Source organism: Vampirovibrio sp., assembly GCF_041737375.1.
Lineage (GTDB): Bacteria > Cyanobacteriota > Vampirovibrionia > Vampirovibrionales > Vampirovibrionaceae > Vampirovibrio.
This window is the reverse complement of sequence record NZ_JBGSRV010000006.1, coordinates 57,672-115,342: the sequence shown is the minus strand read 5'-3', so window position 1 is coordinate 115,342 and position 57,671 is coordinate 57,672. Positions and strand designations below refer to the sequence as shown.

44 protein-coding genes (2 of these 44 cut by a window edge) are annotated in these 57,671 nt (G+C 49.9%); 19 read left to right on the top strand and 25 right to left on the bottom strand.

Annotation, left to right across the window (positions count from 1 at the left end; genetic code table 11):
- A protein-coding gene (locus tag ACEW81_RS02905) for a DNA methyltransferase (protein WP_373531467.1) crosses the window boundary here: on the bottom strand, positions 1 to 501 show its 5' portion. The gene continues 468 nt to the left of window position 1, outside the view; only the first 501 of its 969 coding nucleotides appear in the window; the start codon lies at positions 499 to 501; the stop codon falls past the left edge of the window.
- A 161-nt stretch (positions 502 to 662) separates the two neighbouring features.
- Between ACEW81_RS02905 and ACEW81_RS02900 the strand changes: the two genes are divergently transcribed.
- Together ACEW81_RS02900 and ACEW81_RS02895 are read left to right on the top strand one after the other, a co-directional pair.
- The gene (locus tag ACEW81_RS02900; RefSeq protein ID WP_373531466.1) at positions 663 to 1,643 is read left to right on the top strand and encodes a bifunctional riboflavin kinase/FAD synthetase; all 981 of its coding nucleotides are present in this window, start codon (positions 663 to 665) and stop codon (positions 1,641 to 1,643) included.
- Positions 1,644 to 1,675: 32 nt separating this feature from the next.
- Entirely contained in the window at positions 1,676 to 2,422 is a 747-nt protein-coding gene (locus ACEW81_RS02895; RefSeq protein WP_373531465.1) for a M48 family metallopeptidase, read from the top strand.
- A gap of 19 nt (positions 2,423 to 2,441) precedes the next feature.
- On the opposite strand, the gene ACEW81_RS02890 is transcribed toward ACEW81_RS02895, so the two are convergent.
- The 5 genes from ACEW81_RS02890 to kdsA form a co-directional block, all read right to left on the bottom strand.
- The gene (locus ACEW81_RS02890) at positions 2,442 to 3,767 is read right to left on the bottom strand and encodes a S41 family peptidase (RefSeq protein WP_373531464.1); all 1,326 of its coding nucleotides are present in this window, start codon (positions 3,765 to 3,767) and stop codon (positions 2,442 to 2,444) included.
- Between the two features lie 259 nt (positions 3,768 to 4,026).
- Complete coding sequence (locus ACEW81_RS02885; protein WP_373531463.1) at positions 4,027 to 4,398, bottom strand: DciA family protein; 372 nt, start codon at positions 4,396 to 4,398, stop codon at positions 4,027 to 4,029.
- A complete protein-coding gene (recF, locus tag ACEW81_RS02880) occupies positions 4,395 to 5,639 on the bottom strand; it encodes a DNA replication/repair protein RecF (protein WP_373531462.1) in 1,245 nt (414 codons plus the stop codon). The genes ACEW81_RS02885 and recF overlap by 4 nt, the downstream gene beginning before the upstream one ends.
- 47 nt (positions 5,640 to 5,686) lie before the next feature.
- Positions 5,687 to 6,814: a DNA polymerase III subunit beta gene (gene dnaN, locus ACEW81_RS02875; RefSeq protein ID WP_373531461.1), complete on the bottom strand. Its 1,128-nt coding sequence runs from the start codon at positions 6,812 to 6,814 to the stop codon at positions 5,687 to 5,689.
- Between the two features lie 720 nt (positions 6,815 to 7,534).
- Positions 7,535 to 8,380, bottom strand: a complete 846-nt coding sequence (gene kdsA / locus ACEW81_RS02870; RefSeq protein WP_373531460.1) for a 3-deoxy-8-phosphooctulonate synthase — start codon at positions 8,378 to 8,380, stop codon at positions 7,535 to 7,537.
- A 140-nt stretch (positions 8,381 to 8,520) separates the two neighbouring features.
- Here kdsA and dprA point away from each other — a divergent pair, with 140 nt between their 5' ends.
- The 4 genes from dprA to recN all read left to right on the top strand — a co-directional run bounded on the left by dprA (position 8,521) and on the right by recN (position 15,540).
- On the top strand, positions 8,521 to 9,690 hold the full coding sequence (gene dprA / locus ACEW81_RS02865) for a DNA-processing protein DprA (RefSeq protein WP_373531459.1): 1,170 nt from the start codon (positions 8,521 to 8,523) through the stop codon (positions 9,688 to 9,690).
- Positions 9,678 to 12,695 (top strand): DNA polymerase I, encoded by a 3,018-nt coding sequence (gene polA, locus ACEW81_RS02860; protein ID WP_373531458.1) that lies wholly within the window; start codon positions 9,678 to 9,680, stop codon positions 12,693 to 12,695. The genes dprA and polA overlap by 13 nt, the downstream gene beginning before the upstream one ends.
- A gap of 84 nt (positions 12,696 to 12,779) precedes the next feature.
- Complete coding sequence (locus ACEW81_RS02855; RefSeq protein ID WP_373531457.1) at positions 12,780 to 13,721, top strand: NAD(+)/NADH kinase; 942 nt, start codon at positions 12,780 to 12,782, stop codon at positions 13,719 to 13,721.
- A 46-nt stretch (positions 13,722 to 13,767) separates the two neighbouring features.
- Positions 13,768 to 15,540 carry a DNA repair protein RecN gene (gene recN, locus ACEW81_RS02850; RefSeq protein ID WP_373531456.1) on the top strand — a complete coding sequence of 591 codons (1,773 nt, stop codon included), beginning with the start codon at positions 13,768 to 13,770 and terminating at the stop codon, positions 15,538 to 15,540.
- Between the two features lie 120 nt (positions 15,541 to 15,660).
- Here the strand turns inward: recN and ACEW81_RS02845 are convergent, their stop codons facing one another.
- Positions 15,661 to 15,942 (bottom strand): hypothetical protein, encoded by a 282-nt coding sequence (locus ACEW81_RS02845; protein WP_373531455.1) that lies wholly within the window; start codon positions 15,940 to 15,942, stop codon positions 15,661 to 15,663.
- Between the two features lie 243 nt (positions 15,943 to 16,185).
- Between ACEW81_RS02845 and ACEW81_RS02840 the strand changes: the two genes are divergently transcribed.
- The 7 genes from ACEW81_RS02840 (at position 16,186) to ACEW81_RS02810 (ending at position 23,873) form a co-directional block, all read left to right on the top strand.
- The gene (locus tag ACEW81_RS02840; RefSeq protein WP_373531454.1) at positions 16,186 to 17,064 is read left to right on the top strand and encodes a TIGR02281 family clan AA aspartic protease; all 879 of its coding nucleotides are present in this window, start codon (positions 16,186 to 16,188) and stop codon (positions 17,062 to 17,064) included.
- Positions 17,065 to 17,259: 195 nt separating this feature from the next.
- Complete coding sequence (locus tag ACEW81_RS02835; RefSeq protein WP_373531453.1) at positions 17,260 to 18,471, top strand: LL-diaminopimelate aminotransferase; 1,212 nt, start codon at positions 17,260 to 17,262, stop codon at positions 18,469 to 18,471.
- Positions 18,468 to 19,475: a GDP-mannose 4,6-dehydratase gene (locus ACEW81_RS02830; RefSeq protein ID WP_373531452.1), complete on the top strand. Its 1,008-nt coding sequence runs from the start codon at positions 18,468 to 18,470 to the stop codon at positions 19,473 to 19,475. Before ACEW81_RS02835 ends, ACEW81_RS02830 begins: the two co-directional genes overlap by 4 nt.
- A gap of 244 nt (positions 19,476 to 19,719) precedes the next feature.
- Positions 19,720 to 20,001, top strand: coding sequence for a hypothetical protein (locus tag ACEW81_RS02825; protein ID WP_373531451.1), 282 nt, complete (start codon positions 19,720 to 19,722; stop codon positions 19,999 to 20,001).
- Between the two features lie 21 nt (positions 20,002 to 20,022).
- Positions 20,023 to 21,261 (top strand): ankyrin repeat domain-containing protein, encoded by a 1,239-nt coding sequence (locus tag ACEW81_RS02820; protein WP_373531450.1) that lies wholly within the window; start codon positions 20,023 to 20,025, stop codon positions 21,259 to 21,261.
- Between the two features lie 309 nt (positions 21,262 to 21,570).
- Positions 21,571 to 22,929 (top strand): UDP-glucose dehydrogenase family protein, encoded by a 1,359-nt coding sequence (locus ACEW81_RS02815; RefSeq protein ID WP_373531449.1) that lies wholly within the window; start codon positions 21,571 to 21,573, stop codon positions 22,927 to 22,929.
- Positions 22,926 to 23,873, top strand: coding sequence for a UDP-glucuronic acid decarboxylase family protein (locus ACEW81_RS02810; protein ID WP_373531448.1), 948 nt, complete (start codon positions 22,926 to 22,928; stop codon positions 23,871 to 23,873). The genes ACEW81_RS02815 and ACEW81_RS02810 overlap by 4 nt, the downstream gene beginning before the upstream one ends.
- Here the strand turns inward: ACEW81_RS02810 and ruvX are convergent.
- A complete protein-coding gene (gene ruvX / locus ACEW81_RS02805; protein ID WP_373531447.1) occupies positions 23,870 to 24,325 on the bottom strand; it encodes a Holliday junction resolvase RuvX in 456 nt (151 codons plus the stop codon). The two genes, ACEW81_RS02810 and ruvX, sit on opposite strands and share 4 nt — an antisense overlap.
- Positions 24,322 to 26,046: a hypothetical protein gene (locus ACEW81_RS02800; protein ID WP_373531446.1), complete on the bottom strand. Its 1,725-nt coding sequence runs from the start codon at positions 26,044 to 26,046 to the stop codon at positions 24,322 to 24,324. Before ACEW81_RS02800 ends, ruvX begins: the two co-directional genes overlap by 4 nt.
- A gap of 154 nt (positions 26,047 to 26,200) precedes the next feature.
- Here ACEW81_RS02800 and ACEW81_RS02795 point away from each other — a divergent pair, with 154 nt between their 5' ends.
- Complete coding sequence (locus tag ACEW81_RS02795) at positions 26,201 to 27,532, top strand: DUF512 domain-containing protein (protein ID WP_373531445.1); 1,332 nt, start codon at positions 26,201 to 26,203, stop codon at positions 27,530 to 27,532.
- 62 nt (positions 27,533 to 27,594) lie between these two features.
- Here the strand turns inward: ACEW81_RS02795 and ACEW81_RS02790 are convergent, their stop codons facing one another.
- The 9 genes from ACEW81_RS02790 to ACEW81_RS02750 form a co-directional block, all read right to left on the bottom strand.
- A complete protein-coding gene (locus ACEW81_RS02790) occupies positions 27,595 to 28,899 on the bottom strand; it encodes a tetratricopeptide repeat protein (protein ID WP_373531444.1) in 1,305 nt (434 codons plus the stop codon).
- 270 nt (positions 28,900 to 29,169) lie between these two features.
- Positions 29,170 to 30,207, bottom strand: coding sequence for a hypothetical protein (locus tag ACEW81_RS02785; protein ID WP_373531443.1), 1,038 nt, complete (start codon positions 30,205 to 30,207; stop codon positions 29,170 to 29,172).
- Between the two features lie 20 nt (positions 30,208 to 30,227).
- Positions 30,228 to 32,696: an ATP-dependent Clp protease ATP-binding subunit gene (locus ACEW81_RS02780; RefSeq protein WP_373531442.1), complete on the bottom strand. Its 2,469-nt coding sequence runs from the start codon at positions 32,694 to 32,696 to the stop codon at positions 30,228 to 30,230.
- 434 nt (positions 32,697 to 33,130) lie between these two features.
- Positions 33,131 to 33,850, bottom strand: coding sequence for a pseudouridine synthase (locus ACEW81_RS02775; protein ID WP_373531441.1), 720 nt, complete (start codon positions 33,848 to 33,850; stop codon positions 33,131 to 33,133).
- Positions 33,847 to 34,353, bottom strand: a complete 507-nt coding sequence (locus ACEW81_RS02770) for a hypothetical protein (RefSeq protein WP_373531440.1) — start codon at positions 34,351 to 34,353, stop codon at positions 33,847 to 33,849. Before ACEW81_RS02770 ends, ACEW81_RS02775 begins: the two co-directional genes overlap by 4 nt.
- 72 nt (positions 34,354 to 34,425) lie before the next feature.
- Entirely contained in the window at positions 34,426 to 35,562 is a 1,137-nt protein-coding gene (locus ACEW81_RS02765; RefSeq protein WP_373531439.1) for a lipocalin-like domain-containing protein, read from the bottom strand.
- Positions 35,563 to 35,567: 5 nt separating this feature from the next.
- Positions 35,568 to 38,213: an FtsX-like permease family protein gene (locus tag ACEW81_RS02760; RefSeq protein ID WP_373531438.1), complete on the bottom strand. Its 2,646-nt coding sequence runs from the start codon at positions 38,211 to 38,213 to the stop codon at positions 35,568 to 35,570.
- Positions 38,206 to 38,892, bottom strand: coding sequence for an ABC transporter ATP-binding protein (locus ACEW81_RS02755; protein WP_373531437.1), 687 nt, complete (start codon positions 38,890 to 38,892; stop codon positions 38,206 to 38,208). The genes ACEW81_RS02760 and ACEW81_RS02755 overlap by 8 nt, the downstream gene beginning before the upstream one ends.
- Positions 38,893 to 38,925: 33 nt before the next feature.
- The gene (locus tag ACEW81_RS02750) at positions 38,926 to 39,417 is read right to left on the bottom strand and encodes a peroxiredoxin (RefSeq protein ID WP_373531436.1); all 492 of its coding nucleotides are present in this window, start codon (positions 39,415 to 39,417) and stop codon (positions 38,926 to 38,928) included.
- A 232-nt stretch (positions 39,418 to 39,649) separates the two neighbouring features.
- Here ACEW81_RS02750 and ACEW81_RS02745 point away from each other — a divergent pair, with 232 nt between their 5' ends.
- Together ACEW81_RS02745 and nhaA are read left to right on the top strand one after the other, a co-directional pair.
- Entirely contained in the window at positions 39,650 to 40,645 is a 996-nt protein-coding gene (locus ACEW81_RS02745; RefSeq protein WP_373531435.1) for an L-threonylcarbamoyladenylate synthase, read from the top strand.
- Between the two features lie 130 nt (positions 40,646 to 40,775).
- Positions 40,776 to 42,134 carry a Na+/H+ antiporter NhaA gene (gene nhaA, locus ACEW81_RS02740; RefSeq protein WP_373531434.1) on the top strand — a complete coding sequence of 453 codons (1,359 nt, stop codon included), beginning with the start codon at positions 40,776 to 40,778 and terminating at the stop codon, positions 42,132 to 42,134.
- A 298-nt stretch (positions 42,135 to 42,432) separates the two neighbouring features.
- On the opposite strand, the gene ACEW81_RS02735 is transcribed toward nhaA, so the two are convergent.
- From ACEW81_RS02735 to ACEW81_RS02725, 3 genes are all read right to left on the bottom strand, one after another.
- The gene (locus ACEW81_RS02735; protein WP_373531433.1) at positions 42,433 to 44,028 is read right to left on the bottom strand and encodes a hypothetical protein; all 1,596 of its coding nucleotides are present in this window, start codon (positions 44,026 to 44,028) and stop codon (positions 42,433 to 42,435) included.
- Between the two features lie 248 nt (positions 44,029 to 44,276).
- Positions 44,277 to 45,872: a hypothetical protein gene (locus ACEW81_RS02730; protein WP_373531432.1), complete on the bottom strand. Its 1,596-nt coding sequence runs from the start codon at positions 45,870 to 45,872 to the stop codon at positions 44,277 to 44,279.
- A gap of 198 nt (positions 45,873 to 46,070) precedes the next feature.
- Positions 46,071 to 48,146: an adenylate/guanylate cyclase domain-containing protein gene (locus ACEW81_RS02725; RefSeq protein WP_373531431.1), complete on the bottom strand. Its 2,076-nt coding sequence runs from the start codon at positions 48,144 to 48,146 to the stop codon at positions 46,071 to 46,073.
- 161 nt (positions 48,147 to 48,307) lie between these two features.
- Between ACEW81_RS02725 and ACEW81_RS02720 the strand changes: the two genes are divergently transcribed.
- Positions 48,308 to 48,559 (top strand): hypothetical protein, encoded by a 252-nt coding sequence (locus ACEW81_RS02720; protein ID WP_373531430.1) that lies wholly within the window; start codon positions 48,308 to 48,310, stop codon positions 48,557 to 48,559.
- Positions 48,560 to 48,649: 90 nt separating this feature from the next.
- Here the strand turns inward: ACEW81_RS02720 and ACEW81_RS02715 are convergent, their stop codons facing one another.
- Together ACEW81_RS02715 and ACEW81_RS02710 are read right to left on the bottom strand one after the other, a co-directional pair.
- Complete coding sequence (locus ACEW81_RS02715) at positions 48,650 to 51,061, bottom strand: ribonucleoside-diphosphate reductase subunit alpha (RefSeq protein WP_373531429.1); 2,412 nt, start codon at positions 51,059 to 51,061, stop codon at positions 48,650 to 48,652.
- Positions 51,062 to 51,130: 69 nt separating this feature from the next.
- The gene (locus ACEW81_RS02710; protein WP_373531428.1) at positions 51,131 to 52,171 is read right to left on the bottom strand and encodes a ribonucleotide-diphosphate reductase subunit beta; all 1,041 of its coding nucleotides are present in this window, start codon (positions 52,169 to 52,171) and stop codon (positions 51,131 to 51,133) included.
- An 864-nt stretch (positions 52,172 to 53,035) separates the two neighbouring features.
- On the opposite strand from ACEW81_RS02710, the gene ACEW81_RS02705 reads away from it, so the two are divergent.
- Together ACEW81_RS02705 and ACEW81_RS02700 are read left to right on the top strand one after the other, a co-directional pair.
- The gene (locus tag ACEW81_RS02705; protein WP_373531427.1) at positions 53,036 to 55,021 is read left to right on the top strand and encodes a PAS domain-containing sensor histidine kinase; all 1,986 of its coding nucleotides are present in this window, start codon (positions 53,036 to 53,038) and stop codon (positions 55,019 to 55,021) included.
- Positions 55,022 to 55,252: 231 nt separating this feature from the next.
- Positions 55,253 to 55,738 carry a hypothetical protein gene (locus ACEW81_RS02700; protein WP_373531426.1) on the top strand — a complete coding sequence of 162 codons (486 nt, stop codon included), beginning with the start codon at positions 55,253 to 55,255 and terminating at the stop codon, positions 55,736 to 55,738.
- 65 nt (positions 55,739 to 55,803) lie between these two features.
- Here ACEW81_RS02700 and cydB read toward each other — a convergent pair whose 3' ends face one another.
- Complete coding sequence (gene cydB, locus ACEW81_RS02695) at positions 55,804 to 56,835, bottom strand: cytochrome d ubiquinol oxidase subunit II (RefSeq protein WP_373531425.1); 1,032 nt, start codon at positions 56,833 to 56,835, stop codon at positions 55,804 to 55,806.
- Positions 56,825 to 57,671, bottom strand: the 3' portion of a protein-coding gene (locus ACEW81_RS02690) for a cytochrome ubiquinol oxidase subunit I (protein WP_373531424.1). The gene runs 548 nt beyond the window's last position; the window shows 847 of its 1,395 coding nt (coding positions 549-1,395); its start codon lies beyond the right edge, outside the window; the stop codon is at positions 56,825 to 56,827. Before ACEW81_RS02690 ends, cydB begins: the two co-directional genes overlap by 11 nt.

The following is a 57,671-nucleotide window of genomic DNA, read 5'->3' as shown; positions in this document are numbered from 1 at the left end:
GCTGCGTTGAATGGCCTTACCAGTCCAGCCAGCGTTGGCGCTATCCCCGTTGATAATTTCAACATCGCTACTTTTGCCCTGTTCTTCCAGCTTTTGGCGAACATATTCGGCCATATCGGCCTTTAACTCAACCCCAATGGCCTTTCGGCCCAGATTCACCGCTTCTATGGCGGATGTTCCCGATCCCAGAAACAAATCCAGAAGGACATCGCCATGTTTGGTGTATCGGGTTAAAAGCTGGGTGAGGATTTGGGGCACACAATTGCCATGATAATCGAGTTGATGCCCATTTTGCCGTTCCCGACCATTGATCATCCACAAACTGCCGGTTTCAATGGCTTCATAATCCCGCCAGCGATTGACATCAATATCGCTGTAAGGCAATACCTTAGCGGGCGGCTCCACGCCAGGGGGTTCTATGGATATGGACTGGACCGCGGCAGCTTTAGAAACCGCCTTTTTGCGGCCAGCCTGTTTTTTAGGGGGACGTGCATCACTCATAATCTCATCCTAAAGGCACCCCTCCCACAATCACGTCCTTTAAACAGAGGTTATTTCTCAAAAAAATAACCGCCACTTTTCAAACATGAGCGTAAACAGGCTTTCCGTTCTTTCCGGGCCGATCTACAATGAAATTAGCGTAAAACAATTGGCCTTTCCCCATGCAAATCCACCGCTCCGCTCAAGCCATTACATTGCCCCAATCGGCTTGCGCCCTGGGTATGTTTGATGGCGTTCACGTGGGGCATGTGATGGTGCTTGAAAATGCGCTGCGGGAAGCCCGCTTACTGCAAGTACCCAGCGTGGTGGTTAGCTTTACCAATCATCCTCAGTTTTTAATCAGCAAAACACCCACCCACCTTTTGTCTACCCTAGATGAACGGCTGAAAACCTTTGAAAACATGGGCTTTGATCACGCCCTGATTCTGGATTTTGATGAATGGCTGAAAAATCTGGCCGCTGAAGAGTTTATTGAATTAATTCTACTCAAGCACTTAAACGTAAAAAGCGTAACCGTGGGATACGATCACCGTTTTGGTAAAAACCGGGCTGGCGATGGAGAAATGCTGAAGCGCTTTGGCCAGCAGCATGACTTTGACGTCCAAATTATTGATCCGGTGCGCACCGATGCCAACCTGCCAGAAGGTGGCGGACAAATTGTAAGCAGTACCCTGATTAGAAAACTGTTGGCCTACGGCGAAGTGGAATTTGCCAACACCTTGCTGGGCCATGTTTACCCGGTGGGTGGCGTGGTCGAAGGTGGACTGCAACGGGGGCGACAACTGGGTTTCCCCACGGCCAACCTCAAAATTAATCCCCATCAGCTCATTCCGGGCAATGGCACTTACTGTGGTTCCGCATGGCTAAAAGGCGTAGCGTATGCGGCGGTGTGTAACGTGGGCCTCAGCCCTACCTTTGGCGATCAAGCCCAAAAACGGGTAGAGGTGCATTTGCTGAACTACACGGGTACAGACTTCTATGGCGAACACTTAACCATGCGCTTTGCCCATAAACTTCGGGATGAGCAAAAATTTGAAAATATACCCGCATTAATCGCCCAAATTGAAACCGATTGCCAACAAGCCCAACAATACTGGCAAGCCGAAAATCAGACTATCTCCCAATCGCCCCCCACCCGTTAAAATCCCCAAACCAGAAACGATGCCCCCCCACCATGCAAGCGCTTCACGTTCTTATTGAGGAATCCAGAAAACTTCGGCGGGCTTCTGCCTGCATTCGGGATGGAAAGACCATTCATATTAAACTGCCCCGCCACTGGTCCAAAGATTTAAAACACAGCGTTACCGCCGAACTGGTAGAACGCCTGCAAAAAAAAGACGCCAAAGAGCGCTATTTGCTGGAGCAAGCCGCCCAACAACCCACCGTCACCATCAGCACCAACGCGGAACTAGAAACATGGGTACAACAAATCAACCAGGAAACCTTTCGGGTAAAGCTGGGAAAAGTACAAATTGGATACGCCAAATACAACCATTTGGCCCAGGTTAACTTACGCACCAAAACCATGACCGTATCCCGATACTGCCTGAATCAAGCGCCTCAAGAGGCTTTACGCTACCTGATTATTCATGAGCTGGCCCATTATTTTGAATCGGGACATGGGCCTCGGTTTTGGGCGCTGGTGGGCCAACATGTGCCAGATTACCGGTTGCAATCCAAAATTATGAAGGCGTTTCACCACCAGGCGGTTATTCACGAAGAAAAAAAACAAGCGCCTTCCGCCGGGCAGGGCTTAGAGCCCGCCTTGCCCGCTACCCCTATCAAAAAAGCGGGCTATAGTAGTAAACCGTCGCGTCCCCCAATAACAAAGCCTGCCGTCGTAACGCCCTCTCCCAAAAACGATAAAACCGGGCTGATACCCGGTTTTATCAAACAGTTATTATTGTGGGGAGAACGCTAGTTCCTGAGCGACCACCCGCTTACTGAGCGGTGGATTTCTCCGCCTGTTGATTCGGCAACGTCACGCTTTCATTCAGCTTGCCCACCGGGTTGGTAGTCAGGGACTGAATTTGAGCTTTAGCCAGAATTTGCTGATTGATGATATCTTTAACCGTTTTGCCCTGAATCATCTCACTGACCACGGAAATAGCCCGAAGCAACTGGGTATCCTTCTTGGCCTTAGCGTCTTCCTCGGTCAGCTCAATCATAATATCCGGCTCAATGCCCTTTTTATTGATATCCGTATCATTGGGCGTGAGGTAGCGCTGGGTGGTCACATTCACCCCAGAGCCGCCGGGTAATTGATTGATTTCCTGAACCAGCCCTTTACCAAAGCTGCGTTCCCCAATCAGCACCGCCCGCTGGTTATCTTTTAGAGCGCCACTGAGAATTTCGCTGGCACTGGCACTACCACCGTTAATTAACACCACCAAGGGCTTGGTGGTTAACGCAGAAGGGCTGGAGTAACGCACTTCCTTGTATCCATCCCGGTCCACGGTGCTAACAATGGAACCCTGCTCTAAAAAGAAATCCGCAATTCGAATGGCATTGGACAACAAACCACCGGGATTAGAGCGCAAATCCAGAATGTAGCCACTTTTTTCGCCTTGTTCCTTCAGGGCATTTTGCACTTCCTGAGCGGCATTGCTGCTTAAAAAAGTAGATAGTTTAACGTAGCCGATATTTTTAGGCACCGCCATATCAAACGGATTGTTCAGCGAAACGGATTTCAGCTTGATTTCATCGCGCATAATATCGTAGTACTTGGCCACTTTTTCTTCCCGCTTAATCAGCAGGCGCACCTTGGTGCCTTTTTCGCCCCGAATCAAATCGGCGGCATCTTTAACGGAAATACCCTTGGTATTTTTACCGTCAATTTCCAAAATCTCGTCATTGGCCTTCAAACCAGCCTTATCGGCGGGGGTTTCATCAATGGGGGCAATCACCACCAGTTTGTCTTCCCGCAAGCCAATTTGAATACCAATGCCAAACAGGGTGGCCTTGATGGAGCGCCCCTCTTCGGCAAATTCATCCTTGTCCAGGAAGCGGGTGTATCGATCGTTTAAGCTGGCCAGCATGGTTTCAATGGCCACATTGGCGTCCGCCTCGTCCTTAATCTGAGTGTCAAAGCGATGCCGCCAAATACGCCAATCCTGACCATTTTTATCATCATTCACAAAACGGGCGTTAATCAGTTTCCAAACTTCATCGTACAGAGATTGCGGAGTGTAGGCGAAGCCTTGCTGGATGGTCGTGACCATGGCCAGAGGAATCAGCAGGGTACCAAAAAGCTTATTTTTGTTCATCAATTTCCCATCCAGGTTCATTGGTTGTACAACACACCAATTTTAGCCATGTAAAGCTTATTATAACGGATGTTAACGGCTTTTGCCGAGTGCTTCCAAGTTCAACCCCCAGAGTCAATACTCTCAAATTTTACCGGAACCCTTTAAAGCGCATTTACAAAATAATTAGGGTATTTAGCCCGATGGGGTGATTGTAACTTGAATATCAATGACGCCCGAAGCCCTGGAATGTTTCACCACCCTCCACAAAGTAACAGCGTTACTGTAAACTGCCAACGCTCAGTTTGATTTGATCGACGGTTAGCCCTGTTTGCGCTTTATACCCATTTAACGCCGCTTTCAAGGCCGGTACATGAAAACTGAGTTCTGAGGCCAATGAGGCATTCGAGACTTTTACCGCCAGAATGGTTTGATACCCCTGCTTGATTAATCGAACAGCCCGTGTGTTCTGGGAGGCCACTTCTCCGGCCAGTCCAGCGACCTGAGCAGGCCACAAAGCCATTAGCGCCAATTCGTTTACCTTTTTATCCAATGCCAAATTCTGGCATACCTGGGGCAAAATATCGGAAAACGCGGACAACGAGCCCACTCGCTTGGGCTTTTTTTTAGGAAAGGAACGGTACTCGCTCATGAATTCAACTCCGGTTGTGGGTGTGCCAAGCGGTCAAAAAGATGCCCATGATCCACGGTAAATGCGGCTAAATACGAATCGGTGTTTTGGTCTGTCTGCCCGGATTCCCGCTCCAGCAGGGTTTGCCACGAAGAAGTGGGATGCGTGGTGGTCATAAACACCTGACTTTCGGGATGAATATGCGTCACCAAAAGCCGCTGGCGATCAGGATCCAGCTCAGCCATCACATCATCCAGCAACAACACCGGGGGCTCCTGTAATTTGGCGCTCAGGCACTTAAGCTCGGTTAGCTTCAAAGCCAACACCACGCTGCGTTGTTGCCCCTGACTGCCATACGCATCGGCAGGCAAGCCATCCAGATAAAAATGAATATCATCCCGGTGCGGCCCCACCAAACAGGTGCCTCGCCGCAGTTCATCATTCATTTTTTCGTCTAGTAGGCGCATTAAAGCGGCTTCCAGCTCGATCACATCCGGTAACGGCGCTCCATGCGGTAATCCGGCAGAATGATCCGCCAGATTTTGCGGGGCCAGCATGTCCAAAACCGTACTTTGGTATTTAAAAGTAAGCTGCTCCCGGTTGTCGCTTAGCTCCAGGTAAGCCAAGGCCGCCAAATCCTCAATCATGGAAAGATAAGTCTGGCGGGACGCAATAACTTTAGCCCCCATAGCGGCAAATTGAACGTTCCAGGCACTGAGGTGATCTCGGGAAATTTGCTCCATGGGGCTTTTAAGCAGCTTGTTTTTTTGTTGGCGCACCTTGTGGAATTCGTTCAGGTACAGTAAATGGCGTTTATCATACTGCACAATGGCCGCATCCAGCCAACGACGGCGATCCTCAGGGGTTCCCCGCAACAGCAGCAAATCCGGCAAAAAGAAGGACACGGTGGGCAGGTGTCCCAGCATCTCGGAACGACTCCGAAGGGGACTCCCGTTTACCTTGAACACCGTTTTCAGCCGCTCATCCTCAACTTTAACTTGAGATTCCAGCTGTACCCGCCCCTCATAGTGGTGATTGGTCAACTGGGCGCTGATGGTGGCAAAACGCTGCCCGGTTTGAATCAATTCCCGATCGCTGCTGGTGCGATGAGAACGAGCGTGACTGAGAAAATAAATAGCTTCCAGCAGATTGGTTTTGCCTTGGCCGTTATTGCCCAGAAAAATGTTTTTGCGGGCTGAAAAAGTCACGCTTAAAGCCGAATAATTACGAAAATTGGCTAAGTGCAGGGATTGAACACGCATGACTCATCTCTCTAAAACCGGCCATCAAACCAGCGTTTTTTCCGTGCCTACTTGACCTGAACCGGCATTACCAAACACAGGTAACCATTGTCTTCCTTGCCCTTGAAAATAGTGGGAGACAATGGCCCATTGGTTTCCATGCGTATGTCCTCAGACTCGATCACCTTGAGGGCATCGATTACATATTTGTAGTTGAAGGCAATATTCAAGGTATCGCCGTCATACACCACATCCATGGTGTCCTTGGAGTCTCCAACGTCAGGGGTTTGGGCCGCCAAACTCATGTTGTTATTATCCAGAGACAGTTTCACGATGTTGGTTCGCTCATTGGCCATAACCGCCGTTCGTTCCAGGGAATCGATGAACATTTTTTTGTTGGCAAAGGCCACAATTTTATTTTCAGCCGGAATCAACTGGTTGTACTTGGGGTATTGTCCATCCAGCAAGCGGGACAACACATAAAACCGGGGGGTGCGGAAAGAAATCTGCCCTTCCTGAATGGCCAGACGAACCGGTTGCTCGCTCACATCCGAGGCGCAAAGCTTCAAAAATTCCTGAAGCGCTTTGGCCGGAATAATGGCGGAAACATTCAACTGAACAGCCACACCGCCTTCAGAAACCGCTTCAATCCGCCGAGCCAATCGTGAGCCATCGGTTGCGGCCATTTCCAGCCCGTTTTCATTCAACTGAAAAAACACGCCGCCCAACACATTGTTGGCATCGTAGCTGGCAGCGGCAAAAGCGGTTTGGTTAATGGCCCGAATAAACGCTTTGCCATCCACTTCCAGGTAATCGCTGGCGTCAATCTGTTTAATTTGCGGAAATTCATCCGCTGGCAGGGTTCTCATATCAAATAAAGCGGTACCGCACTTAATCCGCGCTGTTTGCACCGCTTCCTCAATCTCAAACTCAATTTCACGCCCACCGGCTAATTTGCTGATAATTTCAGCCAGCTTTTTGGCGGACAAGGTGATACGGCCTTCTTCCACCACTTTGGCCGGAATGGTGGTTTCAATGGCAAAATCCAAATCCGTGGCCGATAGCTTCAAAGTATCGGCACTGGTGCTTTCAATCAAAATATTGGACAGAATGGGTTGAATGACACGGGTTGCGGTGGCCCGTTGCACGGCGGCAACCGCCTGGTGGATATCTTCACGCTGAACGGCAAATTTCATGATCCCGAAGCTCCTTACTGTCCATTTCCGATATGCATTTAACTATAGAGTACACACATGCGGAAGTGTTCAGCAAGCAAAGCAACTGATCTTTTACAACCCACCTCCCAAACCGCTTTTTTTGAACCTTCATGCATTGTTGATCGTTTTTATAAAAGATCAGTAGTCGTACTTAGTGTTCTTCAAAACCTGTAGAAAACTATCTGGAAGTATTGATATCATTGAGTTTAAGCTTGTGCAAAACTTGTTCAGACCCTGTTCAGGTTGTAGAGAGTTTCCGACAGATCTTAGTTTTCTACAGATCAACCGGACCGTTTGTAAGGATCCATTCAACAGGTTTTCAACAGATCAGGGCGTGTAAAAGCCCCTGCTTTATTACGAAATGATCGCTGATGTTGCGGATTGTGATCCATGGGCAAGGCTTTTGGCCGATCGTAGCGCCGGATCTGGCGATTGGATTGCTGTGAAGTCCAATGAGGCGATCCTTTTCCTGATCTCGCTTTGATGAAAGCATCTGCAGGCGATCGAAACCCGTTCTTCCTCAGGCTAAAAGCCTTTGTTAGCGATCGGCCTTAAGGGTCGCCCAAGCTTCAACCTGTGCCTCAAATAGAAGCCGTCCCAATTTTTGAAGGGGATAAGGCTGTAGAAAACGTCACGTTTTTAAATCCCGCCAGTTATCATGGGCGGTCTACTTTGAAATGCGTCTAGCTGTTTACAGTGCTAGGCGTTTTGTAGCGCTTGGGCGGAACGGGCATAATCAGGCTCATTCTGGATAATGGCCCTGAGCTTCAGGCAGGTTTGCAACATGGGTTCAACCCATTCCAGCGGCAGCATATTGCTGGCATCGCTTAAGCCCTGCTCCGGGTTGGGGTGGGTTTCAAAAAACAGGCCGTTACATCCGGCAGAAACAGCAGCTTTGGCCAGAATGGGGGCGTATTCCCGGTTTCCACCGGTGGTTTCACCGGCCCCACCGGGTAGCTGAACGCTGTGGGTGGCATCAAAAATAATGGGCAGCCCCAGGGATTGCACCATAGGAATGGCGCGCATGTCCACCACCAGGTTGTTATAACCAAAGGTGCTGCCTCGTTCCGTAATGTATATTTGCTCGTTGCCCATGCTTTTTACCTTTTGGGCGGCGTGGCGAATATCCAAAGGGGCCAAAAACTGCCCTTTTTTGATATTGACCGGAATTCGGGTTTTACCAGCCTCTAAGAGCAAGTCGGTTTGCCTGCACAGGAAGGCTGGAATCTGGATCATGTCCACCACGTAAGCCACTGGGGCTATTTCATCCGGCCAATGCACATCGGTGAGAATGGAAACACCCACTTTTTCCTTGATTTCTTTCAAAATGGACAGCCCTTCCGTCAGTCCGGGCCCTCGATAAGAATTGATGGAAGAGCGATTGGCCTTGTCGTAGGAGCTTTTGAAATAGAATTTGACTTCCGGGAATTGGGCCATGATGGCTTTTAACTGACGGGCTGTCTCAAAATTCACTTCGCCCCGGTTGTTTTCCAGAATACAAGGCCCAGCAATAACGATAAATTCAGATTGATTCGGGTGGGTCATGGGATCTCATCCATTGTTTAAGGGTAATCTGCCTCTCATCAAACCATTTTCGAAGGCTGCCTTCAAGCGGAATTCCAATTTTTTAAAAACCGAACATTTACCCCTTTGGGTCTGGCGGGTGTTTTGGCAGCATGAGGTTTATGACGATCATTACCCCCTCTTCTGAAGCGGTTTGCGCTGATTACCCCGATAGCGTTTATTTAAGGGCGCTTTTGGAGGTTAAAAATCTGGGAAATCAAACCATTTTTAAGCTGCTGCAACGGTTTAAAACCCCGGCGGCCCTTTGGAAAGCACCTGCATCCAGCTTGAATGAGTGGGTAAAGCCCGCCGTGTTGGCGGCGCTTCAGGCTCGAAAGGCGAGAGGGCTGGATGGTGGCTGGTTGAAAACCTATGCCGATTTGGGCATTCAGGTCATTAGCAGGCTGGATGCTGACTATCCCCCCTTATTGAATGAAATTCACAACCCCCCGTTGCTGTTGTATGTTAAAGGCGCTTTGGGCTGTTTGGAAGGGCAAACGCTGGCCTTTGTGGGTACTCGTAAGGCCAGTGAGTATGGGCGGCAATGCACCGAAAAGCTGGTGGCTGAATTGAAACCGGCTGAAGCTTGCATCGTCAGTGGTTTGGCAGCGGGGATAGATACATGCGCCCACTGGGCAGCCATTCAGGCGGGTTTACCCACTGTAGCGGTTTTTGGGTGCGGGCTGGATGTGATTTACCCTTCCTCAAACCGCAAGCTGGCCCAAGCTATTTTGGCGGAGGGCGGGGCTTGGGTGAGTGAATATCCGGTGGGTACCATGCCCACCCAGTACACTTTCCCTCAACGCAACCGGATTGTGGCCGGATTGTCTCATGGGATTGTGGTGGTGGAAGGGGATGTGAAAAGTGGTGCCCTGATAACCGCCCGTTTGGCCGTGGATGAGGGGCGAACGGTGTATGCCACCCCCGGTAATTTGTTCAGTCCGGGCAGTCAGGGACCGCATTATCTGATTAAAAACGGCGCTTTCCCGGTGACTGAAGGGGTCGATATACTCAATGACCTGGGCTGGAGGCATCAGGCGGATGGCAATGTTTCAGGGAAATCAGCTTTTTTAACCGCTAAAACGCCACAAGTTGCTGATTCAAAAGCCCTTGCCCATTTATCTGAAGAAGAACGAGTTTTGGCAGCAGCCATTTCATTTGAATCCATGTCGATTGAGGATTTACAGGGGGCAACTGGTTTCGCTTCTGCTAAAATCAATGAACTTTTAACCTTGTTAGAGTTGGAAGGCTTGATCGTTTTGTTGCCGGGGGCTAAAGTTTGTCGCAAGTAGAGATTCTGGAAAATCCCCTGAAGCTGGATAAGGCAGGTGCCATGAAAACGCTGGTATTGATTGATGGTCATTCTTTGGCTTACCGCATGCACTTTGCGTTGGAGCGAACCAACATGCGAACGGCGGAAGGTGTTCCGAGCTGGGCCGTTTACGGCTTTTTCAATAACTTGTTCGCCTTGCTTAAAAAAATTAAGCCCGATGCCATTGCCGTGTCGTTTGATGTGAGCCGCATTACCTTTCGCAATGCGCTATACCCTGAATACAAGGCCCATCGGGAGTCCATGCCGGATGACATGCGCTCTCAAATGGACTTGATTCGCCGTGGGGTTGAGTTGTTGGGAATTCCCATTTACGAAAAACAAAACTTTGAAGCGGATGATGTGATTGGCACCCTGGCCTGTAAAGCCGCGAAAGAAGGGTTTTGGGTCCAGATTTTAACCGGGGATCAAGACGCTTTCCAGCTGGTGGATGATTTGGACCCTGACAATCCGGCTCAGGCCCATGCCGGTAAAATTGAGGTTTTAATTCCGCCCCGCATGCCCCGTGAGGAAATGAAAACCTACGATCGTCAAGCGGTTTTTGACAAATGGGGTGTTTACCCAGAGCAGGTTATTGATTTTAAAGGGTTAAAAGGGGATGCTTCTGATAATATCCCCGGTGTGCCTGGGGTTGGGGATAAAACAGCAGTGAAACTGCTCACTGAGTATCAGACCCTGGAAAATTTGTATGAGCATATCCACCAATTGCCAGCCAACAAGCTGCGTGAAAAGCTGGAAACTTATAAAGATCAGGCTTTTTTAAGCAAGGAACTGGCGACCATCAACCGGCAAGTGCCGCTGGATTTGGCTTGGGAGGATTGCAGGCTGGTTATTCCTGATTTTGAGGCGCTGACTTCCTTTTTGACGCAAATGGAGTTCAAATCCATCATTAAGCAGGCCCCGGTGTTGCTGGCCCCTTTCTTGAATGGGCATACCACCAGCCAAAGTGAAGGGGCAGAATCCCAGATGGTAGAAAATGGAGCCATGATTGCCGCTGTGGAAATGCCTGCTTCGGGAGATGCGGCCTTGAATGGCCTTGCGGCTTTAACGACTGAGCCCATGCAGGTCGATCACACCGCTGTCACCCGGTTGTCCCAACTCACAGAACTGGTAAAACGCATTGAGCAGGCCCAGGTGTTTGCCCTGGATTTGGAAACCACCGGCTTGGACGTGCATAGCGACCAATTAGCGGGCATTGCCATTTCGGTACTGGATGCCTTTGAGCTGTATCAGCGCCCTGCCGAGAATATATTGCATTTGGAAGACTACCCCCAAAGCTTTCCAGCCATTCGATCTAAAAAAACATTGGCGACAGAGCCTATTGCCAATTTCTACATCCCCATTCGGGCCGAAGGGTTAGAAACCGAGTTGACTGAATCCCAAATTCTGGAGGCCCTAAAGCCGGTTTTAACCAGTGAAACCATTGCCAAACTGGTTCATAACGCCAAGTTTGAGTGCAATATGTTTCGCCAGTTCGGGCTTCCGTTGCAAGGCTTGATTTTTGACACCATGATTGCCAGCTACATCGACAACCCGGATCGGCGGCATGGGCTGAAAAGCTTGTCCGAAGAGATTTTGGGTCAGTCTATGACTGAAATCAAAGCGCTGATTGGCACTGGCAAAAAAGAAAAGTCGTTTTCGGAAGTGCCAGTTGCGCTGGCCGCCGCTTATGCCAGTTGCGATACTTACGCCACCTTGTCCTTGGCTCAATATTTCCTGAACCGTTTGGATGAGACACAGTGGACGCTTTTTTACGAAATCGAAATGCCCTTGGCCCATGTGTTGGCGGAAATTGAATGGGCTGGGGTCAGTTTGGATACCCCTTATCTTAAAAAACTGAGCGATGAGTTAAGCGATCGTTTGCAAATTTTGGAGCGGGAGATTTGCGGCCTTGCGGGCTGTGATTTTAATTTAAACTCGCCCAAACAAGTGGCGGAAGTGCTGTTTGAGAAGATGGGTATCGCCGCTTCGCGCAAAACCAAGGGCAAAACCGGTTTCAGCACCGATGTTAAAGTGCTGGAGCTGCTGGCCGATGAGCATGAAATTGTGCGTAAACTGCTGGAGTACCGGCAGTTGTTCAAGCTGAAATCCACGTATATTGACGCTTTACCTGCGTTAATCAATGCCAAAACGCATCGCCTGCACACCAGTTTCAATCAAACGGTTACTGCCACCGGCAGATTGTCCAGTAGTACCCCCAACTTGCAGAATATTCCCATTCGGACTGAACTGGGACGATTGATCCGGCAGGCTTTTGTGCCGGAACAGCGGGAAGGCTGGTCGTTGCTATCAGCCGATTATTCTCAAATAGAATTGCGTTTGTTGGCCCATTTTTCGGAAGATCCGCATTTGTTGGAGGCCTTCCAGCGAGGAGAGGACATTCACACGGCTACCGCCTCGCTGGTGTTTGGAATGCCCATTGAAAAAATAACCAAAGAGCAGCGGTATCGGGCCAAAACCGTTAATTTTGGGGTGGTTTATGGTCAATCGCCCTTTGGGTTGGCCCAGCAGTTAAAAATCCCCCAAAGTGAGGCCGCCCAATTTATCCAGCTTTATTTTTCCCGTTATGGCAAGGTAAAGCAGTGTATTGATGGCATCAAGGCCAAAGCGCACCAAACTGGTAAAGTGGAAACCCTGTGTGGCCGCACACGGGATCTATCCCGAGATTTGCAAAGCAGTAACCGCAGTGTCAGAGAGTTTGCGGAACGGGCGGCCTTTAACACCCCTCTGCAAGGTTCGGCGGCCGATTTAATGAAAGTGGCCATGATCCGCTTGCATCGCAAGTTGTTGGCGGATGGCTTGAAAACCCGAATTATTCTTCAGGTTCATGATGAACTGGTATTGGAAGTGCCGGATGCGGAATTGGAAAAAGTTCAGTTATTGGTCCGTTGGGCTATGGAATTGGGGCAGCCTTTGCGGGTACCGCTGGAAGTAGACGTTTATGTAGGGCCTAGCTGGATGGAGTAGAATGGGTTTGGCCAACTTCCTAAAACCTCCGCTTGACCGGATTGGGCTTGGATACTGTTTGAATGCGGGACATCAATAAACTCCATGCTAAAGCATATTACCCTGGTACAAAACCTGAGTACGGACCCTAAAAGCGTTTACGCCAACGAGGTGTTGGAACACCTGACCCACCACGGGGTGCATGTTTCCCACTTGCAAGTGTTGGGAAAAGATTGCCCGGTGGTGCCAAAAGAGGCTGCCTGCCCAGATTTGGTGATTGTATTGGGCGGAGACGGCACCTTTTTGAGGGCCGCCAGAAAGTTTGTGGGCCAAAACGTTCCGTTGGTGGGGATTAATACCGGTGCTTTGGGTTTTTTAGCGCATATTGAGGCCGATAAAATCCGGTTGTATCTGGATTTGTTGATTCAAGGCAAATACAGTCTGGAATCTCGCATGATGCTGTCTATTCAAAATTCAGGGCAAAGCGCCGGTGAATTAGCCCCTCTGTCCACCGAGGATTTGGCGTTGAACGATGTGGTTTTCAAAAATGCCAATCCCAGCCAGCTTTGTCGTCTTCATCTTTATGTGAACGATACTTTGGTAGCGGTTTACGATTCGGACGGGTTGATATTATCCACCCCCAGTGGCACGACAGCTTATACCATGGCTGCCGGTGGCCCGGTCATTTCCCCAGAGGTGGATGCCATTTCCATTACGCCTATTTGTCCACACAGTTTTTCGGCCAAAGCGGTAGTTGTGCCGTTTAACAAAGAGTTTCGAATTCAGTCGGATCCCAAAAATCAGGATGTGGTTTATGCGCTGGATGGCTTGGAGTGCGGCATACTGAAACCGGGCCAATCACTGGTGGTGGTTCGAGCGGGTATTTCTTTTCAGATGGTCAATTTTGAGCAGGTAGAAAATGATTTTTACTCTCTGCTCAAGCGCAAACTGCAATGGTCTATGAATCCCCGCTGGCAATCTCAGGAGGCCCGCGCGGGTGAAATTGTACATACGGAGCATCCCCCCCAATCTATACTTCCATCCTAAAATTTTCCTGCTTAAATTTTAACGGCCCAGAATTCTCGGGAACGCTATGCTAAAACAGCTCCAAATCCGAAACATTGCCATTATTGAAACGCTTGCCATTCAGTTTGAGCAGGGTTTAACCGTGATTACCGGAGAAAGTGGCTCTGGTAAGAGCATTTTGCTGGATGCCATTTCGCTTTCCTTTGGGGCTAAAGTTTCTCCTCGAGATATTTTGCGCTCTGGCAGCAACCGGGGGCAGGTGGAATTACTGTTTGACATTGGCCATATGCAGGGACACGAGGCTTTTCGGGAGTTTCTGGAAGCCCAAGGGGTTTCCCTGCTGGCGGATGAAACCGAAATTTTATTGTCCAGAGAATTCAGTACCGGGGGCAGTCGTTCCCGCATTAACGGCATTCCTGTGATTCGGGAAGTGTTGGAGGCCTTGCGCCCCTGGGTAATTGACTTGCACGGGCAGCATGAACTGACCAGCCTCTTTCAACGGGAAAAACAGCGGCTGTATCTGGATGCTTTTGGTGGCAGTAGTCATGCGGCCTTGAAGCGTGAGGTGGCCGAGGCTTATGAAGTCTGGTTCAGCTTAAAGCGCCAATTGGAAACCCTGATTCGCAATCGTCAGGATGTAGAGCGGCAACGGGATTTTCTGGTTTTTCAGCTGCAAGAATTACAGGATGCCCGACTGGCAGATGAAAACGAGGATACGTTGGCTCGGCAGGAATTAGAAATTTTAAGCCATGCTGAGAAATTGATTCGAATTTCCCAGCAAGGGGCTGCCATTTTAACGGAGGGAGATACTCAGGTTCCCGCCGTTCTGGATCAGTTGGGCCTGTTGCAAAAAAAATTGTCGGAAGGGGCCAATTACGACCCCCTGCTGGCAGCCCTGCTAGCGCAACTTCAAGGTGTGCATGCCGAACTCAAGGGCATTGCCGGTGAACTGAGCCTTTATCAGGATCGGGTAGAGGCCCAGCCTGAATCGATGGCCGTTTTGTCGGATCGGCTGGATGCTTTGGAAAAACTGAAGCGCAAATATGGAAACACCTTGCGAGAGGTGATGAAGCGCCGGGATGATCTGGCTGCCGAGCTGGACTTGCTGGAATCCGGGGAGCAGAACTTTCAGGCGCTGGAAGCCGCCATTGCGGACCAAGAAAGCGTGCTGGAAAAACGCAGTCAGCAATTAAGTTTGGCCAGAAGGCAACTGGCAGAGGACTTGAAACAGCATTTGCTCTCTCAACTACAAGTGTTGGCCATGCCGGGGGTTTCTTTTGATATTGATTTTATCCCGGTGCATTTTACCCGTGAAGGCAACGAGGACGTGGAGTTTCTGTTTTCAGCCAATCCGGGGGAGCCTTTAAAACCGTTGGCAAAAGTGGCTAGCGGAGGAGAGTTATCCCGGTTTTTACTGGCCATGAAGGTTTTAACCGCTGGGGCGGATGGCTTGCTGACCCTGGTATTTGATGAAATTGACAGTGGCATTAGTGGCCCCACCGCCAAAATTGTAGCGGAAAAACTGGCGGGGCTGTCCCGTCAGATTCAAGTGATTGCCATTACTCACCAACCCATGATCGCGGCCATGGGCCAGCAGCATTTGCATGTGGAAAAACAGGTGCTGCAAAAGGAACAAGGCGCTGAAAGCGTTCAGGTTTTGGTCAATACCTTTACCGGCGATGATCCTCGGCGGGTCAAAGTGCTGAGTCGGCTGGTAAGCGGCATGGATTCCAGCGATGAGGCGGTGGAAAAGTTTATTCGTCGCTTGCAGGCCGAGGCTAAACACTTTCATCAAAAGCAAATGCCGATTGCAGCTAAAAGTAAATCCTCTAAAGGCTGAAACCCTCATCAGGTTGGGTGGTTAAACCGTACCTGCTGAGGGTTTCATAGCCTATTTTTTTGAACCAGCGTTTATCAATCCACGGGATAGCCTGATTGAAGGTGAATTATCCGGTTGCTATCAGGCTTTAGGCGGGTTCGCGCCGGGGAATAAGCCGCTTGGATATTGAGGATAGCCCACCCCGTTGCTTGTGAAAATTTGATGCTGGAAGGCGTTCACATCTTCAAACAACGAATTGGTGTACGGTGTGTTGGTTAAACCGCTGGCGTACAGGCCATTAAAACTGGGGCCATATGGAAATGCGGTTTGAACGCTTGCAGGCCCAGGATAAGGAGGGATGCCGCCGGTTGCGTAGCCCATGGGCGGAATTCCGCCAGAAGTGCCTGGATTGATTGAACCCATAATATTGTCCCCCACTTTATGTCAATGCTTCGTATCGCTTCGTACCAATGTTTGATTTGAATATCTGAATGATAAGAAGGCTGTCCCCGTACCTTCAATTGCATAAAAACAAACACCTGCCTTTTTTTGCTAATGGTTCATATTTCTATTTGTTTTTGAATAATTTTAAAGATTGGACAAAAGGGGTCGATGAGATTTTTAGTTGTCTCTTCTGTTGAAAAACCGATTGAAAAAAGGTGAAGCATGGGGCGTTTCAAAAAATTGAGCGGAATGGCCTATTTTAAGCTGCTGCTACTGGCTTTGCTGCTGATTCTTGTGGCGCCCATAAACGTTCAAGCCCAGGTTGTCACCCCCATGTCGGGCGGGCAGGGGCATAAAACGCCCGATTATATGGCTGGGGTTCAGGCTTATCGCAACCGCAATTATGAATCGGCCACCTACTATTTTCGCAATGTGATTCGCCAAGATGCGGCCAATACCAATGCCCATTACTATTTGGGGCTATCACTGGATAAACTGGGCTTGGCGGGCGAGGCGTTTAACGAATATCATTTTGTCATACAGCAGGGACTAGAGGCAGAGATTGTGCATTTTGCCCATGAGCGCTTAAATGCATTGGCCTCCGTTTTGCAAGTTTCTGAACCCCCCGGTGGGCTTGGCTTGAGTGGGATTAGCCCATTGGTTCAGGTTGGTTTTTCTGGCGTAACGGCTGGTTGGGAGGATGTGAGTGAATCGGTGGCGGTGCCTTTAAAAAACAGTCGTAACGCCTTAATGGTGGATGCTGTTTTAACACAGGCTCGGCGGAGTACGGAGGGGACTTTTATTATTGACACCGGGGCCACCTATACTTCTATTTCCCAGCAAATGGCTGAGCATTTGGGTTTGGACTTGCGCCAATGTGAAAAAGTGTTGATTACCACGGCCAATGGTCAAATTGAAGTGCCTAAAATTTTGATTGAAACTCTGAAGGTGAATGGCTTGGAAGCCCATAACGTGGAAGCCACTGTAATTCCTGTGCGGCAGGGTTCCAGTTTTTCGGGGTTATTGGGGTTAAGCTTTATTCGTCAGTTTGTGGTCACCATTGATCCGCAAGCGGGTCATTTGATTTTTAAGCGGAATTAGGCCGCCAGCTTTTGATGGATGAACCTGAACGGAAGGCTTTGCGGGTTTGAAGCTGATGGAAGTCTTTGCGCTACTTGACTTTTCCCCCTTCAGCGCCGCAGCATGAAATTGTTTGATCCCCCAAACGCCTTTCATCGGTATAGATAGAGATTTTTTATCTATAATTAAAATGTTACAAAGAAGGATTATTTTGGTATGTCCACGCCGCATACAGCTGCTGAATGCAAGCTGAAGCCCCCCTCTAGTCGTTTAACCAAGCTGCCAACCTATGTTTTCGCGGAACTCGACGAATTGAAAGAGGCGGCGCGCAAGCGGGGCGCGGACTTAATTGATTTGGGAATGGGCAATCCCGATCAGCCAACCCCTGCACCCATTGTAAAAGCCATTCAGGACGGGGTGGCCAACCCGGCCAATCACGGATACCCCAACTTCAAGGGCAAGCCGGAGTTTCGGCAAGCAGTTTCTGCCTGGATGAAACGCCGTTATGGGGTTGATATCGATCCCGATACCGAGGTTCAACCCCTGATTGGCTCTAAAGAGGGTTTGGCCCATATTACGTTTGCTTATATCGATGCTGGGGACTACAGCATTGTGCCGTCCCCTTATTACCCGGTTCACAGTCGGGCCACCTGGATAGCGGATGGCCTGGTTCACCACTTGCCCCTGACTGCCGAAAACCGCTTTCTGCCAGATCTGGACAGCATCCCGGAAGAAGTGGCCAAAAAGGCCAAGCTGTTTTTTGTGAGTTATCCCAATAACCCCACCGCCGGAGTGGCCGATTTGCCGTTTTACGAAAAACTGGTGGCCTATTGCCGCAAGTACGGCATTATTCTGGTCAGTGATTTGGCTTACGGTGAGCTGGCTTTTGACGGGTTTCGTCCGCCCAGTATTTTTAACGTGCCGGGTGCCAAAGACATTGCCATTGAGTTTCACTCTTTTTCCAAAAGCTTTAACATGGCAGGCTGGCGAGCCGGTTTTGCGGTGGGCAACCCGGAGATTATCAAGGCCCTGTACTCGATGAAAACCAATCTGGATTACGGCTTGGCCTCCGCCATTCAGGATGGCGGTATCTATGCGCTGAACGAAGGCGAAAAATTTATGGCGGGCATTGTTCAGGCCTATCAGGAACGCCGTGACGTTTTGGTGAAAGGCTTTCGGGAGCTGGGTTGGCAAATTGAGCCGACCAAAGCCACCATTTACATGTGGTTGCCCATTCCCCCATCTTTTTCCGATTCCAAAGCCTGGTGTCGTCATTTGATTGATACGGCAGATGTGGTGATTACACCGGGTATCGCTTTTGGCGAGGCTGGCGATCGGTACTTTCGGGTATCGCTGGTTTCCCCCAAGGAAACGTTGCAAAAGGCCATTGATCGCTTGAAGGAGAAAGGTATCCGGTACGACGCATGAGCAGTAACCCTTTTGCTGGAAAAACCTATTTAATCACCGGAGGGGCCGGGTTTATTGGCTCTCATCTCTCAAAAGCTCTTCTGGACTTGGGTGCAGGGGTTATTGTGGTAGATGAGTTCAATGACTTTTACGATCCGGGCATTAAAGAGGCCAATATCGCTCCTTTCCTGAATAACTCGCATTTTCGGTTGTATCGCAAGGATATTCGGGAATTTATCGGGTTGCGGGATATTTTTGAACATCACGGACGGGCTTTACAGAGTGGTGGCATTATTCACCTAGCGGCTCGGGCTGGGGTTCGGCCGTCTCTCAAGGAGCCTCGCCTGTATTTGGATACCAACGTAACGGGTACCCTTAATCTGGCGGAGTTGGCCCGTGAGTTCGGGGTGAAAAAATTTGTGTTCGCCTCTTCCAGTTCGGTTTATGGTGATAGCCCAGAGCGGGTTCCTTTTCGGGAAGATCAGGACATTTCCAGGCCCATTTCCCCTTATGCCTCTACCAAGGCTATGGGAGAAAGCTTGTTACACACTTACAGCCATTTGTATAAGCTGCAAGTGGTTGCCTTACGCTTTTTTACCGTGTATGGGGCAGGGCAGCGCCCGGATTTGGCCATTCACAAGTTTACTCGCCTGATTGATGAAGGCCAGCCCATTCCGGTGTTTGGAGATGGCACCACCCGACGGGACTACACCTACATTCAGGATATTATTCAGGGTGTACTGGCCGCCATTGCTTATGACAAAACCCCTTTTGAGATTTTTAACCTAGGAGAGTCTCAAACCACCGAGCTGCGGATTCTGATTGCCCTGATTGAGCAATCTTTAGGGAAAAACGCGGTGATTGATCGCCAACCCATGCAACCGGGCGATGTGTCGGTGACCTTTGCGGATATTTCCAAAGCGCATCGCTTACTTGGCTATAATCCCAAAACCAAAATCCGGGATGGGATTCCCAAGTTTGTGGATTGGTACTTACACCATCGCAAGTCCACGGTGATGGCTTAATAATGACAACATCACTTCCGCAGGGCGCTAAATCTGAGACGAAAAATCAGTCATTATTCAAAAGTTGTAACTGCGTTCTTAAAACCTGTATCAAGCTTTGAGAACGATTATCGAGCTGGCTAGCAAACAAATGGGTTGAGTGGTTTTATCTAAGTGATACTCAAGCGACCCTAAATTTTAAAGCTCCCTATTGACTTATTGACTACTTTATTTAAAGTAATCATGACTTAAAGAGATTTTCCAGATGATTGATTCCACGGTTAGCAGAACTGTTCCCTCTACCCGGTTTTCCCGACCGGCTAGAGAACCCCGCTTTGGTGGGCAGCCCAAACCACCCCAACCTTCTGCATCTGAAAAACTCTCTGGAGCCTTTGCTACATCTATATTGAATGCAGGGTGCGACGAATTTGAGAAAGAAGCCTCCAAATTACCGGCTCATAAAGTATTTGAGTATTTTATCTGGACACCAATTAAAGAATTTTTTAAAAATATGTTTTCCAAACTTAAAAATCTAGTCAAATTTTAACTTTAAACAGGATATTAAACTATGAACATAAAGTCATTTTCTTCTACTTGCAACCCTTCAAAACAAAATGAAAAAGTACTTTCCACTAATTTAAAAAATATTAAATTTTCTGGTAATAACAGTTTTGACGAATATTTGGGTTCTTTTGCAGCAGAGAGGGCAAAGGCAGTTACAGCAGGTGTTAAAAATGATAAAGAGCTTTGGGCAATGTTCCAAACCATTGTAAAAGAACAAGGAGATGAGGCGGCGGATCGGTTTTTGAAATCCGAAGCTCTGCAACGTCAAGCAGCTCAGTCTGCCCGAGATACCCTCAATCGCACCTTAAATCAGGCCTATCTGGAGCGGAAAACTCTGTTGAATAACGTGGCTACTGGCACTGGTGTCGCTGTTACCGGGGCGTATATTCTTCCCATGTTTTATATCTCATCTCCTTATATTACCCATCCCACCACTCTGGCCGGGTTGGGAATCGCTGGCGTGAATGCGAAAAAACTGGCTGAATCCCTGATTAGCCCGCCCGATAAAAGCCCGGAAAAAATTGAGAAGCTGGTTAGCCATGCCAAAAAAGGAGAAAATACTGAAGTCCAGAGTATGATCGGTTCATATATCAGTGTCAATGGAACGACCGCCAAGGGTAAAACGGCGCTCCAGGCTGCCGCGAAGCGGGGTGATACTCAATTGATTGAATACTTGCTGGATGTGGGCGCGGATGTCAATCAAGCAGACTCCCACCAAAAAACGCCACTTTGGCATGCTGCCCGAAAAGGACATGCGTCCAGTGTGAAGAGGCTCATTAAAGCGGGAGCCGAATTAGACAAAAATTCAGATGTTAAAAATGGTGGGAATCACAGCACGCCTTTTTGGGAGGCCGCTGGAAATGGTCATCTTGAACCTGTTACGCTTTTGCTTCAAGCGGGTGCTGATAAAGATAACGTAAATCCCTTCCATGGTCTTACGGCAATGCAGCGAGCCACACGCAAAGGGCACTCCCGTGTGGCGAATTATTTACTAAATCAGGGCGCAAAAGATATTGATGTAGAAAATGAGCGCAGAAAGCAAAGAGCAGAGGATGAAAGCAGAGTCAGGAGGCAAGAAGAAGTCCGGAAGCAAGAAGAAGAAGCCCGGAGGCAAGAGCTAGCAATAGCTGTCCAAAAGGACCTCTCAGATGGCCTTTATCATGGTGCAAAAGTTGCAGCTGTCTGCGTTGTTGTTCCAGCAGTCAAAACAGCTGCAGCCGCAGCACTCTGCACAATCCAATAGAACTTGAATCACTGACTTCTCCATCTGCTGCTGGCTGCTCAGTCATGTAGTCAATTTTGGAAGTTTTTAAGCTTTTTTATTGCGTAGTTTATTAAGCATTAATAATGGCGAACTTAGCTTCATGAGTTTTAGTGTTCACCTGAATTTCGACAAGGTAAATGTCTTAATTTAAGACAGATGTCATCACTTTTAGTACTTATGCTGCTGTGGTGTCAATTCAAAAAAGCTTTCGGGTTTTCACGCGAACGCCTTCATTGCGTTAGAATGGAAATCAACGTACTGGTTGGTTTGAAGATGGAGCACTTCCTTGTGAAAGTATGCGTTGTTGGCACCGGATATGTAGGCTTGGTGGCTGGAACCTGTCTGGCTGAAATGGGGAACGATGTTGTTTGCGTGGATAACAATCCCGCTAAAATTGAAGCTTTGCGCCAAGGCCATGTTCCCATTTATGAACCGGGGCTTGAGGAGTTGATCCGCTCCAACACCAAGGAAGAGCGCTTATCTTTCACCACGGACTTGGACGAAGCTGTGCGAAAAGCCCTGATTTGCATCATTGCGGTGGGAACCCCAGAAAAAGAAGATGGTTCCGCCGATTTAAGCGCCGTATTGGGGGTGGCTCGTCAAATTGCCAGCGCCATGGACGGTTACCGGGTGATTGTGACCAAAAGTACAGTGCCAGTGGGGACCGCCGATCAAATTCGTACTATTGCGGCTGAAGCAACTAAACACGAGTTTTCCGTGGTGTCCAACCCGGAGTTCCTGAAGCAGGGTGCTGCGGTGGATGACTTTCTGAAGCCGGATCGGGTGGTGATTGGTGCCGATAGCCAGCGGGCTTTTGACATTATGCGAGAGCTTTACGGGCCATTCTTACGCACCGGCAACCCCATCATCAACATGGATATTAAATCCGCCGAGATGACCAAATACGCGGCCAACGCCTTTTTGGCCACTAAAATTTCCTTTATCAACGAAATGAGTACCCTTTGCGAAAAAGTGGGTGCCGATATTTCCATGGTGCGTACCGGCATTTCCACGGATAACCGCATTGGGCCGCAATTCTTGTTTCCGGGGCTGGGGTACGGGGGTTCCTGTTTCCCAAAAGATGTGAAAGCGTTGATTAAAACCGGTCAGGAGAATGGCCACCAGATGAATATTCTGGAAGCGGTGGATCAAAAGAATGATCAGCAGCGTCTCGATTTTATCGACAAGATTTTGGCCTACTTTGAAGGGGATGTGAAAGACAAAACCTTTGCCCTATGGGGACTGGCCTTTAAACCCAGAACCGATGACCTGCGGGAAGCGCCCAGCAAAACCATTATTGAGGCATTGCTGGCCAAAGGGGCCAAAATTCGGGCGTTTGATCCCAAGGCCAGCATGGTGGCCCGTCAAATTTTTGGCAATCAAATTGCTTATACGGAAACCGCCTATGAAGCGCTGGAAGAAGCGGACGCGCTTTTGCTGGTGACCGAATGGAACGAGTTCCGCCGTCCCGATTTCGACAAGATGAAAAAGCTGATGAAGCGGGCTGTAATTTTCGATGGCCGCAATCAGTACGAGATTGAGCGCATGGGCCGTCGTGGATTTGAATACTACTGTGTAGGCCGTCCGGGGGTGGACGGCGTGGAAGTGGATGAAACAGAAGCCCAACGGGAGCGTACTGGCGTATGAAAAAACGAATTTTAATTACGGGTGGGGCTGGCTTTATTGGCTCTCACCTTACGGAACGGCTGCTGCATGCAGGCAATGAAGTGATTTGTCTGGATAACTTTTTTACCGGCAGCAAGGATAACATTGTGCATTTGCTGGATCACAAGTACCTGGAAGTGATTCGCCATGATGTGATTGAGCCGATTTTGCTGGAAGTGGATGAGATTTACAATTTGGCTTGTCCTGCTTCCCCGGTGCATTATCAGTACAATCCGGTAAAAACCGTTAAAACCAATGTGCTGGGCATGATCAACATGCTGGGTTTGGCCAAGCGCACCAAGGCCAAAATTTTTCAGGCATCTACTTCTGAGGTGTATGGAGATCCTGAACAGCATCCCCAACATGAGAGCTACTGGGGACACGTGAACCCCATTGGCACTCGCAGTTGCTATGATGAAGGCAAGCGCATTGCTGAAACGCTGTGCATGGACTACCATCGGCAAAATGGGGTTCGGGTCAAAATTGTACGGATTTTTAATACCTACGGCCCCCGAATGGCCATTAACGACGGTCGGGTGGTCAGTAACTTTATTGTGCAGGCCCTGCAAAATCAGCCTATTACCATTTACGGAGAAGGCCAGCAAACCCGCTCTTTCTGCTATGTGGATGATTTGGTGGAAGGCTTTGTGCGCCTAATGGACAACACCCCGGAGGACTTTACCGGGCCGGTTAACATCGGCAATCCGGGTGAGTTTACCATTTTGCAGCTGGCGGAAAAAGTGCTGGCTCTGACTGGTTCTACTTCTAAAATTGAGCGTAAGCCCCTGCCGCCGGATGATCCCACCCAGCGCCGCCCGGATATTACCCTGGCCAAGCAAAAGCTGGGCTGGGAGCCTACCATCATGCTGGAAGAAGGCCTGAAAAAGACCATTGCCTACTTTGAGCAGCGATTAAGGCAGGTTTAAAAGGCTTTTTTGGCTTTTCTATCCAGATAGTCCTGCAAAATACGCATGGCGGCGGCTTGATCGACCACGCCTTTTTTGCGGTGGCGAGAGCTTTGAATGCCCATATCCCGCAAGGATTGCTCGGCCATTTTGGAGGTTAGTCGTTCATCCATAAAAGCGACTTCAACCTTCAGCCCTTCGGTTAAAATAGCGCCAAGCTCTCTGGCCTTTTGGGCGGAAATGCCCTCTTCTCCGCTCATGTGCAGGGGCAATCCAATAATTACTTCCCGAATCTCATAGCGATCACAAATGGCGGCCAGCTCGGGCAGCAGATCCTTGCCTTCGTAATTGCTCAGTGTATCCAGTCCCACCGCAAAGTTACCGAACGGATCGCTGACGGCTAAGCCCAAGCGCTTTTCTCCGGGGTCTATGCCCAAAATGCGCCGGGGTAACAGATCTTCTTCTAAGCTCATGGTTCCAGTTCCCAGGCGGTTAAAACCGCATCTACCAAATGCTCAAAGGCTTCGCTGTTTTGCAATTCCGAAGCGCTTTGAGCCCCTTGCTTCAGGCGCAACAAATCTTCTTCCACGCAGCGGCGGCCATAGTGCTTAATAAAGCCATCCAGCGGGGTTTCTACCCCTTGATAGGTCAGCAACTTTTGTACCTCGGTGGCCGCCAACCCGGCAAAGGTGGAGGCTTTTTGCTCCATTAGCAAATAAGCGGAATCGGCCAGCCGGTTGGTTAAAATGGCTTTCCATTCGCTATTCAAAAGCCCATGTACCATGGCTTCCGCCAGGTTATCCAGCGTGGCGATAAAAGCGGTTTCCAGTTGTTTGAGCTTGCTGTTTTTTTCGGCGTCGGTGGCCTCGGCCATGGCGCGGGCGCAGACATCCAGCACATCTTCCAAAATGGTGGTCACCACTGCGTGATCGCCTTCTTCCAGAAACCAGGTGCTGAAATCCGGGTGCTGATAAAGGCTGACGCTGGCTTGATGCCAATTAGGGTTGGCCCACGGCGCACTAATGGCAGCCACATCCAAAGGGGCCAGGGTCAACAGATCAGGGTCTTGCAGTAATGCTTTCCAGCAGCTGTATTCATAAGGAATCCGAAATTTGTGCTGGTGGTTGATGGCCTCGGCGGCTTGCAGTTTTTGCAGGCAATAAATGGGTGGGGTGTGAACCTTGGTGTTTTCTTCATGGAATTTTTCAATCAGTTTGTGGAAATCCGGCTTGGACAGCTCGTAAAATCCAAAGCAGTCGATAATGCCATGTAAATCGTTAATGGCCACGCTCATCATGCAAATGTCGCCGTTTTCCCGTTCCCGGCTAATGACAATGCCCTGATTGCCAATGCCATCGGGAATGGTGGCAAAACACTGGTAAATTTCGGTTTGCTCCACCAAAGAATGCCGCTCGGTCAGCTCTTGCCGGGCTTCTTCCAGTTTGTCTTCCCGGTAAAGCCCCCCAATTTTGAGGGCGTTGATGGACTTTTTGATCACCTTCATTAGTTTGGGATCATCAGCAAACCAGTCCTGATTGTCGGCCAGAAACAACGCCGCTTTTTTAGAGCGGGTTTCACCCAGTAAACCCAAAATCAGTTCCTGGGTTTGGTGGGGGGGCAGGGCCAAAATGGCGGGCAAAAAGATATTCAACAGGTACTCAACCGGATAATCGGCTTGCAGGGAGCTGATCAGGTTGCATTGCTCATCTACCGGCAGGGAAAAAATAAAGTCGATAAAATCAATCAGGGCTTCCGGGTTGCGGGTGGAAACCTCTAGCATGCGCTCGGTTTCCCGGTTAATCAGCCCTGCCGGGTCATCCAGATAGTCCAGATACAGGTTGGGGTCGGTTTCATCGCCCAGCTGCCTTAAAATGACATTGGCGGCGTCCTTGACCTCATCACTGGTTTTGGGGTTTTCAATAAGCGCCCACAACGGTTTTTGCAGGCTATCAATACTGCCCAGTTCCATTAACAGTTCAGAAATGACCTGAATCAGGCGCAAACTGCTTGCCCGTTGCAGCTCTTTCACCAAAATACGCTGGACGGTTTCCTGATCCTGAATGGTTCGCAAGCGCTTGAGCTGCTTGTTTTTCTCCAGTCGGGAAGGGTCATCCAGAGTGTTCAGGAAATCAATAACCGACAGCACTTCGCTGCGAATAAAAAGCTTGGAGGATGGGGGTGGTGTTTGGCTCATAATTCAAATTGTATTACATTACTTTCTTTAACAGGTTTCCCGAATCAAGATAAAAAATAAGGCAAGCCTTAAGGACGAGCCGGTTTTTATAAGGGAAACACTTTTACATCAGCCGATAGCGCAAACTGGGAGAAAACCAGAGTTGTCCTTTAAAATGAATGCTATTATTGCCTCTATCGCTTCCGGCAGTATTGCCGAGGAGTTGGGTTTGCAGCCCGGAGATGCGCTGCTGGCCATGAATGGTTCCGATGCGCTGGAAGATATGTTTGACTACCAGTTTGAAGTCTCGGGTTCAGAATACCTTGAATTGCGAGTTCTGCACAACAACGGTTCGGAGGAAATTTACGAGGTGGAGAAAGAGGAAGACGATGATTTGGGCATTGTCTTTACCTCTCCGGTGTTTACGCCTATTAAAACCTGTAATAACGCTTGCCCCTTTTGCTTTATCGATCAGCAACCCCAAGGGCTACGGGCCAGCCTGTATGTAAAGGATGATGACTACCGTCTTTCCTACTTTGCCAATACCTATATCACGCTCACCAATCTGACCCCTCGGGATCGGGAACGCATTGCCCGTTTACGTCCCGGCCCATTGTATATTTCAGTGCATTCCACCGTACCAGCGGTGCGGGAAGTGGCCCTGAAAAACAAAAAGGGCGGCAACATTATGGTGGAACTGAGTTGGCTGAAAAGCCTTGAAGTGCCCTATCATTGCCAAATCGTTATTTGTCCGGGGCTGACCGATGGGGATAGCCTGCGTCAATCCTTGAGCGATCTCTATACCTTGCGCCCTCAAGCCATGTCCGTGGCGGTGGTGCCGGTAGGCTTAACCCAATACCGGGATCACCTCTCGGAGCTGACCCCCGTGGATCAGCAAAGCGCCGCAGGGGTGATTGCCATTGTGGAAGCGTTTAAGGCCCAGCATGCCGATGCCGCCGATTTTGTATTTCTTTCCGATGAGTTTTACTTTAAGGCAGGGCTGCCGTTGCCCGCTTACGGCGAGTACGGGGATTTTCCGCAACTGGATGACGGGGTAGGCACTGCCCGCATGCTGCTGGAAGATTTTTTCAACCTGGAAGCCACTTTGCCAGCCAGCGTGAACCCGTCCTTCAACGTGCTATTGCTAACCGGAAAGCTGGGGGCCATGATTTTACAACCCATTGCCACCCGCTTAAACGCCGTGGATGGCCTTTATGTGGATTTGCTGGCCGTAAAAAGTCAGTTTTGGGGGGATTCTGTAGACGTGGCCGGTTTGGTTACCGGCGAAGATATTCTGTCAACCTTGTCTCAAATGGATATTTCAGGTTATCGCTCGGCCATCATCCCCTCGGTAATGCTTAAGCAATCTACAGAAACTTTTTTAGATGGTAAGACTGTGAGCGAAATTTCTCAGGCTCTGGGTTTGCCCTTTCAAATCGTTCAGGATTCTTACAGCGCCAAAGAGTTGGTGGACAAAGTTTTTTCGGAAGCCGCCCTTTCAGTTTAAAGCCCTGTTGTTTAAAAACTCTGTTGAAAGCTTTGTACGAGGATGGCCCGATAAAGCGTGGTTTAGCCCAGTTGCTTTAAGCGTTGCATGGCCTTCATGGCGTTTTCCGGCTGATTGGCTTCCACATACACCGAGGCCAGTTGTTGTAAAGCGCTGGTGTATCGTGCCTTATCCTTGGCCTGCTTGGCTGCGCCCAGTGATTGCTGATAACTGGCAATGGCCTTGGGGTATTCCCTATTTTTTCGGTAAGCGGCCCCTAAATTGGTTTGCAAATCGCTGCGAACCCCCGGCGGAATGGTTTGGGTGGGCATTAGGCTGGCTGCTTGTTGCAAGGCTTTAATCGCTTCGGTGGTATCGCCGGTGCGCAAGGCAATGCTGCCCAGGTCATTCAGCGAGCGCAGCTGGGTTTGGGGGTCGGCATGCAGTGCGTCCAGTGCGGCTACTTGTTGATAGTAGCCTTTGGCCCTTTGGGAATCGCCATGATCTTCCAGAATGGAGGCCATGGCGTGTAAGGCGTTGGATTGCTTAAGGGGCAATGCCGCCTGCTCAAACTGTTGAGCGGCCTGATCATAGGCATGCACCGCTTTTTCCCAATGTCCGGCCTGATCGTAAATTTTGCCCCGCAGCCCCCAAACCTTGCCCGCCCACTCCGGCTTGTTCTTATCCGCCAGCAAATCAAGGGCGGCTTGTAGCTTTTCATCGGCCCGATCATAGTGCTTTTGCTGCTGCTCTGCTTTCGCTGCTTCAATCAGGCTTTTGAGTTCGGATTTGGCGGAGATTTTTAAACCCAATCCGTCTGCTTCCAGCACTTCGGCGGATGCGTCCGTCAGGTTTTGTCCCGCTGTTTCTTCGTGCAAAGGCTTTTGAGTGGCCACCGTGGTTTCTTCAGCGGAAATATCCGCTTTGTAGTCAATATCCTGGGTCAGTAAGGCATCTACCCATTCTCTAACCACTTTGGAAGGTTGACCCAGCGCTTTGCCAATGTACTGATCCAGCGTATTGGCCGCCGTGCGCAGGCTGTGTTTGATAAAGCCCACCTCGGGCTGATCCTTGCCCGCCTGATAGCGAACCACATTCAGATAGGCCGATACTTCCTGCTGGGTATTTTCGTCCGCTCCCAAGGCGGTCATGGTGTTTCTGAAGTCATGGATGACATCGTTCAGCGGAATTTTTTGAAACTGGTTGTATTGAACCGCTTTTAAACCGGAAGCCGATTGACCGGCAGAAACCGTGTCGGTCGGTTCATTGCTGGCAGGCGCCCAGCCGGGTTTGGGTTCCGCGTCCGCAGGAATGGGGCCACGGCCATTTCCGGCGTTTTGGGAACGCTGGTAAGGGGCAATTAGCGGGGTGTAAATACGAGACACCATAGTTCAGGCTGCTCCGGCCATTGCATTGGCTTTACTCAACTGATCGGTCACATTCAGGCCGATTCGCTCTATTTGCCATTTCGACCAATGGGGGGCGAAGTTCAGCGGGCCTGTTGAAAGATCCTGCGTTTGCAGGAGCTGTTCAAAAGACCTGTTGAAAGTGTATGCAGAAAAATCAATCCCGCCAGTGGTGATGAATGATAAACGGGCATGGCGCATCGCAAAATAACGGCAAGCGCTGTTGATTATTTTCAGGCGGATGCAACCGAATTAAAAACGATTGGCAAACCAGTTACCGGAAGAAGAGGCGCTGCCGGTAGGCGGAGGCGGGCTAAAGCATTCTCTTAACTGGGGAGGCAGCTTGCTGTAATAAATAGACAGCCCGTGATGATAGGTATAAAACTTGAAAAAGTTGAACCCCAAATACCAGATAACCGTGAGCAACTCCATACCAAAAATGAACGAAACATTGGCCTTGAAGCCGATGAAATCATGAATGTCCACGCTGCTTAACAGCCATGCGATTTCCGCAAAAATACCGAGTAATAACAGCAGATAAGCAGGAAACAGCACATACACATAAGGAGAGCAGAAGGCAATGCGCCCGCACCGCTGCAAAATCAACGGGTTGGGTAAATCTGGCTCGGTAACTGCCACAATATCCCCAAACAAGGAGGTAAGCGCCGTCCAAATGCTGTTTAAAAAGGCAAACAGGGTAAACAGGCCCAGCATCATAATCAGGAACAGTTCAATGGTTAACTGCACAGACAGGCCAATAAACGATAAATCGCTAAAGGTGTTGAACAAATACAATTCCACCAGACCCACCAAAAACGTAATGGTAGCCATCACAATGGGGGGCAGGCAAACCATGGCCACTTGATAGATTTTCCATTGAATCAGGGCGGCCATGCCCCGGTTGCTGTCGGTTTGGTAATCCACATGCAAGGCATGAGGGCGTGGAAACGCATTGGCCCAGGCGGTATAGTAAATGGTTTTGATGCGCAGTAAAAGCTGAAATCCGCCTAAAAAAGCCAGCACCGCAAAGGCGCCTAATTTTATAAAAAAGTAGGTGGGTAAATCGCCAAAGGTGGCCTCTTGTCCGGCGGCCACCATAATCCGGGAGCGAATCCACTCCAGCAGCGGGATAATCAGGCTCTCTCCGGTCAGGATGACAATGGGGGTAATTAATAACAGCAAAACCAGCAACGGAATCACCTGTGGCGGAAGGATCATATCCAAGGCCGACACCCCTGCGGGCAGGGACGGTGGTAGCTCGTAGCTGGTCTTGCTGATTTTGTTACTCATCTGCCTCTGGCATGATTAACCTATGCGGTTACCTGGGGAGAGTCTTCTTTTTGGGCGGGTTTTTCATCGGTTTTTTCAAACACGATTTCTCCATCTTTCAGGCTGGCTGCGATGTTATCGCCTTCCTTAAAGCGGCCCAGTAGAATCTGTTCAGACAATTCGTCTTCCAGCTTCTTCTGAATCACCCGACGCAAAGGACGCGCGCCGTAGGAAGGGCTGTAGCCTTCCTTGGCCAACTCGTCTTTGACATCGTCTGGTACCACTAAACCCATGCTTTGGGTACTTAAGCGCTTGATCAGATCCTGCAACATGATATTCACAATGTTGCGAATTTCTTCCTTGGTCAACTGGTGGAAGATGATGGTGTCATCCAGACGGTTCAGGAACTCGGGACGGAACATTTTTTTCATTTCGTCCATCACGGTTTCCTTCATTTTTTCATAGCGCGCCTTTTCATCATCATCGCTCACCGAAAAGCCCAGCGGAGACGGGTTTTCGATGCCCCGTGCGCCCACGTTGCTGGTCATAATGATAATGGTGTTCTTGAAGTCCACGCTGCGGCCTTTGGAATCGGTCAGGCGACCGTCATCCAGAATTTGCAGCAACAGGTTGAACACATCCGGGTGTGCTTTCTCGATTTCATCGAACAGGATGACCGCATAGGGCTTACGACGCACCATTTCGGTGAGTTGTCCGCCTTCGCTGTATCCAACATAGCCGGGAGGCGAGCCAATTAGCTTGCTAACCGTATGACGTTCCATGTATTCGGACATATCTACCCGAATAATGTTGTCCTGAGAACCAAAGAAGTAATCGGCCAAGGCTTTGGCCAATTCGGTTTTACCCACCCCGGTGGGACCGCTGAAAATAAAGGAACCGATGGGCCGGTTGGGATTTTTCAATCCAACCCGAGCTCGCCGAATGGCCTTGGAAATGGCAGTGACCGCATCGTGCTGGCCAATGACCCGCTCGTGCAATGTCTCTTCCATTTTAAGCAGCTTTTCAGATTCGCTTTCGGTTAGCTTGGAAACCGGAACGCCGGTCCAGCTGGACACGATGTGGGCGATATGCTCGGCGGTAACCAGAATTTTCTTGTCTTCTTGCTGCTTTTTCCAGTCTTCCGACATTTCCCGGATTTTTTCCCGCAGCTCGGCTTCTTTATCACGCAAGTCGCTGGCCGTCTCAAACTCCTGGTTACGGATGGCCTGTTCTTTGTCGCGAATGATGCCTTTCAAGTCCTTTTCCAGCACTTTACCTTCCGGCGGCAGGGCGCTGGAGGATAAGCGAACTCTGGAGCTGGCTTCATCAATTAAATCAATGGCTTTGTCTGGCAAAAACCGATCGGCGATATAACGGGAAGACAACTTGGCAGCCGCTTCCAGCGCTTCATCGGTGATGGTCAGTTTGTGGTGCGCTTCATATTTTTCACGCAGTCCCCGCATGATTTCGATGGTTTCATCCACCGAAGGCTCTTCCACCATAACGGGTTGAAAACGACGCTCTAGGGCGGCGTCTTTTTCAATGTGCTTTCTGTACTCGCTGATGGTGGTTGCGCCAATGCACTGCAACTCGCCTCTGGATAAAGCGGGTTTCAGGATGTTGGCAGCGTCAATGGCCCCTTCAGCGGCACCCGCCCCAATTAAGGTGTGTAATTCATCAATGACCAAAATGATGTTGCCGGATTGACGGATTTCATCCATCACCTTTTTCAGGCGCTCTTCAAACTCACCCCGGTACTTGGTACCAGCAACCAGTAAGCCGATATCCAGCTGAACGATTTTTTTATCATTCAGGATTTCCGGCACGTCGCCATTTACAATGCGCTGGGCCAAGCCTTCGGCAATGGCCGTTTTGCCCACGCCGGGTTCCCCGATGAGTACCGGGTTATTTTTGGAACGACGGCCCAGGATTTGAACCACCCGTTCAATTTCTTTTTCACGACCAACCACAGGGTCCAGTCGCTGTTCCTGAGCGGACTGGGTCAGGTTGGTGGAAAATTCATCCAGGGTGGGGGTTTTGCTGCGTCCCGGTGTAGCCGTGGTGGCGGCTCCTCGGGTTTCACCCAGCATACGAATCACGTTGCTTCTAACCTTGGTCAGATCCACGCCTAAATTTTCCAGCACCCTTGCGGCCACGCCTTCGCCTTCGCGAATCAGGCCCAGCAACAGGTGTTCGGTACCAATGTAGTTGTGTCCCAACTGCCGGGCTTCATCCCACGACAGTTCCAATACTCTTTTGGCCCGTGGGGTAAACGGAATTTCCACGGCCACAAAGCCTGAGCCTCGGCCAATAATCTTCTCAACTTCAGCGCGCGCTTCCTTCAGGTTCACGCCCATTCCCTTGAGGGTTTTGGCAGCGATTCCAGTGCCTTCGCCAATCAGACCCAGCAAGATTTGCTCGGTGCCCACAAAGTTGTGGCCTAACCGACGCGCTTCTTCCTGCGCCAGCATGATGACTTTGATTGCTTTTTCTGTAAATCTTTCAAACATACGCGCCTCAGATATAAACCGATCTCTCAGTAAACATTCTAGTATTAATTTGTGAAAGAGGCGACAAACATCCGTAAATCTCTCACAAAGCCGTCGCTTCCCTCACTTCACGTTTCTAGTCTATCCTATCGGGGACACCCGTACAAGAGCATAGAAGCTCTGAACTTCAGAATTTAATGTTTTTTTCAGGACTTTAGGGGGTTAGTGTACTGATGGCATGTCCAAATTGTTCAGGTGAAACCCGTGAAACCGACCGCTATTGTTCAAACTGCGGGATTGAGTTATTCAAAAAGCCTCAAGGGGACAGTCAAGCGCCAAAAACGATATTTGGGGTCAGCTTTTTGACCGTGACTTTGTTGGGCAGCGTGGTGCTGTCGGTTTTGCTGAGCGCGTTGTTTGGTTTCCCGGTTTTTTTGCTGGCCGGTTTTTTGCCATTACTCTGGCAACGGCGAGGCCGCTAAGCTGGCCAGCTCCATTTCGGTAAGGGGGCGCAGCTGCCCGATGGGCAAATCCTGAACTTGCACGGGGCCCAGCGATACCCGGTGCAGTGTTTTAACCCGGTAGCGCAGTTCAATCAGAGTGCGCCGAATTTGCCGGTTAAAGCCCGTAATCAGTTCCACCCGGTAGGTGGGCGGGTTGCCGTTTAGGACTTCCACCCGTGTCATTTTGGCCAGCTTGTTTTCCGGGGTGAGCAGCACGCCGGTTTTCAGTTGTTGCAAATCCGCTGGCTCAAGGGGGCGGTCTAGCGTAATTTCATACACTTTGGGCAGGTGAAAACGGGGATGGGTTACTTTGTAAATAAAATCGCCATCGTTGGACAGAATTAAAGCCCCGCTGCTGTCCTGATCCAGTCGGCCTGCCGGATCCACGGCCCGGAACTCCTGAGGCACCATTTCATAAAAGCTTTTTTGGGCCTTTCCCGCTTTACGGCTAGTGACATAGCCCACGGGCTTATTCAGCAGCAAATAAACTTTTTGGGGCGATTTCAGGGGTTGCCCGTTTACGGTGATTTGATCCACTTGCGGATCAACCTTGGCGCCCATTTCAGCCACCACTTGCCCATTCACTTGGACTTTGCCCTGGGCAATCAAAATGTCCGCTTTTCGACGGGCGCAATAGCCGCTATCGGCAATGGCTTTGTTCAGTCTGATCATGTCAAATTCAATTGTCCTGCTTGGTGTAAGCGCACATGCTGAAACAATCCCAACTGGCAGGATTCCTCATGGATAACCGCACAGCCCAGCTCACGGGCTAAATGCAAAGCGGCCTCATAGTCCGATTGGGAGTATAACACCCATTCACCCCTAATTTCACCTTGGGCGTGAATTTCCACCCGATCGGCATAAATATGAAAGGCCCCTTGGGGGTTGCCGTTCTTCAGTCGGCCCAAGGCCCTGTTTAACGCTTGTTCTGGTTGAATGTTCAAGCTTTTCATGGCAATCAGGGTGCGAATCAGGGCGTCTTCCAGCGAGGCCTGGGTGGTGAGTAACTGGTCTTCATCAAAGGAATCCAGAGCAAAGCGGGCGGTTTCCAGCAAGCGGCCCAGCGCTTCTCGAGACGTGGCGGGCGAGCCTTGTTGCAAGCAGGCCAAACGTTGCGCTTCCGTCAGCGATAAAGGGGTTTCTCTCGGTTTGGTTTTTAGGGCGCTTGTTGTCATCGATCAATCCACCATTCCAGCCTTTATTCTAGCCGAAACGGGAACAAACCCCGCAATGTGAAGGCGTATTTTTTACAGTTTGCCTTTCACGCTTTCTTTGGCGTAACCGGTCATTTCCACATAAGCATCGCCTTGCACCGCTTTTCCGGCTCGGCTGCCGCTGACATGAGAACTACCTTCCCAGTAAGCCACTTTGGTTGAGCCACGGGTGTAAAGCTCCTGATTTTCAAAGCTGGGGGTCACGGTTAATTTCAGTTTTTCAGAGGGAACCGCCACTTGCCAACCCATGGGGTAGGTGCCTTTGCTGGTGGGGCTGGTCCACTTTTTGCCGCTTTCAGTCACTTTAAAATCACTCAGGTTTAAGTGGCGGCTTTGGCCTTGCGCGTTAACCCAGGTGCCGCTGGAGTTGGGATCCACGGTGCCGTCTTCCCGGCGCAGCAGGTACAGCATCAATTCGGTGTTATCGCTTAGTTGCACGCTAAACCAGTCCCAGCCGGTTTGCTCCCGGCTAAGCTGGTTGCTGCCAAACTCGTGATCCATCCATGAAAGTCCGCTCACTGGTTCGGCTTTGCCGTCTATCAAAAGAATGCCATCCGTTTTTAAGCGGGTTAACGAGTAATAATGCGAGGCACAGCCCACGCAACTGGCTTTTTGGCTAATGCCGCCTTTTCCATGGATGACCGGCTGTTTCTCGCTGGCCAGCAACAGGTGAACTTCCTGCTTGCCATCCGGGGAATTGGCCCGCAGCACCATTTGGTTTCCCAGCAATTCGGCCAACCAGAGTTCATTCCACACGTAGTAGGTATCGCTTCTGGCCCCGGCCAGGTTTAAACCGGCCCGGTTCAGCTTTTCACTGTAGTGAAAGGTTTTTTGGGTTTCATCGCTTAAAGCAAAGTGGGTGGCATACAGGTTGTTGGTGTTCCAGGCAGAAGGGGTGTTGCTGCGAATGGCGGGGTCATTGCCAATGCGAAAAAAGGTCAGCTCGTATCCATAGCGCTTGCCCGCTTTGGTTTTTAAATGGCCGGTGTAATACCACCATTCCGTTTTGTAAGCGTCGTGGGATGCGTGATCTCGGGGGAATTGGTAGGTGTAGCCGGACAAAGCGGGCTTGTACTGAAAACCCAGCGCAAAAGGCACTAGCAAAATCAGGCCCAGTGCGGGTAATCCCCACAAGGGCAGACGTTTTAAAATGGACTGAAGAGAGGGCATGGACGTTACTCCGTTTTAATCACTTGCGGGGCGGGGGTTTTAGCGGCCAATCGGGCAGGGATAATGCCGGACACAATGGAGGTGAACATCACCAGGGCGAAGGATTGCAACAGAAACACCCAGGGCAGTTCAAAGCGAATGGTCCAGCCAAACGATTGTTTGTTAATGACATAAACCAGCAGGAAGGATAAGGCAAAGCCCACTGCCATGCCGCTGAGGGTGCCAAACACCCCTAACAGCCCTGCCTTAACCAGTACAATTTTGCCAATCTGGCGGTCGGTGGCCCCTAGATATTTTAAAAGTCCAAATTCCCGACGGGCCTCTAAAACCAGCGCGAAGAGGGCGTTCATTACCGCCAGCAGGGCCACCGCAATGGCAATCACATGCAAGGCGTAGGTAATGGAAAAGGTGCGATCGAAGATGCGAAGCACATTGTCCCGCAGTTCCTGATTGCTGCGAATATCCAGCCTGCTTTGCCCCTTCAGCCGGGTTTGAATGGCTTCCCGAACCTGTTCAGCGCTGACCCCCTGCTTCAGGTACACAGCCAGATTGCTGATGCGATCATCTTTATAAAATTGTTTGTACCAAAGCCGGGGCATGATGATGTAGCCTAAATCGCTGGAATAATCATAGTAAACCCCTTGTACCCGGAAGGGTTGCAAGCCGGTAGGAGTGGCTAAGGTAATTGTTTCGCCCTTTTTCACCCCATGACGGGTAGAAAAGGCCTCAGTTACAATGACAGAAGGGCTGGTCATCACTCGCTTTAAAACGGCTTCCGGTTTTTCATCATCAATAAAAAGCAGGTTACCGTATTTGGCCAGTACCTGAAATTGACCAATGCCCAAGTTGGTGGGATTGCCTTTGTACTGAATCGGGAATTCATAAAAATCATCCACTGCCGCCACGCCCGGAAGCTGGCGAATGGTTTGGATGGCTTGCAATTGAATGCGGCCAGTTTGCTTGCCGTCAAACTTGGATACCGGTTCAATCCACAAATCGGCTTTCAGGGTTTGTTCTACCCAGGTAATCACTGTTTGCCGAAAGCTGCTGATCATCACCGCCAAACTGACCATCATGGCAATGCCAATCATCAGGCTGGCCACAGAAACAGCGGTGCGTCCCAAAGCCCCCCGCAAAATCAATCCGGCCAGTCGGGCCTCAATGCCAAAGCATTGTTGCAACAGGGGCAGTAATCGGCCCAGGGCTATTTTCAGGATTAACGGCATCCATAAGGCGGCGGCTAAAATAGCGCATAATGCCGATATAAACCCAAAAATGGGCAATCCGGCAACGGGGGGCTGAAAAGCGGCCCCCAAAGCGCCTGCCGCAAACAACAGGCCTATCAGGCTCAGTTTGCCGGAGGCCTGAAAAATTTTAGATTCATAGGAGGCCCGCTTGCTGGCCTCGGCGGGAGAGACGGCGGTGGCTTCCAGCACCGGGGCCAAAGCGCCTACAAAGGTCATAAAAAGCCCAAAGCAAAAGGCTTGGGCCACCAGCCAGGGGTTGATAGAGAAAGAATCCAGCACTTGTCCGGTATATAGGGCCGCCACCGTTGTGGCCACCGCCTTAATGGCAAACTGGGACAAAAAGATGCCGAAGCCCAAGCCAATGATGGTGCCAATCAGCCCGATAATCAGGGCTTCGATAATAAACAATCCGAAAATTTGTCGCTTGGAAAAACCAATGGCCCGCAAGGTGCCTATTTCGGGCCTGCGCCGAATAATGGTGATGGACATGGTGTTGTAAATGAGGAAAACCCCCACCAGCAGGGCGATAAAACTCAGGGTGGTCAGGTTGTACTGGTACGATTTCACCATTTTTTCCACCTGTTCCCCTTTTTGGGTGGGTCGGTGGGCTTCCACACCAGGTGGCAACTGGTGTTTCAGTTTTTCTTGAACCACGGAAACGGCGGCATCGGGTACGAATACATCAATTTTGCTGATTTGCCCGCGCAGTCCGAAGGCTTGCTGTGCGGTTGATAAATCCATCACCGCAATTTGCCCGCCGTAGGCATCTCCCAACTCCCCACGGGACAGGATACCGGCTACCGTAAAGCGGGAAGTCCCGTCGTTCAGGTACAAATTAAAAGTATCACCGGGCTTTAGGGCGTGTTTTTTGGCCAGATTTTCGCCCACATAGGCGTGATAGGGCTTCAAAATATCAAAGGGGTTGGCGGAGCTGCTGAGGAGTTGGCTATTGTCTGCCGAATCGCTCTGAAGGTTGGAGAGCATGTCCACCCCCAGCATGCGAACCACTTCCGGTGATTCTTCTGGCGATTGATCCGGCGACTCTTTTGGCGATTCTGTCAGGCTATTTGCCGCTCCTGAATTGGCCCATAAAGCGGTTTGTTCAATTCCTGCCGAAAACCGGCTGGGCTCTTGGCCCGGAATCATCCAAATCCACTGAAGCTGGGTCAGTAGCTGTTCATCCAGCACATCGCTTTGGGTGGGATAGATGGTGAGGGTGCTTTTGCCGCTAACCCGGTTGATGCTGTCCTTGAAATTGCCCAAGGCCATCTCATTGGCCAGATTAATGGCTAACAAAATGCCCACGCCCAACGCAATGCCCAAAACGGTGAGCAGGGTTCTCAGCTTATTTTGGCTTAATGAGCGCAGAATAAGCCGGGGAATCCATTTGAGATAGTTATTCATGGCGAATTTGCCCGTCCCGCATCCGAACAATCCGGTGAGCGCAGGCGGCGGCTTCTTCGCTGTGGGTGGCCATCAAAATAATCGGCCCGCCTTCGCCAGCCAGTCCTTTCAGTAATTCCAAAATGGCGCCACCATTTTCAGTATCCAGATTGCCGGTGGGTTCATCGGCCAAAATGACTTTGGGTTGATGTACCAAGGCTCTTGCAATGGCCACCCGCTGCATTTCTCCGCCCGATAGCTGGGAGGGGAAAAAGTCGGCTCTATGGCTCATGCCCACTTTGTCCAGAATGGCGCTTACTTTTTTTTGCCGTTCCGCTTCCGGTAAACGGTCATCCAAATCCAGCGGCAACGATACATTTTCTTGCACTGTTAAGGTGGAGAGCAAATTGAAAAACTGGAAAATAAAGCCTAGTTCTCTGCGTCTAAAATCCGTCAGCTCTTTTTCGCTTTTGCCCACAATGGGCGCTCCGTGGAATAGTACTTGGCCTTGTGAGGGTTGATCGATGGTGCCCAAAATATTGAGCAGGGTGCTTTTGCCGCACCCACTGGGACCCATCAGGGCCACAAACTCACCGGGCTGAATGGAAAGATTGATGCCTTTCAGCGCGTTGACCTGATGCTCGCCGTATTGTTTATGCAGGTTTTGAATTTCGATGACAGGTTGAGATGAAGCTGACATGATGCGGTTTGGCCTTCTGGCTTTTATGAACAGTTACAACAACGGCTGAGCCTGTGTTTTTAGCACTTCCAGCGCTTTTTGCTGATGAGTTTCCGGCTTGAGCTGAGACGAATAGGCCAGCCGGATGCTACGATCCGGGGCGATCACAAAGGTAACCCTTCCGGGTAGCAAGCCCAGCGATTTTTTAACGCCAAAAGCCTTGGCCACTGCGCCGCCGGGGTCACTGAGTAATGGGTAAGGCAATTTTTGACTGTCGCTAAAATTCTGGTGCGATTCGCTGGCATCCCCGCTCACCCCTAGCACCAAGGCCCCCAAGTCCTTAAAATCATCGTAGGCATTGCGAAAGGAGCATACCTGGGCGGTGCAGCCGGGGGTGTTGTCTTTGGGGTAGAAAAACAGCACCACCCAATGGGTTTTCAGCAGCTCATACAGCTGGAACGTTTGACCCTGACTGTCTGATAATTGGAAATCAGGGGCGGTGTCGCCGGTTTGTAGGGTGGGTGGTGTGTCTAAAAAATGAAGCATCGTCCCTCCAGTGTACCACTTGGTAACATGCGTTTCAGCAATGGCTTTATAAATGTTCCGCTATCATCCCTGATTTTTAAGCGGGTGATCAACCTGCCGTCTGGTTTAGTTTTTGTTAGCATGAACCAGTGGCATTCGATTCATGGAATGTCCTGAGTTTGATTCTTTCAAAATCCTGTTCAGGCTCATCTATATCATTATCATTACAAGTTAGTTTGTTGGATTTTTGGCCATGTCCTCTTCCTTTCAACCGCAGGCTCCCTTTTTAACAACCGCCGACCTTCAGCAGGCCGTTGATATCCTCAAGGCGGGTGGGCTGGTGGCCTTTCCCACCGAAACGGTTTACGGGCTGGGCGCTCATGCTGAAAATGCGGATGCTTTGGCCAAGTTGTACGCGGTTAAAGGCAGGCCAACCCGCCACCCGGTAATTGTGCATTTAGGCCATGCGGATCAACTGGGCGATTGGGCTGTTGAGATTCCAGAAATGGCCTATCGCTTGGCTGCCGCCTTTTGGCCGGGACCTTTAACCTTGATTTTAAAACGATCCAGCCGGGTGCCAGACGCGGTTACCGGTGGTCAGGATACGGTCGGGCTTCGGGTGCCGGATCATCCGGTGGCACTGGCTTTGCTGCAGGCTTTTGGCGGCGGCATAGCAGCCCCATCCGCCAATCGGTTTGGCCGCTTAAGCCCCACTAGCGCCGCCCACGTTTGGGATGACTTGGGTCAGGATGTGGATGCCATTGTGGACGGGGGCGTCTGTCAGGTGGGTGTAGAATCCACCATTGTGGCTTTTCAGGATGGACAGCCCATCATCCTCCGGCCCGGTATGATTACCCCGGAGCAAATTCAGGCCGCCTTGCAGTCCGAGTTCAGGCCCGAAACCGGCAATGCCGCTTCCGTCACTCGGGCCCCCGGAACCTTGGCCAGCCATTACGCACCCCGAACGCCCTTAAAACTAGTCAGTAAAAATGCGCTGAATGAGGCATTAAGCCGTTTGCAGCCCGATCAACAGATTGGGGTGCTGTCTTTTTCTGCTGCCATTGATGACCATGCCGCCGCCTGGGCTACCATGCCAGCATCGCCTCAGGCTTACGCAAGGCAATTGTATGCCAAACTCCGGGAGCTGGATGCTTTAAAGCTTTCTTGTATTTGGGTAGAGCAGGTTCCAATGGAAGAAGGCTGGTCTGCGGTTTCTGATCGCTTGAACAGGGCCGCTTTTCAGGGGTAAGTGGCTCGTTGCGGTCGGCAGTTCTGAAAAAAGAGGGGTTGTTTGGGCAAATGCTGGGCTGAAAGCAGATACTGCTTGAAACAGTTACAATAAATACTTAAGCGTTTGGCAGGCAGGAAACGAACGGGCGATGGCAGGACGATTTAAGCAGATACTTTTCAAACCGTTTCATAAATTTTTTCAATTGCAAACCTCGGGTGGGATTTTATTGTTGTTGGCAACCGTTGTGGCCTTGTTTTGGGCCAATTCCCCCTGGCGAGAAGCATATGAGTGGCTGTGGCACTTGCCATTCGGCTTAAGGTTGAATCAGTTTGAATTTGTGCGGCCTTTGCACTTTTGGATTAATGACGGTCTGATGGCCATCTTTTTCTTTGTGGTGGGGCTGGAAATCAAGCGGGAGCTGTGGGTGGGTGAGCTGTCTTCCCCTCGCAAGGCGGCGCTGCCTTTTATGGCCGCTTTGGGGGGTATGCTGTTTCCGGCCCTGTTGTATGTGCTGATTACCGGCCTGCAAAATCCTGCCTATATGTCGGGCTGGGGTATTCCTACGGTAACGGATATCGCCTTTGCGCTGGGCGTTTTGGCCATTTTGGGGGATCGGGTGCCGGTGGGGCTGAAAGTATTTTTGACCGCTTTGGCCATTATCGACGATTTGGGGGCCATTGTGCTGATTGCGGTGTTTTACTCTCAAGGGCTGCATCTGGAATATTTGGGATCGGCGTTGGGGGTGTTGCTGGTGTTATTCGCCCTGAACCGTTTGCGGGTAGATACGCCGTTGCCCTATGCCTTTTTGGGGGTCCTGCTTTGGGTAACCATTCTTCAATCGGGCCTGCATACCACCATTGCCGGGGTGTTGTTGGCCTTTACCATCCCTGCCAGTTCCCGAATTAACCCGCACGATTTTTATCAAAAGGGGCAAAGCTGTTTGCAACGCTTTAACGCCGCAGATGGCGCTCAGGTTTCTGGAATGATGCTGACCAACCAGGAGCATCAGGCCAGTGTGCAGGAACTGGAACTGTTATGCGAGGAAGTCCAGTCTCCCTTGCAAAAGTTGGAGCATATTCTCCACCCTTGGGTCAGTTATGGCATTTTGCCCCTGTTTGCGTTGGCCAATGCGGGTGTATCTTTGCCAGCGGATGGGCCACTTGCCGTTTTGGCGCATCCCATTGGCATCGGCATTTTGGCAGGGCTAATGCTGGGCAAGCCTTTGGGCATTCTGGCGCTTTCATGGTTGGCGGTTCGCTTGGGGTTGGCGGAGCTGCCTCAGGGTGTTCGGTGGCCTTTGATTGCCGGGGCTGGCATTTTGGGCGGCATTGGCTTTACCATGTCGCTGTTTATTTCGGTGCTGGCGTTTCAATCCGCAAGCTATATTACCGATGCCAAAATGGGCGTGCTGCTGGCTTCGTTGTTATCCGCCTTGCTGGGCATGGCCGTTTTGTGGACGCTATTGCGTGTGCAGCCCAACCATTTAACCGATCAGCAACCCCACTAACACGGGTTTGCTTCTGAAATATGTGTAATTTACCGAGTGGATTTTATTGCAAATTGAAGAATGGATCGACCGTACAAAAATCGGTTGTTCTTATTATCTTATTGATTTTTTAAAATGCCGTCAAGGACTGAGGTCTTTTGTTGTAAAAGCAGTTTACATACGGAATGGACTGATTGAATGAGGGCCTTCTTTTTCCCGCTTGGCGTTCATGTTAGGGCGGATAGGCACGCTTTTGACTGGGCTAGGCAGTGAGCCCAGCTTTTACACTGGGCTCACGAGGGATTAAATGGGAGAAGGGCTAGGCCATGCCCAGCGCGCCAGCGCCAATACCCAAGGCCAGTAGCACCTTTTTAGGGAGGCTAATGGAAGAGGCGGCGCTGCTTACCACGGGTGCAGGGGGTTCTGCCAGCGCTGCGGGTGAAGATGCCACACTTTGTGAGTTGGCAGGGGCTGCTGCTTCGCTTGCCACGGGTTTGTCCGCCGGTGCTTTAGCAGGCGTTTTAGCAGCCGATGGCACTGGCACGGGTTGTTTGGGTGCGGGTGCAGGTTGAGCAGCGGCTGGGGATGGGATGGATGCCACCTCGCCCACATCCAAATCCAGGGCTTTGGCGATTTTAAGGATGGTGGCAGGCTTTAGGCTGTGCTGATTTTTATCCAGCAAGTCCAGCGTTTCACCGTCAATATTTGGGTTTGGCACATCTTTGCCGGTAATGGCCTTTAAAGCGGATTTAATATAGTCATCTCCCGGTGTAAATTCAGCGTCTTCCAAACTGTCAATTCCCCGAAAGGCGCTAAAGCTTGTTTGGGGACGATCAGTGCTTTTGGGCATTACAATCTTGCCTTGATCGCTGAAGATTCTCATAGTTCCCTGGCTGTCGCGGGAGTTAATGTATGAAATGAGTTTTCCATTATTGGAGCGGGCCATCTGTGTGCCAACTTTCGCCAAACTGGGATCTTCAGCCAGCTGCTGCCCGTATACCAGGTTTTGAATTGTGTCAGCAATCAATTCTTCAGTATCGGTGCTAATGTTATCTTGATGAACCGCCTCATGCACCATTAGAGCAGAAAGTACTCGGAAGTCCTCGTACTGATATTTCTGGTCTATTAAAATGCTACGCTTGGTATTTCCGGGTAATAAAATACTGACACCATCTCCATTTTCATAGGGTTTACCCGAAAAATCATCGTGTTTAACTCCTTCGAAAACATCACCTTTATAAACATCAATGGCGCCTTTGCCAGCTGTTTTTACCAAATTGACAATGGCTGCCCGTAGTTGGGGATTAGGAACTTTGGCTTTTAAAATGGGGTCATCAAACAATTGAGCGGCTTTTTTGGCTTTGCTGGCATTGCCATCAAAGCGCTGGGTCAGGCTTTTTTCTAAACCGGCTTTCAATTCGGCCTCGCTCATTGCTTTAACAGGAGCGGAATAATAGGGGCGGCTTTCTGGGTATGAAAAATGGCCCAGAAGATCGATATTTTTAGGAACGAAAGGCGGTTTTTTTAAGAATTCTCTGGCCTTTACATCTTCGGCGTCATCTTGCAAATAAAGCGGGGGGAATTCATCAAGGGGGTTGGTGGTAGTTTGTAATAGCTTCCGGCTGGGTTTGCCTTCGGTTAAGGCCATGTCCTCGTTGCCGTGAATCAGGGCTTCCATTTGGGCCAGCTTTTGGGGGGAAAGGGGCTTGTTGAGGGGGTTGTAATGAAAGGCGTCGGTTAAGTTTTTGGAGTGGGCCGGGTTATTCAAACCCAGGCCATGGCTGTTGTTTTGCAAAGCGGCGGCGCCTCCGGCGGAACCGAGCATCAGGGCGATAAAACCGGCTTGTTTCAAGTTTTTTTTACCAGCGAATTGTGGCTGTTGAGTATGGGTGTGAGGACGAATAGAGGTGGTCACTACGAATATTCCTTATTGATCGATATATGAGGTATATGAGGGAAGGTGAGATAAAAATGGAGGTGATTGAGGTAAAAGGTGAGTTTATTTCCATTGAACTGTTGTCATCCTATGTCAAACCAATTTTTGACAAAAGAATCATTAAAGCAAAAGAAGCAAAAAGCTTTTTCCCAAGCGGAGGCCGGAGTTAGCCCGTAAGCCCAGCTTTTACACTGGGCTTACGGGTATTAAAACGGGAGGGAAAAGGGTTAAGCCATGCCCAGCGCGCCAGCGCCAATGCCTAGGGCCAGTAGCACCTTTTTAGGGAGGCTAATGCTAGAGGCGGCGCTGCTTACCACGGGTGGAAGGGCCTCTTCTAACGGTGCGGGGGAAGACTCTGCGCTTTGTGAGTTGGTGGGGGCGGGTGTTTCGCTTGCTGATTGCGCCTGGGTGGGTTTGTTCGTCGGTGTTTTAGGCACCGCCGAGGGCACCGGTTTTTTGGGTGCTGGGGTGGGTTGATCGGCTGGGGCTGCGGCTGGGATGGATGCCACCTCGCCCACATCCAAATCCAGGGCTTTGGCGATTTTAAGAATGGTGGCAGGCTTTAGGCTGTGCTGATTTTTATCCAGCAAGTCCAGCGTTTCACCGTCCAAGTAGGGATCTGGCACATCTTTACCGGTAATGGCCTTTAAAGCGGATTTTAGGTATTCACTTCCCGGGGTAATTTGGGCGTCTTCCAAGGTTTCAATATTTCGAAAGGAACCAAAATTTGTATTGGGTTTATTGCTGTTGGGCATTACAATCTTGCTTTGATCGTTGAAGATTCTCATATTTCCCTTGCTATCGCGGGAGTTAATGTATGAAAAGAGTCTTGCGTTATTCAAACGGGATATTTCTGTGCCAGCTTTCGCCAAGCTGGGCTCTTCCGCCAGTAGTTGCCCGTGGACCAAGCTTTGAAGTGTATCGGCAATCAATTCTTCCGTATCGGTGCTCGTGTTATCTTGATGAACCGCCTCATGCACCATTAAAGGGGACAGTACTCGGAAGTCCTCGCCTTTAAAATTGGCATCTATCAAAATGCTGCGTTTGGTATTTCCGGGTAATAAAATACTGACGCCATGTCCATTTTCATAGGGCTTTCCCGAAAAATCATCATGTTTAACTTCTTCGAACACATCACCTTTATAAACGTCAATGGCCCCTTTGCCAGCGGTTTTTACCAAATTGACAATGGCCGCCCGCAGTTGGGGATTGGGGACTTTGGTTTTTAAAACGGGGTCATCAAACAATTGGGCGGCTTTTTTGGCTTTGCTGGTATTGCCATCAAAGCGCTGGGTCAGGCTTTTTTCTAAACCGGCTTTAAGTTCGGCCTCGCTCATTGCTTTAACAGGAGCGGAATAATAGGGGCGGCTTTCTGGGTATGAAAAATGGCCCAGAAGATCAGTATTTTTAGGGACAAAAGGTGGTTTTTTTAAGAATTCTCTGGCCTGTACATCTTCGGCGTCATCCTGCAAATAAAGCGGGGGGAATTCATCAAGGGGGTTGGTGGCCGCTTGCAGCAGCTTTCGGCTGGGTTTGCCTTCGGTTAAAGCCATGTCCTCGTTGCTGTGAATCAGGGCTTCCATTTGGGCCAGTTTTTGGGGAGAAAGGGGCTTGCTGAGGGCATTGTAGTTAAAGGTATCGGTTAAGTTTTTGGAGTGAGCCGGGTGATTCAAGCCCAGGCCATGGCTGTTGTTTTGTAAAGCGGCGGCTCCTCCGGCGGAACCGAGCATCAGGGCTATAAAACCGGCTTGTTTCAAGTTCTTTTTGCCAGCAAATTGTGGCTGTTGATTATGGGTGTGAGGACGAATAGAGGTGGTGGTCACTACGAATATTCCTTTATTGATCGATATATGAGGGGACACTTGAATGAGAAATGGGGTAAAAGGTGAATTTATTGCACTTGAATTGTTGTTATCCTATGTCAAACTAATTTTTAATTAAAGAATTGTTGAAACAAAAACCGATCCTGCTTTTAAAGCGGATCGGTTTTTAGAATTCTTTACAATTTAAAAACGTGATTTTCAGGTTGAAATGGGGCGCTCGTAAAACCCCAAAGGCTCAAAAATTTCCACCTGTCCGCCTTTGCCCTTTAATTCACACCAGCCTAAAGATCGGGCCTGAATTCGATCTTTTACTTTTTCATAAGTGGCTGCGGAAATAATAATGGTGGTTCCATAGTGTTTATTCACCCCTTCTAGCCGGGAGGCCACATTCACCGCATCGCCAATGACCGTAAAATCCATAAAATCTTCCGAGCCGACGTTGCCAATCACCGCTGTGCCGGTATTGATGCCAATGCCAATATTAATGGGCAATTTATCGCTTTGCTTTCGCCAGTCCAGCATGGCCTCTCGCATGGCCATGGCGGCGGAAACCGCTAAAAAGGCATGATCCTCGTCATTCAGCGGAAATCCCCAGTAGGCCATAATGGCATCGCCAATCAGTTTGTTAATAGAACCCTGGTACTGGTGCATAATAATGCGGTTCATGGTGGAAAAATACTGGGTAAGGAAGGTTTGCACCACTTCTGGCTCATTGTGATCGGAAAAGGTGGTGAAGCCCCGAATATCGCTGAACATAAAGGTCATTTCCCGCCGCTCGCCCCCCAGCGTTATTTTTTCGGGCTGTTTTTCAATAATTTGCAGCACCGCCGGGGACACATATTTGCCAAAAGCAAAGCGCATTTGTTTGCGCTTTTTGTGTTCGGTGTTGTAACGGCAGGCATAAAGGATACTAAAGCAGGCCCACATGGCCAGAATGGGATAAACGGCGTAAATCCAGACATTCCAAACATAATAAGCCTGTAAACTGACCAGAAAATACCCCACCGAGAGGGTGGCGGTGACTAACAAGTTAATGAGCGTGGATTGAAACCGAAAAATAAAGGCACTTAGCAAGGCTGGCATTAATAAAAACAGGCCTAAATTTAGCCAGGGCGAGGCCGGTTTTACAAAGTCATCGTGCAAAGCGTTGTCCAGGGTGTTGGCCAAAATAAAAAGCCCCGGATAGCGAGGGCTGTAAATGGTTTGATGCACGTCAAAGTCGGGGGTGGTAAATCCAATCAGGGTAAATTGATTATGAAAACGGCTTGGATCAATCAAAGGGCGCTTTGGCAGGCCGGGGGTCTTGCAAATGGGCTGGTTTGGGTTTTCATTACACTCCAGCCGAATTTCAGACAGGACCACATCTGAGAAAGAAAATTCCGGATATACGGGTTGATCGGGTCGAACGCCATGTCCATACCATTTAATTAAGGGACTGCCTTCGGCGCCCAGCTGGATGGATTGACGCCCCCAGCTTAAGCGGCCGGTGGGGCTGAGGGAGAACTGTTTGGCGCCATGGGAGGCAATCCCGATGGGCAGGGTGGGGTGAATGGATTTTCCATAGCTGGAAAAGGGTGCCCAGCGCCGTATGCTTTGTTGGGTGTCGTCCAGCCGTCCGCTCAGATCGGTCATAAACGTGCCTATGGTGGCGGAATAAAATTGCATACCACTGTGTAACAGGGCGTTGTAAGGGGGCACCATGCTGTTGTAGCGGTATAAATGCTGAAGGGCTGGGAACTGCGCAAGGCCGCTGACCTGTACCGTGTGCCTGGCCAAAGCGGCTTGAGTGGCGATTGGCAAAGCAGATTCTTTTTGGGCCGACTGCCCTTCTTTGGTAAATATCAGTTGGGAAATGACGGGCTTGCCGGGTTGGATACTGGTTGCCAGAAATTGATCCCCGGCCAAATCATCTTGATGATCTCCCCCGTTAAAGCTGATATCCAGAATGACCGCCTGAGGTTGGGTTCGGTTCAGAAAGCGAATGGCGTACCCGGCGGCCCTTCTGGAAAAGCCGTCATTCATCAGGCCTCTGTAAACCGGATCTGCTTGGGTTTTGGCATCAATGGTAATCAACCGAATGCGGCTTTGGTGCGCTCTGTTTTCAGGCGGATGCCATTTTTGACGAATGGTCAGGCTATCGAGCTCCCACGAAAAGGCCATTTTAAGCAGTGGTTCCACGCATAACAGCCCAATGGCCAGTGCCAGTATTCCTAATATTAAATAGTAAAAGCCCTGGCCCAATTTAGTGCCGGATAGGCCGGTAGGATCATTCACGCCTGCTTACCCACTCAGGATTTCAAGGGATGTATATATAATTGTAACAAAGTATTTAAGTTCTGCCTGAGCGGGTCGAATGATCCTTTCAGTATTGATGATTTTTTTAATATTTATGTTCAGTGGCTTTCATTTTTTTACTTCACTAAAGGCACACTACCATGAGAAATAAGTTGAACAGGAAGCGCGTCCGCGTTTTTCAGGCTTGCCTTGGCCAAGGCTTGGTTGAGTATGGCCTGGTGCTGGCGCTGGTGGCCGTGGTGGCCATTGGTGGTCTTACCCTGGTGGGTAATAATGTGAATGATATTTTTTCATCATTAACCAAAGATATGGAAAGCACCGCAAAGGCCCCTGCCACGGCCAACGCTGCCGGAGGCAATTGTAGTAATTGTGGTGGCGGAGCCCCATACTAATTTTTTACTCACCCCAAAGAAAATCCCCACTTCTGCTCAGTTTTGGGCTGGAGAAGTGGGGAATCTCATAAGCGTGTGAAAGTAACTGGCCTACTGGCAGGCTTCGCACTCCGGGTCATCAATGGCGCAGGCCTGAGGCTCGGTTTCGGCTTGCCGCAAGTGGGTTTTACCGAACTGGGATTGATCCACGGTCGATTTTTCCACTTGGCTAGCGCCCAGCGTCCGTAGGTAATACGTGGTTTTCAGGCCCATGTTCCAAGCGGTGGTGTATAGCTCGTGCAATAACTTGCCGCTGGGTTTGGCCACAAACAGGTTCAGAGATTGTGCCTGATCAATCCACTTGCCCCGAATGGCGCAAGCCCGGATTAACCAGCTCTGATCGATTTCAAACACTTCCGGGTATTTCTCTTTCAAGTCCACCGGAATGTTTTTCAATTTGGAAAGCTGGCCATCGGCCGCTTTTAAGGCCGCTACCATGTTGGGTCCCCATAGGCCCCGTTTTTCCAAATCCCGCACCAGCCACTGGTTAATCACCGTAAACTCCCCGGACAGGTTGGAGGTGACAAACAGGTTTTTAAAGGTGGGTTCAATGCAAGGCGTGGTGCCCACAATGTTGGAAATGGTGGCGGTGGGGGCAATGGCCATCAGGTTGGAGTTCCGCAGGCCGGTTTTGGCCACTCTGGCTTTCAGGCTGGCCCAGTCCAGTCGTTGGGTGCGATCGCAATCAATGGGCAGGCCCCGCTCTTGTTCCAGCAGGTCAATGGTATCAATGGGGAACAAGCCTCGATCCCACTTAGAGCCTTTGAAACTGGCATAACTGCCCCGCTCTTCGCTCAATTCAGCGGATGCCTGAATGGCCTCATAGCTGAAGCGCTCTAAAAGCTCGTCGGCCACTTCCAAATGCTTTTCGGAAGCAAAGGGAATATCCAGTTGATAGAGCATTTCCTGATAGCCCATCATGCCCAGGCCGATGGCCCGGTGTTTCATGTTGGCCTGTTTGGCTTCATCGGTGGGGTAGTAGTTAATGTCAATCACGTTATCCAGCATGCGAACGGCCAGCTTGATGCTTTGGCTGAGCTGTTCGTAATTGATGGCCCCGTTTTCCACATGGCGAGCCAGATTGACGGATCCTAGGTTGCACACGGCTGTTTCCTGCAAGCTGGTGTTCAGCGTGATTTCGGTGCAAAGGTTGGAGCTGTGTACCACGCCCATATGATCCTGTGGCGAGCGCACGTTACAAGGATCTTTAAAAGTGACCCAGGGATGGCCGGTTTCAAACAGCATGGTCAGCATTTTGCGCCATAGGGTTTTGGCTTCAATGCGCTTGCCCACCAGTTGACCCGCCTCAACTTCCGCTTCTCTCTTCTCGTAAGCGGCTTCAAATGCCTTACCGTAAAGGTCATGCAGCTCGGGGGCGTGATCGGGGCTGAACAAGGTCCACGGGCCATCGGCATAAACCCGCTTCATAAATAAGTCTGGAATCCAGTTGGCGGTGTTAATGTCATGGGTCCGACGCCGCTCATCGCCTACGTTTTTACGCAGATCCAGAAAATCTTCAATATCCAGGTGCCAGGTTTCCAGATAAGCACAGTGGGCGCCTTTGCGTTTTCCACCTTGGTTCACCGCGATGGCCACGTCATTGTCAATTTTTAACCAGGGAATCAGCCCCTGACTTTGCCCGTTGGTACCTTGAATCAAAGCACCAGTGGCCCGTATGGGGGTCCAATCGGTTCCAATCCCGCCAGCCCACTTGGATAAACGGGCGTTATCGGTATAGATTTTGAAAATGCCCTCGATGCTATCATCCACCGTGTTTAAAAAGCAGGAAGACAGCTGAGGATGCAGGGTTCCTGAGCTGAAGAGGGTTGGGGTGCTTGAAACGTAGCAAAAATCCTTGAGCAAATTGTAGAACTCAATGGCTTTTTCTTCCTTGTTGACCGGCTCCAGAATGGCAAGGCCCATGGAAACCCGCAGCCACATCCACTGAGGCAGCTCAATCAGCTTTTGTTCCCGGTTGCGAATCAGGTAGCGATCTTTCAAAACCTGAATGCCCTGAAACTGAAAGTGACGATCCGCTTTGCTGTCGATGGCCTTTGACAGTTTTTGCAAGTCAAATTCCAGCAGGCGGAAATCCAGAATGCCCGCCTTCACACCTTCCTGCAGGTAATCTGCAAAATGGGTTTGGTACAAATCCTGAATGGACTGTTCCCGAGAGTTAACCGGCCCAAATACTTGCTGGTAAAGCACTTTTAAAACCAAACGAGCGGCCACATAGGCGTAATTGGGGTGTGTCTCAATCAAGGCACGGGCCGACATAATGGCAGACTCGTCAATCTCCTCGGTGTTGATGCCGCTATACCAGGATAGCTGGCATCCCAGAGCCACATCAGACCAGCTGACGTTCTCAATGCCTTCACAAGCTTCCTGAATCACGTGATTGATTTTATCTTCCTGAATAGGCTCCAGGCTGCCATCCCGACGACGAACCATGATTGCGGACATACAACAAAATTCCTTATTATTCGCTCAAGTAAACTTTAAAATCTTTTTAAGCCCTGCCTGGCGGAACGATTAAAAATCGTCCCACTCCAGCGCGCCACCGGTTTGGTATTCGGTTACACGGGTTTCAAAGAAGTTTTTGGATTTGGTCAGATCCACCGCTTCGCTCATCCAGGGGAAAGGGTTTTTGGCTTGAAAGCGAGTGGCCAGATGCAGGGCATTCAGGCGGCGATCCGCGATATAACGGGTGTAGTCCTGAAAGCTGGATGCGTTCATTCCCAAAATGCCGTTGGGCATCAGCTCATGGGCGTAAGCCTCTTCCAGTTCAGCGGCTCTCACAATTTTATTGCTGATTTTGCGCTGGAAGGTCTCGGTCCACAAGGTAGGCTGTTCAATAATGATTTGGTGAATCATCTCAATGCCAAAGTTCATGTGCATGGACTCATCCCGCATGATGTACTGGAACTGCTCGGCGGTACCCGGCAGCAGGTTCCGGCGACGGAAGGACAACATGGCCGCAAACGAGGAGTAGAAGAAGATGCCTTCCATAATGACGTAGAAATCAATCAGGTTTTCCAGGAAGCATTGATCCATATCAAAGGTTCCGGTGGCAAATTCCGGCTTCATAATGCTGGCTACCAGCTCAGAAGCAAATTGATCTTTGTCGTAAATAGCCTGAATGCGGTTATACATGGTGAAAATTTCAGATTCATCCAAACCGAGGCTTTCCACGATGTATTGATAGGCATGGGTGTGAATGGCTTCTTCGTAAGCCTGACGCAGCAGGTACATGCGGCACTCTGGAGAGGTAATGTGCTTGTAAACCGCTAACACCAGGTTGTTGGCCACAATGCTGTCTGCGGTGGTAAAAAAGCCCAGCGCCATTTTAACCACCCGACGCTCATCATCGGTCAGAATCGAGCTGGAACGCCATTGCTCAATGTCTTTCTGCATGGAAATTTCGTTGGGCAGCCAGTGGTTGGCGTTGCCAGCCAGATAACTATCCCACGCAAACTGGTGCTTAATGGGATACAGCTGAACCACGTCATCCTGACCGTTAATAATACGGCGCTGATTGACCTGATAGGCTAATGAAGGCATTGCATTGGACATGCGGCGTTCCTTTCATGGATTGAGTTTATTTGAAATTTGAAATAGAAGACGGAAAATGCACTATAAGTTTGCCCTTGAATAATCAAAAGGAAGTTAAACCAGTCGGCTTGTCGGATTCAGGTGTATTGCCTGAATCAACGTAAAATCACGCTAATGAGGATTGTAAGACGTTTGAACTGCCAAACCCCTTCGGATCGGTTTTACACAATCTTCTAATAACCATCGTTTCAACCTTTCCTGTTTTGAGCGATGCCGATTGACTGATTAAACTCTGACTCCCCACGTACAAGGGTATGAATTTCGGCATTTTTTGGCTTCGTTAAAACGATAACCGGAGAGAAAGGGTGCTTACCACTCTGTTATACAGTTTTTAAGGAACCCATGCAAACAATTTGAGCAACTACATGCCTAGTATGTAAAAGTTTTCATTTCCGGCCGTAGAGGGCCTTTGCGCTTATTGACAAATTGGGGACGCTTGGCAGAATGCTTTTCAGCTTGTGGAAAGCCCCTAACCGTCCCAAGCCGTCTGTTTTTTGTAACAAAGGGAATAATTTTAGGAATCAATGAAAAGAGAAGCGAAGCAGGCCGCTATTTTATTATCTGGTTAGGCAATAGCCTTGAATGATTTTTTCAGGCAAGCTTTTTAAGCAATCGTAGTTTGCGTTCCCTTGATTTAAAAAATAATTGCTTAGAAAAGACCCTTATTTTTGATGTCTTCTCGCTTGTGTTGAATACGAAATCACTTTTTTCAGGGGCTTTCAGGGCTTTTGTTCTGTGGCTTTCATTGAAATCAGGCCTGTTTCTCCTGATTTTTATGCCCCATTTCAAGGCAGGCCGCAGCGTGGGTAAGGGAGAGGCTTTTTAATGGCTGCCGTTCTGCTGCTGCTGCTTTTAGGGCTCATTGCCAAAATGGCGTTTGAGCGAAAAAAAACGCTGGTAAAGCTGCGAAACCATGAGGCACGGTATCAGAGTATTTTTTCCAGCCAGACCATTGGCATTCTGGTGGCCAGTTTGGAAGGGCCTGTACTGGAAGTGAATGACGCTTACCTGAAGATGATTGGTTATACTCGGGCTCAGTTTGAGCGTGAAGGCTTGCGGTGGGATCAGATTACCCCACCCGAATACCGGGAGCAGGATCTCCAAAAAGTCGCGGAAATTTATAAAAACGGGTTTGCTCGGGAGTATGAAAAACAATATGTACATCAGGACGGGCACCGTGTGGATGTTTGGCTGAGTGGCATTGCCAGAATCGCGGGTTCCGCTGATCAGGTGGTTTCCTATGTGCAGGATATTACCGAGCGAAAGCGCATGGAGCGATCCTTGCGGGACAGTGAAGCCCGATTTCGCACTCTGGCTGATAGTGTTCCTGTTTTGATCTGGTTAACCGATGCCAATGGGCAGGTGGTGTATGCCAATCAAGTTTACGCTCAGTCTGTGGCTGAATCCGGTTGGAGTGCTGAGGGTTTGGCGCTTGAAGAAGACCGATGGCTGGATTGGGTTCATCCCCACGATCAGGCCCAGGTGAGCCTCTTGATGGAGGATGCCGCTCAGCGGTGTGAGGGTTATCAATATCAATGCCGCATCCAGTGTCATAAAGGGAGTTACCGATGGATGCAGGTGACGGGGTTGCCCCGGCTTACCACGGAAGGCGCTTGGCTGGGTTATGTGAGTTCTGCGGTTGATATTACAGAACAAAAAGAGATGCACCAGCTTTTGGATGAAGCCATTCAGGAGCGCACCCGCCAGCTGCAAAAAAGTAACGCTTTGCTTTCTTCCATTGTGGAAAATGTGCCGGCCATGATTTTTTTTAAAGAGGCTGAGGAGTTGCGCTTTGAGTTGTTTAATAAGGCGGGTAAAGCCTTGGTGGGGTTTGATGAGGATGATTTGCTATTGGGCAAGAATGATTATGATTTTTTCCCTGAGGCGCAAGCCCGCTTTTTTATAGAAAAAGATAGGGAAACCTTGCGTGGCAAAAGCCTGGTGGATATACCGGAAGAGCCGCTTCAAACCCGGCAAGGGGAGTTGCGCTACTTGCATACCAAAAAAGTACCCATTCTGGATGACCAGGGTGAGGCTGCATACTTATTGGGTATTTCGGTGGATATAACCGAGTTGAAGCAGAGTCAGGAAGCAATTCGCTGTTTGAATTTACAGTTGCAGACGCAGATTCATCATTTAAACGTCTTAAATCAGGAGCTGGAATCTTTTTCATATTCTGTGTCTCATGATTTACGAGCGCCCTTGAGAACCATTGATGGTTTCAGTCAGGCCATTCTGGAGGATTGCGCCCACACGCTGGAGGGGGACGCTTTGCGTTACCTGCAAAGGATTCGGGAAGGTAGTCAGCAAATGGCCCAGTTGATTGACGATATGTTGAATTTGTCTCGACTGGCACGGGAAAACTTGAATAAAGAAACCATCAATTTGAGCGCCCTGGTTCAGCAGGTGGTAGTGGATTTGCAGGCCGGGGAACCGGAACGGCAGGTGGCCATTCGCATTCAGGAGCCTTTGTTCGCTGAGGCCGATGCACGATTGATGCGAGCGGTGCTGGAAAATTTGATTGGCAACGCCTGGAAGTTCACCGCCTATAGCCCCGATGCCTGTATTGAGTTTGGCCTGACCGAGCAGCACGGAAAGCCGGTTTACTTTGTGAGAGACAATGGGGCTGGTTTTGATATGGCTTACGCGCATCAATTATTTGGTACGTTTCAACGCCTGCACAACGCCGCCGAGTTTGCCGGAACCGGGGTAGGGCTTGCTTCGGCACAGCGGGTGATTCATCGCCACGGTGGGGAAATCTGGGCGTATGGGGAAGTGGGTAAAGGCGCTACGTTTTATTTTACGCTGTAGGGTTCAAACGATAGGCACTGCTTTATTTTTAAGCTTTTTGACACGTGTTTTTTAGACAGCCGGAGAATGGTTTTGGCATACAAAATACGCTTTACTGAATCGTGTTGATTAAAGTTTGTCTGTACGCTCTCACACTTAAAAAATAAAGCAGTAAGCAGAGAGGGTTGTCTCATGCGTGTTTTAGACTGCCGAACAATAGCCTGGGGTTTCTGGGTTGGCTTTTCATGGGTGATGATTCAGAGTGCTTTCGCCGAACCACTGTCTGGTCAGGTCAGTGAGGATGCGGTTTCTTATCCGGGTGCGGTTACCAAGTCCATGACCATGGCGCCGGGGGCGGGAACCTTTAGCGCCGATCACTTGCGCTTTGGCCGTCAGGTGGCCATTACGCTCTATAATCCCAATACCTACCCCATGCGTTTTGATACGGTACAACGGATCGGAAAGGAATATTCCTGGATAGTACCGGCCAATAGTTCTCGCACGGTTGCCTTTCGCTACTTTAATCCAGTTAGCGACGAGGTGCGCTTTCTGAGTTATCAGGATCCCGGCAGTCTGGTGATTAGCGAGGGAAAGGTCACTCAGCCCCAAATGACCGCTGCGGAACCTGCGCCGGAGCCAACCCCCACCGCCGTCAGCCCGCCCGCAACCGAACCAGAACCTACGGCTCAGGGGCCTATGCAAACAGAGTCACAATCAGCGGTTAGAGGGTATTGGTAGTTTATTAAAAGTAATCATGGTCATCCCCGGATATGGTTTATATCCGGGGATGACCTGTTTCAATATTAATAACTTTTGGCGTCCAGTTGAACCTTACCCCGAAAAATCCAGTAAATGCTAATGGTATAAGCCGTCACCATAGGAATGGCCAACAGGGCGATAATGAGCATAATGCCCAAGGTGGTTTGCGAAGATGCCGAGTTATAAATGGTTAAACCAAAAGCCATATTGGGGTTGGAAGGCACCATGTACGGAAACACCCCCAAACCAAACAGGGCCATTAAAAACACGATATTAAGGCAAGAAAAAACAAAGGCCCGAATATCCCGGCCATGATAAATTTCTCGGGGAATGGCTGCAATGGCCAGCATGTTGAGCAAGGCCAGCACAAAAAAGCCGGGTTGATTACGCACATGTTCCGTCATTTGCGGCACATACAACAAAGTGGCCATGGTGGTGGTAATGTAGCAAATGACAAAAAAGGCGATGGTGTTTCGAATCCACCCTCTCACCTGGGCTTGCAACTCGCCTTCGGTTTTCATCACCACATAAATAGATGCGTGCATGGCGAATAAAGCCACCGTGGTAAGGCCCACCAGCAGTGCGTAGGGATTTAACAGGCTTAAAAAAGTGCCCCGAAATTCCCCTTGGGCGTCCAGCGGAAGCCCCAAGGCAATATTGCCCAGCGCGATGCCAAACAGCATGGCGCTGGAGCCACTGCTGATTGAAAAACTGGTATCCCACAGTTGCCGCCACCAGCCCATGGGTTCTTTACTGCGGAACTCAATGGCCACGGCTCTAAAAATCAGCATTACCAACAGGATCATAAAGGGCAGATAAAAACCGGAAAACACCGTGGCGTACACATCCGGGAAGGCGGCAAATAAGGCGCCGCCTCCGGTTACTAGCCAAACTTCGTTGCCGTCCCATACCGGGCCAATGGAGTTTAGCATCAAGCGCCGATGTTCATCGGTTTTAGTAAGCAGGTGTAAAATGCCCACGCCTAAATCAAAGCCATCCAGCATGGCATACCCGGTTAGCAACATGCCAACCAGAAAAAACCAGATTAAGTTCAGATCCAGATGCTCAAAGAACATTGATATCACCCTCCCGGCTTTGTACGGTTAAGCGGGGATCCTGGTGGGTGGTATCCCCTGCGTAAAATACAGGCCCTTTTTTAATTTTTTGATTGAGCAGGTAAATAAACAGGATAAAAAGCAGCATATACACCGCCGAAAACAGCAGAATAGAGGCCAGAATATTACTGCCTTTTACCACTGGCGAAATGCCCTGGGCGGTTCTCATTAACCCGTAAACAATCCACGGCTGACGGCCAATTTCCGCAGTGGCCCAGCCCACCTGATTGGCGATTTGGGGCAGCATTACCGAGGCCACAAAAATCCACAGAACCGGCTTACAGGTGTATAGGGTGCCTCTGAATTTTAGGAATAATCCCAGTACGCTTAGGCCAATCAGGGCCATGCCAATGGCGATCATGATGTGATAGGTTTGAAACGTAATATTAACCGGGGGGCGATCCCGTTTGGGGAATTTTTGAAGCCCGGTGACCGGGGTTTGGAAGTTGTTATGGGTTAAAAAGCTAAGACCGCCCGGAATAGAGATGCCATAGGTTTTTTCGGCTTTTTCATCCACCCAGCCTAGCAAATATAAATCGGCGGGTTGGTTGTCCTTAAAATGGCCTTCCATAGCGGCCAGCTTGACGGGTTGATGCTTGGCCACCACCAGCGCGGATTCATGTCCGGTCACCAGTTGCAGCAACGAGGCAATCAAAGCCACGCTCAGGCCAATGTTCATGCCTGCCTTGGCCACGTCCAGATGTTTTTGCTTAATCAAATAAAAGGCGCTAACGCTGAGCAATAGAAAAGCCCCTGCCAGCCATGCCCCTGAAATCACGTGACTCAGCCTTTCAATG

What these genes read in the sequence shown, in the direction of transcription:
- ACEW81_RS02900 (WP_373531466.1), top strand. Translation starts at nt 663, where the DNA reads ATGCAAATCCACCGCTCCGCTCAAGCCATTACATTGCCCCAATCGGCT.
- ACEW81_RS02895 (WP_373531465.1), top strand. Translation starts at nt 1,676, where the DNA reads ATGCAAGCGCTTCACGTTCTTATTGAGGAATCCAGAAAACTTCGGCGG.
- ACEW81_RS02890 (WP_373531464.1), bottom strand. Translation starts at nt 3,767, where the DNA reads ATGAACAAAAATAAGCTTTTTGGTACCCTGCTGATTCCTCTGGCCATG.
- ACEW81_RS02885 (WP_373531463.1), bottom strand. Translation starts at nt 4,398, where the DNA reads ATGAGCGAGTACCGTTCCTTTCCTAAAAAAAAGCCCAAGCGAGTGGGC.
- recF (WP_373531462.1), bottom strand. Translation starts at nt 5,639, where the DNA reads ATGCGTGTTCAATCCCTGCACTTAGCCAATTTTCGTAATTATTCGGCT.
- dnaN (WP_373531461.1), bottom strand. Translation starts at nt 6,814, where the DNA reads ATGAAATTTGCCGTTCAGCGTGAAGATATCCACCAGGCGGTTGCCGCC.
- kdsA (WP_373531460.1), bottom strand. Translation starts at nt 8,380, where the DNA reads ATGACCCACCCGAATCAATCTGAATTTATCGTTATTGCTGGGCCTTGT.
- dprA (WP_373531459.1), top strand. Translation starts at nt 8,521, where the DNA reads ATGACGATCATTACCCCCTCTTCTGAAGCGGTTTGCGCTGATTACCCC.
- ACEW81_RS02855 (WP_373531457.1), top strand. Translation starts at nt 12,780, where the DNA reads ATGCTAAAGCATATTACCCTGGTACAAAACCTGAGTACGGACCCTAAA.
- recN (WP_373531456.1), top strand. Translation starts at nt 13,768, where the DNA reads ATGCTAAAACAGCTCCAAATCCGAAACATTGCCATTATTGAAACGCTT.
- ACEW81_RS02845 (WP_373531455.1), bottom strand. Translation starts at nt 15,942, where the DNA reads ATGGGTTCAATCAATCCAGGCACTTCTGGCGGAATTCCGCCCATGGGC.
- ACEW81_RS02840 (WP_373531454.1), top strand. Translation starts at nt 16,186, where the DNA reads ATGGGGCGTTTCAAAAAATTGAGCGGAATGGCCTATTTTAAGCTGCTG.
- ACEW81_RS02835 (WP_373531453.1), top strand. Translation starts at nt 17,260, where the DNA reads ATGTCCACGCCGCATACAGCTGCTGAATGCAAGCTGAAGCCCCCCTCT.
- ACEW81_RS02830 (WP_373531452.1), top strand. Translation starts at nt 18,468, where the DNA reads ATGAGCAGTAACCCTTTTGCTGGAAAAACCTATTTAATCACCGGAGGG.
- ACEW81_RS02825 (WP_373531451.1), top strand. Translation starts at nt 19,720, where the DNA reads ATGATTGATTCCACGGTTAGCAGAACTGTTCCCTCTACCCGGTTTTCC.
- ACEW81_RS02820 (WP_373531450.1), top strand. Translation starts at nt 20,023, where the DNA reads ATGAACATAAAGTCATTTTCTTCTACTTGCAACCCTTCAAAACAAAAT.
- ACEW81_RS02810 (WP_373531448.1), top strand. Translation starts at nt 22,926, where the DNA reads ATGAAAAAACGAATTTTAATTACGGGTGGGGCTGGCTTTATTGGCTCT.
- ruvX (WP_373531447.1), bottom strand. Translation starts at nt 24,325, where the DNA reads ATGAGCTTAGAAGAAGATCTGTTACCCCGGCGCATTTTGGGCATAGAC.
- ACEW81_RS02800 (WP_373531446.1), bottom strand. Translation starts at nt 26,046, where the DNA reads ATGAGCCAAACACCACCCCCATCCTCCAAGCTTTTTATTCGCAGCGAA.
- ACEW81_RS02795 (WP_373531445.1), top strand. Translation starts at nt 26,201, where the DNA reads ATGAATGCTATTATTGCCTCTATCGCTTCCGGCAGTATTGCCGAGGAG.
- ACEW81_RS02790 (WP_373531444.1), bottom strand. Translation starts at nt 28,899, where the DNA reads ATGGTGTCTCGTATTTACACCCCGCTAATTGCCCCTTACCAGCGTTCC.
- ACEW81_RS02785 (WP_373531443.1), bottom strand. Translation starts at nt 30,207, where the DNA reads ATGAGTAACAAAATCAGCAAGACCAGCTACGAGCTACCACCGTCCCTG.
- ACEW81_RS02780 (WP_373531442.1), bottom strand. Translation starts at nt 32,696, where the DNA reads ATGTTTGAAAGATTTACAGAAAAAGCAATCAAAGTCATCATGCTGGCG.
- ACEW81_RS02775 (WP_373531441.1), bottom strand. Translation starts at nt 33,850, where the DNA reads ATGATCAGACTGAACAAAGCCATTGCCGATAGCGGCTATTGCGCCCGT.
- ACEW81_RS02770 (WP_373531440.1), bottom strand. Translation starts at nt 34,353, where the DNA reads ATGACAACAAGCGCCCTAAAAACCAAACCGAGAGAAACCCCTTTATCG.
- ACEW81_RS02765 (WP_373531439.1), bottom strand. Translation starts at nt 35,562, where the DNA reads ATGCCCTCTCTTCAGTCCATTTTAAAACGTCTGCCCTTGTGGGGATTA.
- ACEW81_RS02760 (WP_373531438.1), bottom strand. Translation starts at nt 38,213, where the DNA reads ATGAATAACTATCTCAAATGGATTCCCCGGCTTATTCTGCGCTCATTA.
- ACEW81_RS02755 (WP_373531437.1), bottom strand. Translation starts at nt 38,892, where the DNA reads ATGTCAGCTTCATCTCAACCTGTCATCGAAATTCAAAACCTGCATAAA.
- ACEW81_RS02750 (WP_373531436.1), bottom strand. Translation starts at nt 39,417, where the DNA reads ATGCTTCATTTTTTAGACACACCACCCACCCTACAAACCGGCGACACC.
- ACEW81_RS02745 (WP_373531435.1), top strand. Translation starts at nt 39,650, where the DNA reads ATGTCCTCTTCCTTTCAACCGCAGGCTCCCTTTTTAACAACCGCCGAC.
- nhaA (WP_373531434.1), top strand. Translation starts at nt 40,776, where the DNA reads ATGGCAGGACGATTTAAGCAGATACTTTTCAAACCGTTTCATAAATTT.
- ACEW81_RS02720 (WP_373531430.1), top strand. Translation starts at nt 48,308, where the DNA reads ATGAGAAATAAGTTGAACAGGAAGCGCGTCCGCGTTTTTCAGGCTTGC.
- ACEW81_RS02715 (WP_373531429.1), bottom strand. Translation starts at nt 51,061, where the DNA reads ATGTCCGCAATCATGGTTCGTCGTCGGGATGGCAGCCTGGAGCCTATT.
- ACEW81_RS02710 (WP_373531428.1), bottom strand. Translation starts at nt 52,171, where the DNA reads ATGTCCAATGCAATGCCTTCATTAGCCTATCAGGTCAATCAGCGCCGT.
- ACEW81_RS02705 (WP_373531427.1), top strand. Translation starts at nt 53,036, where the DNA reads ATGGCTGCCGTTCTGCTGCTGCTGCTTTTAGGGCTCATTGCCAAAATG.
- ACEW81_RS02700 (WP_373531426.1), top strand. Translation starts at nt 55,253, where the DNA reads ATGATTCAGAGTGCTTTCGCCGAACCACTGTCTGGTCAGGTCAGTGAG.
- cydB (WP_373531425.1), bottom strand. Translation starts at nt 56,835, where the DNA reads ATGTTCTTTGAGCATCTGGATCTGAACTTAATCTGGTTTTTTCTGGTT.